Here is a 57,671-nt window from a genome sequence, read left to right as displayed (position 1 = left end):
GGCAATTGCTATTCTTCCCGGAATTTCCCGGTCCGGAGCTACGATTTCCACCTCAGTTCTTTTGGGGATTGACAAGGCGAAAGCTGCACGATTCTCTTTCTTAATGGTCGTTCCGTTGATCTTAGGCAAAATTGCCAAAGATATTTTAGATGGAGGCCTTTCCATGGAAACAGAAGGAATCGGATACCTTACTGCCGGATTCATCGCTGCTTTCGTAGCGGGTATAGCAGCCTGTACCTGGATGATCAAACTCGTAAGGAACAGTAAACTCAGTTATTTTTCCATCTACTGCTTTATAGTAGGTGTAATAGCTATTGTAGCCGGATTATATTTATAGAATGCAAATGCAGGAACCCTACGGAGAAGTATTTCTGATCAACAAGCCACTTGAATGGACCTCTTTTGATGTGGTGAAAAAAGTCCGAAATGCCCTTCGAATCAAAAAAGTAGGTCATGCCGGCACCCTAGACCCCTTGGCTACAGGCCTTCTTATTGTGTGTGCAGGAAAGATGACCAAGCAAATTGATTCTTTTATGGGGCAGGAGAAGGAATATACAGGAACCTTCGTGATCGGAGCTACTACGGATTCCTTTGATCTGGAGCAGCCTATAATTCCCGTAGCCGATCCTTCTGCTGTATCTATGGAGCAAGTGAAGGAAGTGGTGGCCGAACTTACGGGGGATATTCTACAGATCCCTCCTATGCACTCTGCCATCAAAGTAGACGGTAAACGCGTGTATGAATCTGCGAGGAAAGGAAAAGAGGTAAAAATGGATCCGCGACCTGTAACGGTGAGTGAATTCGAAATTACGAAATTCGAAAATCCCGTAGTAGAATTTAGAATTGTATGCTCCAAAGGAACATATATCCGTAGTTTGGCAAGAGATCTGGGTGATAAACTGAATGTGGGAGCGTACATGAGTTCGCTTTGCAGAACAAGAATTGGTAATTTTAAACTCTCTGAAGCACATGAGCTTCTGCCCTTGATAGAAGAAATCAAAGCAAGAACGAATGAAAATCTATGAAGGCTTAAGTGATTTTCCAAAGCTATACAACGCTGTAGTCACCAGCGGGACTTTTGATGGTGTGCACCTTGGACATCAGAAAATCCTTCATCGAATCCGTGAAATCGCCCGTTCTGTTAATGGCGAGACTGTTATAATTACTTATTGGCCTCATCCCAGGTTAGTTCTCTATCCTGATGAGCATAATCTTAGACTTTTAAGCACTTTTGAAGAAAAAGCTAAGCTGCTTAGGGAATTTGGTATTGATCATTTGATCACAATTCCTTTCACCAGGGAATTTTCCCAACTTACCTCCAAACAGTTTATAGAATCAGTATTGGTGGATACCATCCAAACCAAAAAACTGGTCATAGGGTACGATCATCGTTTTGGAAAAAATCGCGAGGGAAGTTTCGAATACCTTAAGGCTCATCATGAGGAATATGGATTCGAACTGGAAGAGATTTCCAGACAAGATGTGGAAGATATAGCCGTTTCCAGTACAAAAATCCGTCGTGCATTAGAGACCAGCGATATTGAAACTGCTGTCAATTGCCTTGGCAGACCGTATGAATTGAACGGTCTGGTAATCAAAGGACAGCAGATCGGCAGATCCATAGGTTTTCCCACTGCTAATATTCACATCCCGAACGACTACAAACTTATCCCCAAGGATGGCGTTTATGCAGTTGAGGCTTTGGTGAATGGATCGCTTTACAAGGCTATGCTGAACATCGGGAATCGACCTACTGTCAATGGAACACAAAAAACCGTAGAAGCTAATTTATTCGATTTTCAAGGTGATTTGTATGACAAGCAGATTACCATTTATATTAAGGCCTTCCTTCGTGAAGAAAGGAAATTTGATGGATTAGAAGCCTTGAAAGCGCAGCTTTTCTTAGATCAGAAGAATGCAAAGAACTTGCTATAAACCCAAACGATATGATCAACAAAACTGTAAAAAATGCCAATGAAGCTGTAGCAGACATTCCTAGCAATAGTATGTTGATGATGGGAGGCTTTGGCTTGACCGGCATTCCCGAAAACTGTATTTCAGCACTTTTGGAAAGAGATATTTCCGGCTTGACTATCGTGTCAAACAATGCCGGAGTGGATGATTTCGGCATTGGCTTATTACTGAAAAAGCGGATGGTCAAGAAGATGATCTCCAGCTATGTGGGAGAAAATGCCGAATTTGAGCGTCAACTACTGAGTGGAGAACTTGAGGTGGATTTGATTCCGCAGGGAACCCTTGCAGAGCGTGTGCGCGCCGGCGGGGCAGGAATTCCTGCTTTCTTCACTCCCGCGGGAGTCGGCACTGAAGTGGCTGAAGGAAAAGAATCCCGGGAATTTGACGGGAAAATGTATCTCTTGGAAAGCTGGTTAAAAGCTGACTATTCCATCGTCAAAGCGTGGAAAGGTGATACTGCGGGAAATTTGATTTTCAAGGGGACAGCTCGGAATTTTAATCCTATGATGGCTGCGGCAGGTAAGATTTGCATTGCCGAGGTGGAAGAATTGGTGGAAGCGGGTGAACTCGATCCAAATCAAATCCACACTCCCGGAATCTACGTTCAGCGTATTTTTCAGGGCGAGAACTACGAAAAGAGAATAGAACAAAGAACAGTTTCCAAATAGTGCGCATAAACAAACCTGCCAGGTTTTTCATCAAGAATAGCACAGACCGAATAATTCATCAAAACCCAGTGGTATAAACCTGGTAGGTTTTGGTTACCACAACTCAAGAAACCTGATTTCGTCTTTTTCCTTTGACTTCAAAAACAACCCAAAATGCTAACTAAAGATCAAATAGCCCAGCGAATCGCCAAGGAGGTGAAAAATGGGCAATACATAAATTTAGGTATTGGGATTCCCACATTGGTAGCCAATTACATACCTGATGATTTAGAGGTAGTTCTCCAATCTGAGAATGGGCTTCTGGGAATCGGGCCCTTCCCCACCGAAGATCAAATCGATCCCGATCTTATCAATGCAGGAAAGCAGACTGTTACGATGGCAAAAGGTTCAGCACTTTTCAATTCCGCAGAATCCTTTGGAATGATCCGAGGAGGGCATGTACATTTGACCATACTCGGAGCAATGGAAGTTTCGGAAAATGGAGATATCTCCAACTGGAAAATCCCCGGAAAAATGGTCAAAGGTATGGGAGGTGCAATGGACTTAGTAGCATCGGCAGACAATATCATTGTGGCCATGCAGCATTGCTCCCGCTCCGGTGAGTCTAAGCTCCTACCGGAATGCTCCCTCCCTATCACGGGGCTTCGCTGCGTAAAAAAGATAGTAACAGATCTAGCTGTGCTAGAGATCTCTCCCGATGGGGGTTTTATACTTCGGGAGAGAGCCCCCGGTATCTCTGTAGAAGAAATCAAATCCAAAACTGCCGGTAAACTTATTATCGAAGGAGAAGTGCCTGAGATGATTTTCGAATAAAATCATCAAAAATGAACTCAGGCAACACTCCTATAGTTAACCTGATTAATTTTGTAAAATCAACATAAGATTCTATCGGAATCAAATTATAACACATGAAATCGAGCCTGCCTGAGGTAGACAGGCATGATCCCGTACGTTCGAGATCACACACTGGGATGATTATCAGCCATGCGAGATTCCATAGCCTGCCCCGACTATTCGGGGTGACCATTGAAAAACAATTAATAAACACATGAAAAACTCAGAGATTAAATTCCAAGTAGATTTAGATGAAAACAGTTTTCCAAAAACTATCAAATGGGATGCTTCAGATAAAGAAGGTGCAGGTCTGGAAGATACCAAAAGCATCAGTCTAAACGTTTGGGACAATCAAAATCACAGTACACTTCGAATTGATCTTTGGACAGAAGAAATGTCCGTGGTAGAAATGAAGCGGTTTTACATAGATATTTTGGGAGGAATGGCTCAGACCATACTGAACAGTACAGCTGACGAATACATGTCTGAGGAGATTAAAGAGCTATGTGACCGTCTGGTAAAACATGTAAATGAGGAGAATAAAAACGGTTAAGAAATAACTAATCCATTTTCAAGCTATAAAAGCCCGGCAGATGTCGGGCTTTTATATTTTTATCCCTTTCCATAAAAAAATATAGTTTTTTGAATTGTCAATGAAATAGACAGCTGGATTCGGGATTGTCAATAAAGACCTTAAATATTTTTAGATTTTTAAGTGAATGCCCAAGTTTCCAACTAAACCAATATTTGAGGCTTTTAGGTTAATATTATATTTTATTCGAAATCTGCTAAATATTCGTTTTTTAGGCTAATTTTCGATAATTACAGTATGAATATTCAATTGTAATTCAATAAACCTAAATATTTAATAAAATAGCCTATGAGCAATTTTACACTTAAAATCAGACCCTCAGTGTTCTTGCTGATATTTCTGGTTTCCCTCACAGCAGGCAAGGTTTTTGGCCAGACTAGTAGAATCTCTGGAACAGTAACCGATGCAGATACCAAAGAGACCTTAGTAGGGGTCAATATCTTGGTGAAAGGTAAGGTAATCGGAACTATCTCCGATTTATCGGGTAAGTACGCTCTTAATGTAAATCAGGAACCGCCATTCACACTGATCTTCTCCATGGTAGGCTATACTTCCCAGGAGGTGGAGATCACAGGCGGCCAATCCACGGTAGATATCCAACTTGCGGAAACTACCATTCTAGGGCAAGAGGTGGTCATCTCTGCATCCAGAGTTGAGGAAAGTATTCTACAATCTCCTGTCTCGATAGAAAAGATGGATATCCTTGCAATACGTGATACTCCTGCGGACACCTATTATAAAGCAATTGCAAATTTGAAGGGGGTGGACGTCACTTCCTCTTCTATCAATTTTCAGATTATCAATGCACGGGGATTTAATTCTACCGGTAACACACGATTTGTCCAGCTTACTGACGGTATGGATACGCAGGCACCTGCTTTGAATTTTCCTATAGGAAACCTTAACGGACCATCTGAATTGGATGTGGAGAGTGTGGAATTTATACCGGGCGCAGCTTCCGCTCTCTATGGTCCAAATGCATTTAACGGTATTTTACTTGTCAACAGTAAAAGCCCATTTGAATATCAGGGACTAAGTGCGTTTTACAAGCAGGGATTCAATCATTTTGGAGGAACTGCCGGCGAACCCACCAGCCCACAACCGATGTATGAAGGGTCTATACGTTATGCAAAAGCCTTCAACAACAAGTTTGCATTCAAAATAAACGCCTCCTTCATGCAGGCTGAGGATTGGTATGGTACAGACCAAACGGATCTTTCAAGTTCCGCTCAAGGAGACTTGCCTTTTAATCCCGGAGCCAACAGAGTCCATGTATTTGGGGATGAAGTAGCCAATAATATTGGGCTGCTCAGAAATGTGGGAGCTATTCAGCAACAAGCCCAAGCTTTGGGATTACAAGGATATCTAAGTAGTATTCCGGATCAAATTGTATCCCGTACAGGATATGATGAGCGTCACTTGGTGGATTATGGCGCTAAAAACTATAAATTAAACGGAGCGCTTCACTACAGATTAAGCGATAGATCAGAGCTTTCTTACACCTTAAATTATGGAGCAGGAACATCGGTTTATACCGGGGCTCAGCGTTATTCGCTGAGAAATTTTGAGATCACACAGCACAAACTTGAACTAAAGGGATCTAATTATTTTGTAAGAGCCTATACCACGCTCGAAAACTCAGGGGAATCATATATCGCTGATCTTACAGGGGTAAACATTAATTCAATGTGGAAAGACAATTCCAGCTGGTTTGGGCAGTACACTATAGCTTACATGGGTGCATTAGCCCAGCAGCAGGTTGCTCCGGGTACTTTGGGTACATCAGATCAACAAGCCATTGCTCACGGTGCTGCTAGAGGATTTGCTGATCAAGGTCGCTATGAACCGGGTTCAGCAGAATTTGAAAATGCGGCTAGAGATGTTCGTGGACAATTCATTCCGGAGGGTTCCTTATTCAATGACAAATCGCGGATGTACATGGCAGAAGGTCAATATGACTTCCGTGAAGAAATTGATTTTATAGATCTCCAAGTGGGAGCTCAATATCGGGTATATGATCTCCGTTCCAACGGTACAATCTTCGCTGATTTTGAGGGAAATGATATCACCATCTCTGAATACGGCGCATTTGCACAAGCAGGTAAAAAGGTCTTGAATGAAAAATTAAAAATCACGGGAAGTTTGAGATATGATAAAAATGAAAATTTTGAAGGCCAATTCAGCCCGAGAATTTCAGGAGTCTTAACTGAGAAAAACCATAATTTCAGAGTTTCTTATCAGACAGGCTTTAGAATGCCTACTACACAAGCACAACATATCGATTTAAACGTTGTGTCGGCAAGGTTAATCGGAGGATTGCCTTTTTACCGTGAGAAATACGACATTTTAACCAATTCGTTTACGCTTGCTTCTGTTGAAGATTATGTGGCTAAAGTTGGTTCCGGTTCAAGCCCGGTTTCACCTGAAGCTACAAGTTTGCTAAAACCGGCTACTGAGGAAGATTTCCCTGAGTTGCGACCTGAGCAGGTTAGATCAATTGAAATTGGATACAAGAGCTTATTGAACAACAATAAGATTTTGGTCGATTTTGCTTATTACTATAATATTTACAATGATTTCATTACTCAAAACGCAGTAAGAAAGGCTCCCGGTCCGGTCTTCCCTGTACCGGCTACCGGAGAGGAATTGGCTATCAATGCTGTAAATGCACCTACCCTGCTTACTCCCATTACCACTCCGGGTAGTGAAAATACTTTTCAGACCTACACGAACTTTACCAGCGGAAATGTAAAGGCACATGGGGCTGCATTTGGATTGACATTTAATCTACCAAAGAACTACAGTCTTTCAGGAAACTATAACTTCAATAAGCTCATTTCTTCACCTACAGAAGGATTTCTGAATGACTTCAACACTCCTGAACATAAAGGAAACCTTGTCTTCGGCAATCGGAAATTGACCAAAAACCTTGGTTTCAATGTGGCTTGGAGATACCAGACTTCATTTCGCTGGGAATCTTCATTTGCTAGAGGCGATGTTCCTGCGGTTTCTAATTTCGATGCTCAGGTTAGCTACAAGGTAAGTTCTATCAAATCAATCATCAAAATGGGAGGCTCTAACGTCTTTAACAATAGGTACTTCATGAATTTTGGAGGACCTACTATTGGATCCATTTATTACATCTCCATCACATTTGATGAATTGCTAAACTAAATTCATGAGTTTATGAAAAATATTCTAAAATATATATTTATACCGGTTGTAGGAGTTCTAGCTTCATGTAACTATGATTTTCCTGTTGAAGCTATTCAGGAACCCACAGCAGGTACTGCAGATTTTACTAAGATGATCGTCATTGGTGATGGAATTGCTGCAGGTTTTATGGACGGAGCCCTCTACGACCGAGGGCAAGGCAATTCATTTGCTGTTCATTTAGCAGAACAGATGAAGCTAATCAATGGAAGCGATTTTAATTTGCCTTCCATTAATTCACCTAATGGTTTTTATGCCTTGGGACCTGGAAATACAGTACTGGGAAGGTTGATACTCAAAACCGCTAATGGAACTACAGCTCCTGCTCCGATTGGGATAGGTGACATCCCTACTCCTTTCGATGGAAATAAAGCTGAATTGAACAACTTCTCAGCTCCAAATATGACCTTAGGCATTTCATTAATACCACAGGCAGGTGGACCTAATGTTCCTCAAAACCCCGCTTTTAATCCCCTATATGCCAGGTTTGCCTCAAATCCCGGGACATCTACTCCAATTGGAGATGCTGCTGCTGCATTAGGAACAAGTGGAACTTTCTTTACTTTCTGGCTTGGTAATAGCGATGTATTGGGTTATGCTATTGGAGGTGCTTCTAACCCTGATATTTTGACACCTGATGATGCCTTCGCTCAAAGATTCTCTTTGGCGCTAGGTGCTATGCTCCAAGCCAATCCGGAGGCTAAAGGAGCCGTAGCAAACATTCCAAACTTAAATGTCCTTCCTTATTTCAATCTTGTCCCTTGGAATGCTTTGCCATTGGATGGACCGACTGCAGGGGCAGTTAACCAAGGGTTTGCCGGCTATAATGGTGGTCTACTCCAAATCCAGTCCATGGGTGCTATCACAGAAGAGGAAAGGATTTTACGTACAATAGAATTTACAGCAGGGCAAAACGGGTTTCTGATGTCGGATGAAAGTTTAACCGATTTGACACAATTCGGACTTCCTTCTATCAGACAAAGTAAATCAACCGATAAACCAACATTAACACTTTCTCAGGCTTTAGGTCAGCCTGTAGGCGGTAACCCGCAAGCAGTGAGGGGCGTCAGTTTCCCGGTAGAAGATCTCTATGTCCTCACTCCGACTGAGCAAAATGAAATCCAAGATAAAATCAACGCCTTCAATGCAGTGATTTTATCAGCAGTTGAGAGCAATGCGGATCGATTGGTGTTAGTGGATATAAACGGGATGCTGAACCGCGTTCTTCAAGGGCAGGTAAACTTCGGCGGGGCCGCACTTACAGCAAGTATTATCCCACCAAACGGAGGCTTCTCTGTCGATGGAGTACACCCCAATGGAAGAGCTCATGGATTTATTGCCAATGAATTTATAAATGAGATAAATGCAAAATGGGGATCAAATATACCATTGCTTAATCCAAACGCAATCCCGGGAAATGACTTACCTGTGCAATAGCACTTGTTTGAATACTACCTTGTAATCCAGGCCGCTTGAATGAATCAGACGGCTGTTTTCTGAGGTTTCGGAATTCTTAATTCTTGGTATTCCTACTACAAGCTGACAAAAATCATAGCTCATCTTTCTGATTTTGTCATTGATGCAAAAACTGATAAACATTAGCCCAATTTACCTGAAAGCCATCCGCAAATTTCCGGGTGGCTTTTTTGGCTTTACCTCATAGAAATATTCCCGGTCAAAAATTCTAGAGTAGATGATTGAAGGAACCTGATCATGGTACGGCAGCAAGTCCTTCAAGGTCTCAGCCTGACTTTCATGACCATAAATCACCTGCAATACCCGATCAAAATACGCGGTAGTATTGATGGAGAAGTCAGGTTCAGGAAGCCCTTGGGTCAAGTCTTTCGGATAATGTTTTTGAAATCCTTCCGAAAGCTTCAGTGCCAACTGGATTTGTTTGGGAGATAGCGTAACCTGAAACAACCTCTGTGGAGTAAAATTTGGCCCCCGGAATTTCTTCATGAATAACTCTTCAATCGCCAATCCTGTCAGCCGATGATCCGGATGTCCATAGAGTCCTACTTTTGAATCATAACTCACCAAAACATCCGGTTTAAACTGTGTTATTAATTTTTCCGCAATGGATTTGAGTGAATCCAACCCTAATTTTTCCATCCCACTATCAGAATAATCCAACAGTTCCAAATGGTCAGCTCCGATTGTCTGTGCCGCATTTTGCATTTCTAATGTTCGTACCTGACCTAGCTCTTCCCTGGAATATTTTCCTTCCGTTTCGGCCGCTTCTCCTTTGGTCAGGCAAACCAAAATGATTCGGTGTCCTGCGTCTTTCATTTTCATCAAGGTGCCGGAGACTGTTACTTCATCGTCGGGGTGAGGGAAAAATGCCAAAATAGTCTTCGGGCCATCGGATTGGAACAGCAGCTCATGTTGTGGGATTTCGGAATCATGCAGCTGCGACTTACCAACCTGAATCAAAATCAAAGGGACCACCACCAAAGTGATGGTCCCGATAATTAGTAAGCTGATTATCAGCCTTCTCATTCCCATTCCTTAGTCATCGTACCAAGGAAGCTTACCAGATCTCTGATTTCTCTTTTGGTAAGCAGTGCCCTCATGTCGGGCATACTGGAAGGAGAGTTTTTTCGCTCAGCAATGCTGCTATTCATGATCAAAGTATCCGGTTTAGCTCCTACTTTCATGACCAAACCATCGGCTTTCTCTTCCATCAGCGTTCCGCTTAGGGAAGTTCCATCTTTCAATTCCAGTTGCACGAAACCATAGCCCGGTGCCAGTCTCTTACTCGGATCGATCAGCGCTTCCAGAAGTTCTGTCTTAGTGACTCTATTGGCTATACCATTCAGGTGCGGACCGGCTACACCTCCCATATCATCATATCCATGGCAGCGGATACACTGTGCGGTTTGATTTTGGAAGAATATTGCCCTTCCTGCCCTCACACTACCGCCTTCGAGCGCTCCGCTGTAAAGAGCCACCAAGTCACCCTTGGTGCGAGTCTCTTGAATCTTTTCATATTTAGCCTTTAGGTCAGTAGATTTGGTAGCGTCTATAGCTTCCTCCAGCTCTATCATCACTTCATTTGACAGCTTGTTTTTTGACAAATCATCAAGAAGTGTATTCCAAAGAGGAAGTTCCGCTGAATTATCAAGGTTACCCAAGCTTAGCAACGCGGCTTGTTTTTCTGTAGTGGTTCTGTTTTGAATCACATCCTGAAGCAAACTCACCATTAGGTCCTGAGAGATATCTGTTTTTGTCAACAGATCCAATCCGACTACCCGTACGGCTCTGGAATTGTCCTTCATCGCCAGTTCTATAGGAACTGAGATGGACTCAGGATTTGTCGTCGATAAGGCCAAAATCGCAGCTACACGTACATTTTCAGATTTATCATTTTTCAACAAAGAGATTAACTTTGATTCAGCATCTGCAATCTTCAATTTTCCGATTGCTTTTATACCGGCTTCACGCACATCTTCATCGCTATTATTCAACGCTTCTATTAAAGTTGATTTGGCTGAAGCCTGTATTGGCGCAAGCTCTCTTTCTACAGCACCTCGATTTCTGCCATCCACACGATCCAGAACGGATGGTTTTGCCCATGTTCCCAATGCCGCAATAGCTTCTGCTTTCAGAATGGAATTTACTCCAGGCTTAGCGATGTAAGTTTTGAGGTTGTCCATTGACTTCTGACTACCTACTCTCAGGTTTGCGCTGATAGCTCTTCTAATCAACGGTTCATTCTGGGAGGCGGTAGTTACTAATAGGTCTCCCAATGCAGGTAACGCGTCTTCTATGGAGAAATCATCGTTAATCGCTCTGGCGGCTTCTGTGACGATGTATTCGTCCGAGTCAGCTAAGAAAGCCGTGATGCCCGGGTCTGCCATTCTGCGTAGTGCCAAAACAGCTCCAAGACGAACTGCATTTGAGGGATGAGAAGCCAGCGCAATAATTGGCTCTTTCTTATTGATTCTTGCCAAAGCTAAACTTGCAGCATGGCGTAAAAATGCATCTTGGTCATTATTGGCTTCCAGTACTCCAATCAACCCCTCAATCGCCGGCTCGTAAGCAATTCTTCCCAAAGCTTCAGAAGCAAAGAATCTTACCCTTATTTCACTGTCCGATAATAAGGGCATCAAGGCAGCACCCGCTTTCGCATACTTAATGTCTCCAAGCCATTTGGCGGCCTGTGCCCGAATTTCAAAATCCCGGTCCTTCAGCAACGGAATCAACGCATCGGCATAGTCCATTTTCTCCATTCTTGCCAACTGGCTCATGCCCACAATGGCATGAATCCTGGCCAATTGATTGGCTTTTTGATCAATAGCAGCCTGAAATATTTTCGCTCCCTCTTTACCTCTCTTTGCCAGTTCAAATTGGGCCTTTCTTCTGATTCTCATGTCTTCATCACTTAGATAGCCACTCAGAGCTTCGTCAGTGAGCGTTTTGAAATCAGTTTTCATCACCTGGGCAGTGATCTTTCTAGCTTCCCAGTTTGCTCCACCTTCATCCTCAATTTTCCAGATTCTACCATAGTCTTTGGTGCCCCAGCCATCTATCCAGTCAGCAAAATAAAGAGAGCCATCAGGGCCAAAATCCAATCCGGTTGCCAATACCCCTGACATGATGTTCTCAGTCTGGGACATCTTAAATGAAGCCCCATCAGGCTCCAGCTTGAACGCATGAATTCCTGACCTCGTCGGGTTACCTACAAAAGAAGCTACGAAGAAGGTGTTTTTCCATTTTTCGGCCAAAGCGGTTCCCGGATTATAAACCATTCCTGTAGGTCCATTGATGTAATTCTGAATCGGAGGAGTGATGTAGGCCGCCTGTCCTTCATGTCTTGGCAGGTACAGTTTCTCATCCATCCATACTTTATACGTATTGTTGTCGGGATCACGGTATTTACCAAACTGCCAGTTGATTCTCCACCCGGTATCTGATCCATTGACTAGGTAAACCAGTCTTTCACTTTCACCGGCGTGATCCCCATCATTATCTACAGAGATCAGGTTGTTATACTCGTCAAAAGTGAACTCATGGGTATTTCTCACGCCCATGGCGAAAACCTCAAAATCACTTCCATCAGGGTTTGCCCGCGCCACCACACCTCTATTGGGGTATTTCCATTCAGTGCCATCCGGTCCCACTCCATTGAAACCAATATCTCCGATTCCCCAATAGATCCGGCCATCAGGCCCCAATTTAAGCCCGGACATCCCATGTCCTCCAAAACCGATATGAATGCCATAGCCATGAGAGATTGACTCTTTCTCATCCATGATACCATCGCCGTTTTTATCGGTAAGTCTCCAGACATCCGGTCCTACTCCTACGAAAAGATTATCCTCAAGCTTCAATAAGGCACCTGCGACATCGGTGGTCACATCATTGAAATCCTGAACCATGATCTGCGAATAGTCAGCTAGACCATCCCCATCTCTGTCCTCAAGTCTATAGAGTTCCTCTCTCTCCACAGTCATATCTCTCCAGTCGTGTGATCCGTCACCGTTCACGTCATCAAGCCAAGTGTTCTTATCAGACATTTCAGGAGATAGTGTCTTTTGGAGAAAAGCTCTTTTTTCCTCGATGGTCTGCAGACTAATTGATTCAATTTCCCACTCCTGGTGACCTCTAATATCAAATTCAGAGTTTTTCTGACGATTGGTTCTTGTGTAATATAAACTACCATCATCAGTCACCTGAATCGAAATAGGGTCATACACCAATGAGTCCACCGCCCATATGGAAAGTTTAAGACCCGGGCTAAGCGTGGGATTTATTCCTCCCTCAGCAGCCTGCACCATAGGGGCGATTTCCTCCTTGGACAAGGTTCGCTCACGGAGATCTACCGGTTCATTCTCACTACAAGAAATTAAAAGAGGGATTGCGGCGGCCAAAATGATTTTGGCGTAGCATTGTTTAATTTTGGGTTGAGGCATAGGTTAATTTTATTATTCCAATCTTGAAATTAACAAAATTAAAAATGGCTTTTAAGCCATTAATCAAAAAGGCTGTAAAAACAAAAGTCCCGACCAAGGATCGGGATTTTGTTCACTTTAACTACACAGGGTTTATAATCATCCCCTGTGGTTCGGCAGCGACATGCCTGCCTGCGGAAGGCAGGCTCGATTTCAGGTAATGTTATGTATTCAAGGTGTCTCCAGCAACTCGCTTCCTACTGAGACAGACTCATCGTCGATTACATTTAGTCGTAGCCATTCTATGTATGTCAGCATGTTGGCCTTACAGGCATATATACTTGAATCAGAACCTAGTAACGTATGTGGCGTTGCTACTTTTTCAGGATCATATCGGCAGTCAGTCAAGAAATACTCGTAATCAATATTTCCACTTGCAAGTCTCTTGATTGACTCGCGCATGCCTTTTGACCAGTCAAAAATGTATTCATTGTTGCTGGTGTGACGGTGATGGAGCACTGCGTAGAACCGCGGAAGGACAGCATCGTAAAGTGTATTACTATTTAGATGTTTTATTTTTTTTGCAGTAGAGTTTGTTCTATTGAGTAGCGCATCTCCATATGCATCACTGTCAATTTTAAAATTCAGAAACGCTTCCGTATCACTTTTCCACAGAGAATCCATAATGGCGGGCCAACGGTGTGAAGTAAGCTGTGAACAATCCGAAAGCTGATAGATCTTTTCATCGTCCGTATAATGTTCGGCAACATAAGGTGCCCAATATGCAGATGCAAATCCACCGGCACTTTCGCCCGAAATCAGAATTTTTTCCGGACTCTTAAAATTAGCGAATGTCCATTCAAGCGCAGTTAATGTATTATTTCGACCATTATGGTGTACCTCTGTACTTTTACCATCAACCGTATAGGTATTAGTAGCATTCCCAACATGAAAATCGCCTGTGCAATACGGGATAAAGACAATGTTCCAATCCTTGAATGGATTATTTTCATTTTCTTTATTTAGAATTCCTCCCTTTAAGAACCTATCAAAGAAGTTAAGAACTTTAGGATAGTAAAAAACCTTCAGATCTTTTTCATCTCCATGCAAAAGAGCAGCGGTAATAGTGATCGGGGCTGAACATGTAGCATCGTCCCAACAAGCTCCTCCCCCCGAAAAATGAATGATAGTGTTGTTGGATTTTCCCTTTCTCACAAAAATGAAATAGTCAGACCCATCACTGCACAATGATCTACCGCCAAGGTTAACTGTATGCCATGCATGGTCATTGACTTCGGTCATATGAGCCACGCTGTCGGGCTTCGCTAGCAAAATAAAATAGACGTAGAAAAAACCAACTACAAGTATCGCTATAAGGCAAATAAAGAACCATTTTAGAATTTTTTTCAATGATTTCATCTGATTATAATTTGATTTTTAAAAGACAGATGGAATCTCGCTGGGTTTATAATCATCCCTCTGTGTGTCGTCTTCGACATGCTCGATTTCATCTGTTTATATTTTGATTTTTAAAGACCACTACCTGTCCCGAAAATCGGGATAGCTCTCCCCTAACTCGATTCGGGAGAATCACACAGGCTTGATACTCCCAACCATGTATAGTTTGCCGTCGTGCTTGATTTTATCTTTACAATTTCTACCTAGGGAATGGCTGGCATTGTTTATGAAAACCGGCTGATCCATTAAAATTTGAATGTAGCAGTAAGATAAAAAGCTCGCGGTTGAATCCCCACAGTAGAGTATGGTGTGTCTGCTGCTACTGCCGCATCATATTCTGCTTTAGAGAAACTAGCATTGCCGCCCAGCACCTGACCTAAGCTTCCAGGACGCTGAAAGGTCATCACTCCATACGTATTGAAAAGATTATTGACATTTAAACTCAGCTGAAGAGCTTTCGAGAAATTATACCCGGCACTAAAGTCGAACTGTGAGAAAGCAGGCAGCTTGAATACATTAGCTGCATTCGCCTGACGACTTCCCAGATAAGACCAGGTAAGGAATGTATAGAATCTACTAATAGTGTAGGTTGGAGTGACATTCAGCATCACCCGAGGAGCATTGTCCGCTTCGTTTCCCGAGTACGATAGTATTGTATCGTCTTCGGGTCCATTTGCATTTGCTTCCCATACTTCGTACTCTCCAAGCTTTGTTTTTTGAAATGTTGCAACACCGCGCACACTAAAGTGTGGGTTGACATAAATATTCGTCTCAATTTCTACTCCCACTGTCTGATACTTGGCGTATGTTCTGGGGGGAAAATAATAAGTTCCGTTCGTATCCTGAAAAATCTGACCAACCGGTACCCCACTCAACACGCTATAAAATGGTGTTACGAACAGATCGGATTTACCAAACCCCGATTTCAATCCAAGCTCTATTTGTTCTGTGCTACGAACCTTTGGTCTGTATAATAGCAAATTTTGTGGTGTATTGAGGGTAAAATAGAAGTCGAGATCAGGAGCTTTTTTACCTTGAGAATAGCGTCCGTATATAGCAAGGTTATCATTCAGCTTATAATTCAAAGCAGCTGAGTAAGAGAACGTATTAATCGTATAATCAAACTTATAACTCCCAAGTGTGTCCAGACTATTGTTGTCATAGGTAGTAAATATGTCTCCATCTGTACCACCCGAGAAAGGAGAACCTATAAGATTAGGCCTTATGTTATTGCCTTTTATGTTCACACTTTCGTATCGCACACCCCAGTCGAATGTCCATTTGTCACTAAGGTTCCAGGTGTGCCCGAAAAATAGGGCGCCTTGATTTTGCGTAGCGTTAAAGGAGATGTAAGCTCCGAGATTACCCGTTCCCTGGCCTACCCCCGCCGCGTTTGTCAACTGATAGACACCCGGAGCTCCAGTAATAGGTACACCATTGCTTATGCCATAGAGCGGAGTGCCCGCAAAACTTAATGAAAGCATCTTAGGATGATTTTCCATTGTAGCAAGGCCAATATCTCCACCTGAGTAACGCTTGGCATCTGAGTAACCAAAATACCCTCCAAGATTAAAATTCATATTGCCTATTTTCTTGTTGAATGCAAAACGCTCCAAAAACTCATTGACAGTGTTGTCATAGTAACTGAGCGGAATAAGGAGAATAGAATTTGGAAGGATATCCTGTCCCGGAAGAGTGCTTGATGTTACCACTGGCACACCACCTGTTACTGACACATTTGCTAATGTTTCCCCAGTCTTTACGTTACTAAAAGTGAAAGCTCCTGGAAACCCTGCGCCAAAACCGCCCAAAAAAAAGTAGGGAGTTAAATCAGTTATTGAAGAAGGAATTACGCCGCCTTGCGTATTATATAAGACAGAGTTAGCGGCATACTTGGCAGAGTTGGTAAAGCTCCAGTCATTCCCCAGTTCGTGATCCCATGTAAAAGCAATGGACTTATATTTATTCTTTACCTGATTTCTTGAGTCAAAATCATAGTTGCCTCCATTCACAAGATCCTTGGCCGAATACTTAAATGCTTCAGGAAAATTGGTTGAGCTGCTGTTAAATCCCGGTGCCAGTCGGGGGTTATCATATCCAGTTGTTAAAATTGGCTGAGCAAATCCATTTTTATCGTCAAGGTATTTAAGAAATATTTTAAGACTTCCCTTTGAATATTTCTTTTCGACATTGGCTTTCACCTGCCCTCCTTCATTCATCGGGTAACCTGGATATCGCGCACCCTGATCATAGCGGTAAAAACCTCCGATGTTATAGAACCAGTTTTTCCCCAAAGGTCCTCCGATATTGCCATCCAAACGGGTCAAACTATTTGCTCCGTTTCCTAACAGCCCCTGTTTCAAACGTACCTCGCCTCCAAATATATTCCCGCCTCTTTTGGAGACATAGTTAAAAATACCTCCGGGAGCATTAGCTGCCGCCACGGAAGCAGGACCACCCCGCACAGCATCCAATCGTTCGAGTGTAGCATCGGCACGAAGAAAAAAATCCGGACCATAGCTGAAATATGTTGTGTTTGTTATGGGCAATCCATCTTCCTGCATGGACACATATTCATATCCAAAACTTCCATCTGTTGACCCAACCGTTATACCCCGTGAAGAAACACTGTTGCGGATTTCACCCACAGATGAATTCACATACACTCCAGGGACATTTCTTAGTAGATCCGGTGCACTGTTAGGAACCTGATTATCTATAATCTCTCTACCAAGAGTAGTGATAGCGATCGAAGCATCCATTCTTGTACGCTCATCAAATACTCCCGTCACCACCACTTCATCCAATGCCCGGCTATCACTTAGTACAATAGATATGGAGGTTAGGTTAGCGGCAACCGTTATTTCAGTGGGGGCAAAACCTACAAATGATGCAACAAGTGTAACGGTATTGTTTGGAACATTCGCAAGGGAGAAAGATCCGTTTCTATCTGAAACAGCAAATAAATTGGTGCCTTTTACCTGCACAGTTGCACCCGGTAATGTGGTACCATCTGATTCGGAAACCGTTCCGGAGATTGTTCTCGTTTGGGAGAATACAGTGCCGGCCGACAATTGCATAAATAGGAGCAGCACTAATTTTGTTAATAGTAAAATATTTATTTTCATAGGGTTTATTGTTAATATTAAATTAGAGAGTGATATATCTAATGTGTGCATCTGCATGAATGCACTAGCCATAATCAATGTATGGTTTCAGTATCTGTAATAGCTGATTCTTAACTCCGGCCCTTGACCCGATGAGCCTGCCTGCAGTTATGCTATTCCCCTATTTTTTAATGACCATATTTCAAAACCCAGTCCACTGCAGATGTCAGTACTAGAGAACGCGTTTTCAGATCATTCATATTCAGATCGTGGCCGGCATTAGGGATTGCAAGTAGCTTATGTTCAAACCCAAGTGATGTGAGTTTTCGATCCAGCATTTCAGATTGTGAGAAAGGGACAACTACATCAGACGTTCCATGTATCATCAATACAGGAATATTTTTGACCTGAGTTATCGGGCTTGACTGAGCGTAGGCTATATCAAGAGGAGCTCCTTTTATATAGTTTTTTCCAGTCATTCTCTGAATAGCGTCTATCAAGCCTACTTTCGAAGCATAATTCAATAATGTAGTATCATTCACGTTTGTTGGACCTGAGAATTCAACAACTGCTTTTATGTTCTTTGACGTAGTATATGCTGATAAAAGGGCAAGGTGGCCTCCCGAACTGGCTCCAACCATCACGAAACCATCCTTGCGAGTATTCCATGCTAAAGCATGCTGACTGCAATAGTTGAGTGCCTGATCCACATCGTCCAGCATCTGTGAGTAATGAACATCGCTGGTATTTGCATAGCGGTGGTTAATACTGGCTACTGCAATACCATGATTAAGAAGCGTATCCTGAATATCGCGGACATTTTCCTTTCCTGCCTTTACCCATGCTCCTCCATGGATCAATAGCACAAAGGGAGTATTGACATTTCGCTGAGCAGGTAGGTAAACGTCCATTACATTGCGGGGATCAGTACCATAGGCCACATCATTAATTTTTTCTTGCTTACTTTCTCCAGTCGGCGTTTTACTTGCCGTACAGCTTCCGATAAGTGACACAAGGACAAAAATGGCGAGGTAATGACGCAATGGAAAAGAGCTGGCTATTATTCCTCTTCTTTTCAAACTGCTAATTCTGTTTTGTAAGATTCCTGATTTCATTTTAATTTGGTTGAGTTGGGTTATTGTCTTTACAAAGGCTGTATTCTTAAATTTTTCTTTAGGATTTTGCCGGAAGCATTGATGGGAAGTGAATCGACAAACTCTACGTACCGTGGATATTTATAAGCGGCTATCTTATCTTTAGTCCACAGAATAATTTCCTCTTTGGTGGCTGACCTATCTTTTTGCAGGACAACGAATGCTTTTATCTCTTCGCCCATTTTTTCGCACGGAACACCAACCACCGCTACCAGTGACACGGCTTCATGTTTCATCATTACGTCTTCTACCTCCCGCGGATAGACATTCTTTCCCCCTCGTATGATGGTGTCTTTTATGCGGTCTATAATGAAAAAAAAACCATCAATATCTTTTACCGCAATATCTCCGGAATGCAACCACCCGTTTGTGATTACTTCGGCCGTTTCTTTATCTTTTTTATAATATCGTTTCATCACATTGTGACCCCGATACCATAACTCACCTTTTTCACCCGTGGCTACTTCATTCCCGTCCCTACCCACGATCTTTACTTCAACCCCCCACACAGCTGTGCCGACTGAGCCTGCCTTTCTACCAATCTGTTGATGATTGAACGTCACAACAGGTGAGCCTTCGCTCATCCCATAACCTTCTAATATTGGCACACCGAAACTAGCTTCGAAATCCTTTAAAATTTTAACTGGGAGTGAGGCGCCACCTGAGATGCAACGACGCAGCTGGTGTGCCCGTCGTTCATGCCCAGGCTCATCTTTGGTAAAATTCAACAATGCCCAATACATAGTAGGAACACCGGCAAACACACTCACCTTATACCTGCTAAGCAACACCAATACTGCGCTCGGATCAAAACGTGTGAGGAGCAAACAATGCGCACCCTGAAGAATGCTGGCATTCATTTGTAAAGTCATGGCAAAAATGTGAAAAAGTGGAAGAGCGATAAGCTGAACATCTTTCGGCTTAAGATTCAGGACGCTGTCAGCGCAGAGCATTGCATTCAACAAAAGGTTGGAATGCGTTAACTCTGCTCCTTTCGGCAAACCTGTAGTGCCTGATGTGTAAATAATAACTGCCGTATCTTCGCCGCTAGTTTGGATTGTTTCGAATACGTCCGAACACCGCGAAGTAAGATCATCCAAGGTTTTAGCCGATTCTATTTTTGATTTCATGCCATGCCTAGGCATGATCATAAAGAAATGCTCGCAGGTTGGCGTTTCGTCAAATGCGCTCCAGCCATATTGTCCCATCGGTAAGTCAGCAGTGCCTTCAAAGCAAAAGAAAAATTTCGCATCACTGTCTTTCAGCTGATAGGTAATTTCATCCTTCTTAAGTTGAACGCTTAACGGAACAACTACCCCGGCAGCCTTTAGTATTCCAAAATATATAATTGGAAACTGGGGGAGATTCAGGCAATTCAACGCTACCTTATCGCCGGGTAGCATACCCATAGCTTTTAAACCATTGGCAACTTTATTGGCCTCGTCATTTATTTGCTGGAAGGTATAGGAGATTTCTTCACAGGTGAACGCCGGATTACGGCGATGCTTGCGGGTGCTGTCTTCGAGAATTACCGATAAGTTGATCATGATATTTTCAGTTGAGAGTGATGACATTTCATCCACAGGCATCAATACTGTAATAATGATCGCAATCGTTTGCCTAAATCGGATATCGAAACAGGAACAATTTGACACGAAACGGGAATAATTTGCAGAAAGCTGTAAAACGTATATGTTTTGCTAATAAATCAGACTTTGAAAAATGTACTAAGTAATCAGAATTATGGCATTTTTTGTCAGACCTGCGTTTTTATGTATGCCTCACTTATGGGAAGTTGTAATAGTGCGAATACGATCATTCAGGGGAGTAACACCATACAATTTAAGATATAGCTGCGCAAAGTGACCTCTATTGGTGTAACCCACCAGATCACAAATGCTCTGAATGGGAATATCCGTGCGAACTACGAGGTCATGGGCCTTTTCCAGTCTAGCTTTGATAATATACTGGTGAACGGGTAACCCGAAAATTTTGCGAAAGCCACTCTTAAGATCGCATTCGTTAATGCCGATCCTTTGGCTTAATTCCTTAAGCGATATTGCCATCCCTATGTTTTCGTCCACCAATTCTTTAGCTGCTCTCAAGCAGGCAAGCTGATGATCCGAAAGATCAGCGTAATGAGCACTTACGTCCTCCTTCTTTAAGAATTCAAAAAATAAATAAATAAATTCAAGTATTTTGCTTTCAACTAGAATAGAATTCCCCAGAGCTTCGTAATCTATGCGGAACAACTGTTTGAGCATTTCGCTGATATTAGGATTGAGGCAATAATAATCAAGCTTTGAAGCAATTTTCTTCCGATCTCCAAGCAAGTATTTCTCAGGAATGAATATCCGCATTCCATCAATTGTGGTAATATCGTACTGAAATTTACTGTGCCCCTTCAAGGCAGCCGAATCTATAGTGCCGTCTGAACTAATTCTCAGATCAATTATTCCATTCTTACCAACTTCATCAGGAGAAAGAAAAGTGGTGGGTGCTTTAAAATCCCACTTGCCACGAAAAAAATGAATATCGTTACGCACAAAGAGCAACAGTGAACCAAAGCCCATCTCCTCCGGAAAACCAATATGGCGAGCATTCCACACCTCATGGGAGAGGAACCCATGCTTTTCAATTAATGCAGTGGTGAAATCGGAGGGATTGATATAGGGCAATTTCAGTTTCATAAGATTCATTCATTTGCATCTAGATATATCAACCCACACATGATCAATCCACACATGCCTATGTGCTCTATTCTGATCTGAACCACTTCTTGCGCTTCCAAGCTCTATTATGAGCTCAACATGCTGATTATGTTAATTTATCATTGAATCTAATTTAGAGAATATATTTATAAACCGGTATGTTATTAAGTTTAAGCAGCCAGAAAGTACCAATGGCTTTTAAGCCATTAATCAAAAAGGCTGTAAAAACAAAAATCCCGACCAAGGATCGGGATTTTGTTCACTTTAACCACTAACAACCATAAAACAAAAATTTCTTAAGACAAAGCGGGGATTGAGCTTAAACGTCTTGGTAGTCGGTACGGGAATCGAACCCGTGTTTTATCCGTGAAAGGGATACGTCCTAACCCCTAGACGAACCGACCAAAATAAATCAAAAATATCACAACTTCCTGAAAATCAGGCGACAATGTAGTCGGTACGGGAATCGAACCCGTGTTTTATCCGTGAAAGGGATACGTCCTAACCCCTAGACGAACCGACCATTAATGACCTTGAAAAACTTGCTTTTTCAAATGGTTGTGCAAATATAGAGGGTTAAGTTTTTAAAACCAATTTGGCTTCGAAAATTTCTTCTGATTTGAGTTAAAAAGCTGAGTCCAAAGGAATAAAATTTTCTTAGAATGGATTGTTGTTGATTTTCCTACTTTTGATTTCCAATTAGAAAACTACCCATGAAACCAACAAAAGACATCAGAGTAGCCATAAACGGCTTCGGGCGGATAGGCAGATATACGGCCAAATTGATCTTGGAAAAAAGGGGATTTAATCTCGTAGCTATTAATGATTTGGCAGATCAAGTCGCCATCTCACACTTGCTGAAATACGATTCCATTCACGGGAAATCCTGTAGTAAAATCGAGCTTGAGAATTCAATCCTCAAAGTAAATGAACATGAAATCCGGCTGTTTGGACAGTCTGATCCCGAAAAACTTCCCTGGGAAAGTTTAGCTATTGATATTGTCATTGAATGTACAGGGAGATTTACGGATAGACCCGGAGCCGAAAAACACCTGACAGCCGGTGCCAAAAAAGTTATTATTTCCGCACCTTCACTGGATCCTACTATCAAAATGGTGGTTTTGGGTGTCAATGATTCTACTTTGACAGGAGATGAAAAAATCGTTTCCAATGCTTCCTGTACTACAAATTGCCTTGCTCCCATGGTGAAAGTGCTGGATGACAATTTCGGAGTGGTCAAAGGTTTCGCGTCCACGGTCCATTCCTATACCAATGATCAAAACCTTCATGATGCTCCCCACCGTGACCTGAGACGTGCAAGAGCTGCTGCCTATTCCATTATTCCCACTACGACCAATGCGGGAAAAGCACTGGATGAGATATTGCCTGATTTGGCAGGGAGAATTGAAGCTTCAGCAATGCGGGTTCCTGTGCCGGACGGTTCATTGACCGATATGATTGTGGAGCTAAAACAGGAGGTCTCCGAAGAGCAAATAAATAGTGCATTCAGAGAGGCTAGTAAGGGCTATTTGAAGGGTTATTTGGAAGTAGAAGACTCCCCTATTGTATCCATAGATATCATAGGGAATCCACATTCCTGCATCATTGATTCTGCGCTTACTTCAGCCAAAGGAAAAATGATCAAACTCGTAGGCTGGTATGACAACGAAGCGGGCTATGCCAACCGTTTGGTAGACCTAGCCCGCTTGATATCAGAAAATAATAAGTGAGATTAAGCTTTTACGCGATTCAGAGAAAGGAGCTTCACCACAAAGTTTGGTAAGTTTCCTTTCTTTTTTCGTTCTCCCAGGTTGAGATACCAGCCAAACTTCTCCATGATTGGGACTTTGAAAGTTTCCACCATCTCGATGAGGGTTCCATCCGGATCTTCCAAATAAGAGAATCTTCCGGCTGCTTTTCCCATGTCAAATTCATTTTGACTATCCACTGTAAGTTCTATACCATCTTTTGCCAGTTTCTCTTTGATATCGCTCATACCATTGACATCAAAGCAAACGTGGATAAATCCCAAATCTCCCCAGTTTCTATTCTCGAATGCCTTATTCCTAGGCTGGGCATTTGTTTCAATCAATTCGATCTGAGTTTGGCAGAACAATCTGCCAAATGCACCTGTCATTATGGAAGATCCCTGCAGGATAACTCTTCGATATTCTGTAGTAGGTTCGCCCACTTGCACGAAATCTGCCCAAACACCGGCCTTGTCACAAAGAATTTCAGTTTGCATCAAATGCTTCTGATATACAGGCAATGCATCGTCTACAGAAGACACGCCGATCACCACCCCCAAAACTCCGCCTGTAAGGTCTTTGTTTTTGCTAAACCAAGAACCGTTTTCAATCAGTTCAAATGTGTTGCCATAAGGGTCTTTAACATAAAAATGCCAAACGCCCATGGGATTTTTCACAGGCTCACCCAGCATGGTTGCTCCTATCTTTTTCAGGTGAGCATGGGTTTTCTGAATATCATGACAGCGCATTTTCACAGCCAAAATCCCCAAATCTTTCCATGTGAGCTCTTTTTCGGAAGCTAGAGGTTCCTTTGATGTGTATTGCCAGATTTCAAACCCTCCGCCCCCTTGCATATTCAAAGCTAGAATAGCATGCCTGCTTTCTACCTTACCAGAAGTGTAACGAGTCATCAATTTAGCTTCAGCACTATCCTGGAAGATCGGCACATCCATTCTAAATGCTTTTCTGTACCAAGCCCAAGCTTGGTTTGCATCTTTTACTCCTATCCCTACTTGCTGGATTCCATTAATTGTTGCTTGATTCATTCAACTACTGTTATGCTTTTACTTCTTTTGGTTTAAAAGATTTAAATATAAACTTTTGATTGAAGCCGGCTTAACTTTTAACGAAAAAAGAGAAAAAGCCATAAGATTTGCCAGCTGCACTTTCAGCCAACTAGTTGAGCTGTATTTACGTGCGGAAACTGTAATTTCCTGCGGAAGAACATGGAAATCAGATTTTTGACGGATTCTCCTTACCAATTCAAAATCCTCCATGATACAATAGGATTCATCAAAGCCTCCTAAAGAATCGAAAAATAGTTTTTTAATAAATAGCGTTTGGTCCCCACCTCCGGAGAAAAGACCGTTAAATCCCGTAAACCAAGAATTAATTTTCAAAAGCCTACTATCAGAATCAAATTTGTACCGAAAGCATCCGGTATGCTTTCCTTTAGCAATATTTTCAAAAATCACTTTTGCAAATTCTTTGTTCGGTCTCGTATCGGCATGCACAAAGTAAAGAACGGATCCTCCGGCATGTTTTGCCCCCAAGTTTAATTGGGCTGCTCTATTGCTAATAGAAGATTGGAAAGTCTGCGCTCCTAATGACTTAGCAATAGCTAGAGAACTGTCTTTGGATCCTCCATCTACGACAATAATTTCAGAGATTGATCCATTTCCATGCTGTATCAGGTAAGGAATAAGATCTTTGAGATTTGCTTCCTCATTTAGGCATGGGATTATTACCGAAATCTTATTCGCTTCAATCAACTCTGCGTTTTATCGTGTAATTTTTGATGTTGTTTTCCAGTACTACCTTCTGCAAAACTCCCCCTTCATAGTGAAACCGGTTCATGTTTCCATTTACGTCAATCTCATACACACCCTTTTCTATTTCCCGCACGGTAGTCAGCATTCCGAAATTCTCAGAGATTAGCACATCCCCGGCTTTTGGCTCATGAAAATACAATGCGGCCGTACTTGAATTGATGATCTGATTGATAGGCTCCTCATTGTGGAATTTATAGGAATTCGCGTCCACGTCGTAATGGTCTTTGTTCCAAGTGACCGAGGTCAAAAAATTCCCCCTGTTGGAATCTGAATTTGTGGTTGCTTTCATCAACTGACCATTTTCGTAGTGGGCTTTTTGCAAAAACTCCACATGGATTTTTCCGAAAAACCAGAATTCCACTTTACTGTGAATCTGATAATCTTCCCCTTTTGGAGTAGTAGTTTTGTCAGCCTGCATGCTACCGATTGTGAATCCGGCAAGCACAATGTCATAAGTATTTGTCTTGGTCTGGCCAAAGCCATTCAAGCTTGATCCCAAAGAGAAAGCAAGAAAGACTAGAATAAAACTAACTGACTTAAAGGTATTTAAATACATATGGATCGATCAAGAAGTAAAGGGTCTGATTTTGTAATTTTCAATGGGTCAAATCTACAATAAGATGAGGGGTTACCTTAATTCCTCCCAAAGATTGAAGAAATATTAAGATTTAAATTTATCCTTAACTCTCTCCCAATCCTCTTCAAGATCTACATCTGAAAGTGTTGGAAGCAAGGTAAAGGAAATCTCATTTCGGGTCAAATATTCCTTAGTAAGAGAGGTGACTTGATCCGTACTCCATGGAATTCCCTCAAATAACCCCGGAATAAATATACGCATGCCAAGCAGGTAATATCCTCCATCCTCAGCAGGGCCGATGACCACATCGTTTGTACCCAACTTTTCAAATGCAGCAGAAATGTGTTCTGATGTAATCTCTGCACAATCCGTTCCTATTATTACCAACCTGTCAAATTTCTCGTCGAAAAGCAGCTGAAATGCATTCCTCATTTTTTCACCCAACCCCTTACCTGACTGTAGTTCAAATCTATAATTTGCAGGATATTCCGAAAGGTCTCCTTCTGGGAAATTCGAGAAAAAGAGGATCTTTTGGGCATGACATGGGGAAGCTACACTATGGGTATATTGCACCAACTGCCCATATACTTCAAAAGCAGCCTGGTCTCCTAGTGTGGCAGCAAGTCTTGTTTTCACTTTGCCCAGTTCAGCATTTTTCTGGAAAATCAGTAATCCGTCTTTCATTTAAGCAGTGGTTCCTCCGCAACTTGATCCTGCTCCTGCAGTGCAGCCAAAACAGTGGTTTTTGACTACAATATCTCTTCCAGTCAGAGATTTTTCATTCCAGTCTTTGATATGTTGGGAATTTTCGGCTGTCACCTTTAGTTCCAGCATTTGATTGAAATCACAATCGTATAAATATCCGTCCCAGCCTACGGAGATCGTATTTCTGCACATTACCCCCGCTGCCGCTACGGGATTAAAACTATCGATTAGCTTTTCCATATACCTCTCATAATTTTCGCTCCTTATCAGGTAATCAAGAAATCGGCTAATCGGTAAATTTGTAATGGTAAAGAGAGAATTAAAGGAAATCCCAAATTTATCAGCTAGTCGCTTTTTGAATTCGGCTTCCAGACCACTTTGCGCGGCAGGCATGAAAGCTCCTGACGGGTTATACACCAGATTTAATATCAACCCCGTTCCCTCCATTCCATATCCCTGTTCATTTAGCAGTTTCAAAGCTTTTATAGATTTGTCAAAGACACCGTCTCCGCGTTGTGAATCAGTCTTCATTGCTGTGAAATAGGGCAAGGAAGAGGCGACTTCAATCTTATGCTTTTTGAAAAAGCCGGGCAGATCGTGGTATTTTGGATTTGCCAAGATGATGGTGAGATTGCATCGCACGATTATAGTCACCTCAGCATCGATGGATCGGATAGATTCTACAAACCATCGGAAATCAGGATTCATCTCCGGTGCTCCACCCGTCAGGTCAATTGTAGTGATTTCATGATTCTTAATAACCTCAAGACAATCCATCATAGTCTCCCGGGTCATAATTTCCTTGCGGTCGGGTCCAGCATCCACATGGCAGTGTTTGCAGACTTGGTTACACATTTTTCCCAGATTGATTTGTAGGATTTCTATCCGGGTGGGTTTTAATGGAAAGAGATTTGACTTCTCCAGCTCAAAGGCAAAACGATCTCCCGAAAAACCTGGCATATCGCTTTCTAAGAATTGAATCTCTGCTTCAGAGCTGGATAATGGGTGATCTTGTGCTTTGAGAGACTTCATGGATTACATGGATATTTCCTTCACTTTATTCATCATCTGAGTGGCATGTACGAGTGAAGCTCCTCCTCTGATGGCAGCTGCCACATGGACGGCCTCCATCATTTGTTCTTCATCGCAGCCCTTCTCCATTGTGTCTGTAGTGTAAGCATCGATGCAATAGGGACATTGGATCGCATGGGCTACAGCCAGTGCTATAAGTGATTTTTCTCTGGCAGTAAGTGCGCCTTCGGCAAAGACTTCTCCGTAATAATCGAAAAACTTGTCTGCAAGGGGCTTTTGAAATTCACCTATTTTGCCAAAATTCTTAAGATCTTCGGGATTGTAGTAAGTTTTCATGGGTGCTTTGTTTAGATTATTTACGAAGTAAAAGTATTGGTTAGACTTACAACTCACATTTTTGGAAATGGGTTTAGGTTCTACAACTTTTTATAAAGATTATAAAAAAACAGGAACTGAAAAGTACCATGGATGTTATATTGAGCGTATTGAATTCAGAACTTTTAAACAATAAACAACATGGCATTACGACTAGGCGATTTGGCCCCAAATTTTACGGCCGACACCACAGAAGGAAAAATTGATTTTTACGAGTATTTAGGAGATGGATGGGGAATTTTGTTTTCCCACCCCGCAGATTATACTCCGGTATGTACCACGGAATTGGGCACAGTGGCTAAGCTCAAGGATGAGTTTGCGAAGCGCGACACGAAAGTAATGGCGCTAAGTGTAGACGGCGTAGAAAGCCACAGAGGCTGGATCTCTGACATAAATGAGACGCAGAGCACCAATGTGAATTTCCCCATCATCGGCGATGAGGACAGAAAAGTATCGGAACTGTATGATATGATCCACCCCAATTCCAATGAAAACTTTACCGTTCGCTCCGTTTTTGTGATTGGAAATGACAAGAAGATTAAGCTGATTATCACTTATCCGGCAAGTACAGGCAGAAATTTCGAAGAACTGCTCAGAGTAATCGACTCCCTTCAGCTGACGGCTAACTATTCAGTAGCTACTCCTGCCAACTGGAAGCAAGGTGAAGATGTGGTGATCGCCCCGGCAATTAAAGACGAGGATATTCCTGCAAAATTCCCCAAAGGACACAAAGTAATCAAACCTTACTTGAGAACCACTCCTCAGCCTGATTTATAACCAGCTGAAATTCAATTAAAAAAAAAGCTTCTTATCGGAAGCTTTTTTTGATATAAAATTATATCCTGATTTACGATTCTATTAATAAAAATTTGGCATCGGCAGCTCCTGCCCTTACTGATTTGGCATGTTGATAGCCATCCGAATTGTACCATGCCAAGGCTTTTTCTTTGGTAGGGAATTGTAACATAACCAAACGCTCATGGTTCCAATCCCCCTCTAAAACTGTTACGGGATTGCCGCGAAGTATAAACTTCCCTCCAAAAGGCGAGATTGTCGCAGGAGTCAATTCCTTGTACGCATTGTACTTTTCCTGATCAGTGACATCTACTTCTACTATTACAAAGGCAGGCATAACTTCTGTGGTTTAATCTAAGTAAATCTACTTTAATTTTTGAGATCATTCAAACCCTACACCGGCAGCATATCTAGCTTTGGCAAAAGAAATCTTCCTCTTAGAGAGCAATTCGTTTAAAGTGATTCTTGAGCTAAAAACAGAAACCTCTCTGGTATTCACTAGGAACAAACTACTTTCGCCTATTTGAAACTTCCTTAATTCTCCCTGAAGCAACATTTCCAATGCCTCAACATTGCGGGTATAAGTACTTATCTGTGAATTTATCACAGTCCATCCATTGAGTTCATTTTCGAGTTTAGTCCGAAGCTGAAGTTCTTTCAACTCCCTGGAGTTTTGCTTAAAATTAATTTTGGCTTCCGCAAGGCGCATCCCTCCCCTGGCCTTTCTCCACATGAGGGGAGTGTAAACAGTAAGTCCCCATTTATAATCATTTTCAAAGAAACTTGCCTGATCAAACTGATTGAGGCTTTCTGTGAGGAAATTGTACTTGAATTTTACAACAGGCAGAATCTGCTGTGCCTTGAGTCTCCTATCCACATCCAAACTAGCCAATTCATAGTCTGCCAGCATTAATTCAGGATGATCTGAGACCATCATGCGCAGTTCCCCCTCGTTTAAAATCAATGGCTGGTCAGAATACAAGTCCTCCGGGAGTACTCCAGGATCTAGAGCAATTGGATTTCCTGTTTCATCCCATAGAAAGTTGCTGAGTTCCTGAGTTCTTATGAAAAGCTCATTTTCTGCTTCCTGTAGATAGTATTCTCTATTCAGAAATTGAGAAGACGCTTCTACAGTATCTATTGCCGGAAAATCCCCCTGTTCATAGCTTATTTTCACTGCCTCAAACCTAGTTCTTGCTAGGTCAGCTCCTTCAGCCTGTAGTTTTCTATTGGCGTGAGCCAGAGACCAATTCCAATAAGCACCGGTTGCCTGTAGATATAAATCGTTCAACAGGTTTTTTCGCTCTGACTCTGTGGATTGCTGATAAATCTGAGCCTTCCGCAAACCTGCTCTACGATCATCCAAAATCAGTCCTTGCCCGAGATTTACAGAAGCTCCTGCGGAAAATAAACCTCCTGCCGGGACTGTCCTTTCAGAATTAAGATACTGCCCTGAATTCTGTTCAAATGCCCCATTTAGTTCTATTCCAGCCCAAGTAGGTATAGAAATACCTGCTTCTCTTTTTTCATAATAAGTCTTTTCGTCGTAGCTTTTCTTATCCAAGTTCCCATACAGCAAAGGATCAAAATCGCCCCTTGCCGTGCGGACTTCCATATCACCCATGGTAAGCGTAATGTCTGCTTGGGCTGCGATCGGATGATAAGCTCTCACCCATTCCAAGTAGGTATCAAAAGTCAACGTGTCAGCAACTTGCCCATGGAGGCTCACGCTACCGGAAATTAATAAGAAAGTGAAGAGTAATCTTTTCATTTCTTTCCTTTTGCTATATCATCCTTCTGATTTCTGGTGTAAAAGTCAGCCGGGAATCCATTTAGCTGTCGCCAGATTTCATACCATACCGGTACATCATTTAGAAGTGCCATTCCATCTGCTCCCGAACCTACTCTCAACATATCTGGCCACGGGACTTCTTCGGGATCTTCTGCTACCAAAACACGATATTGATTCGTTCTTCCGGCAAACTGATCTATTGCCACGATTACCCCACCAAAGGTACCGTTGGATAATCTTGGCCACCCGGAGAAAACAATTGCAGGCCAGCCGTCAAAGATGAACCGTACTTTTTTGCCGACCTCCATCAATGGCAAATCAACGGGCGATATATACATCTCAACAGCGAGTTTACCATTTGAAGGCACAATATTGACTATCTGATCCCCTTCTTTGATCGTCTCTCCCAGACCTACCTGGATAGCTTCTGCTATGAAACCGTCCTGAGGAGCCAAAATATGTCTAAAGCCGGTTCGTGCCTCATAGTTGGAATATTGGTTTTCAAGCTTGGTAGCAGAACCTTCGGCATCGTATTGACTTGACTGTGCAGTATACATATCCGATTCAGCCTTGGATAGCTTGTCCTTGAAATCATTGTCTATTGCATCCAATTCCAGTTTAGCAGAGATCAATGCATTTCTGCTGCTCAGCAGACTATTCTCTACACCTATCACACTTGCCTGTACTTCCTGAAATTGAAGCCTGCGGGTTTCCAGATCTGTGAGGGATCGTAAGCCTTCCTCGTAGAGTTTTTCCGCTCTACCTAGTTGCTTAAGGCCAATTTCATAATTGACTTTGGCCTGTTCGAAACGAATACTGTCAGACTCCACCTGCAATTCAGCCATCTCAAGTTTATTTCTAGCCTGTTCTTTTCTCAGAATATTATTTCGCTTCAATGCAGCTATCTGGCTGTCCAATGCCTTAACTTTCTCTCTATAAGACAATGCAGAAAGATTCTTCGCTTCCACTTGCCTTTGTGTCCTTGGCAAAAGCAAGGAATCGAAGTATTCGTCTTTCACTTCCGAAATACTTACTATGGTATCCCCTTTGCTCACGAAAGCGCCTTCATTCACATACCACTTCTCAATCCTGCCTGCTATCACAGAATGGATGGTCTGGGCTCGGTGCTCAGGCTGAAGCATAGTGACGTACCCTTTGGATCGTATATACTGAGTCCATGGGAGAAAAAGTAAAAGAAATACGATGCAGCAGCTTACAAAAAGAATCCTAACTCTCTTCTTTTTCTGCTCACTGGCTTCAGTCATTTTAAGACTTTCAGCCTGCTCAAAAGGCCTTCGATCTTTGATTTTATTTTCAGAGATATTTAGCATAGGGTTATGAGTTAAGGGTTAAAAAATCCTGATATCCTGACTGATTACCTTGGTAAATAATATGGCCTTCCTCCATTACTATTACTTGATTAGCTTGTTTGATCACCTCTTCATCTTGAGTGACCATCAAGAGTGTCCACTCACCGCCAAACAGATAAGCCTTCACACGTTCTTTTACATCCTCATCCACATGTTGTAAGGCATTTTCGAGAATCATGGCCTGAGGCTCCCCGACAAGTGATCTGGCCAAGATTATCGCCTGCGCCATCTTTCTGGACAGTCCTCTGCCTTCAGGAAGTAGGATGGTTTGCAAATCTTCAGGCAATTGGTATACAAATTCCTTCAATCCCACCAATTCGATAAGGAAGTTCAGCTGTTTCGGGTCAGTTTTGCGCCCTACTAGAATATTCTCGGAAATAGTCCCGTGAAAAATCTGCTGCAGCTCCATACAGTCTCCGACTACACTTCTATATTTATCCAAATGAATCATCTCCAGAGATAGATCATTGATCTTTATACTTCCATGATAGCTTTCATATAACCCTGAAAAGAGAGCCAGCATCGCACTTTTTCCACTACCACTTTTGCCGGTAATTACCGCTTTCGAACCTGATTCAATAGTCAGGGTGACACCATTCAAAATAGGTTTTCTCACATCTCTGGGTTGGAAAACTACATTTTCCATAGAAAGTTTGATACCCTTGGATTGGGACGTGATATCTTTCTCGGAATCCTTGTGATCCTCAAGTTCCATATCCATGATAAGCCCCAGTTTCTCAGAAGCCACAAGCGTATCATATACAGTCTCCAGAGAGATAATCAATTTTTCCACAGCATTGACTACCATCACAATTATAACTTCCGCTGCTACGAATTGGCCTATACTGATCTGTTCGTTAATCAACAATAAACTTCCTGCAACCAAAAGACCGCTAACGATTAGAACCTTGAACCCAATGAGTATTTTATACTGAAAAACCAAAACAGAAAAATGCCGCATCCTAAATTCCACATAGCGTTTTAACAGGTCGTCAGCACGCAAAATTGGCAATTTCGAATTACCGCCTACCAGCTTAAACGTGTTGATCGTTCTTGCTATTTCTTCCAGCCAATAAGCAGTCTCATACTTATGGGTGGATTCCTTCATCGCAGTGGACATCCCTTTGGGACTGGTGAAATAAAATATGGTCAACAAAATGATGATCAATATTATCCCGAATAAGATGAAGGAGGCATGATAAAATGACAGTAAAATCAATCCAAAAAACACTTGAATCAGCGCGGTGGAATAATCCACTAAAATCTTAGAAAGACCCTTTTGAAGGTTGACGGTATCGAAAAACCTATTTACAAGCTCAGGAGCATATGCACCATGAAAGAGTTCCGATTTGATCTTCGGAAGTCTATACGCCAGAGAAAGACCGGATTTGGCAAATATCCTTTGTTGAAGTTTCTCCGTAATCTGCAACTGGGAAATCTGCAGAAAACCACCGAAAGCGATACCTGCAGCTACTATTATAACCAGAATTACCCAGGAAGTAGTAATTCTTCCACCAAGGACAAAATTCAAAATTGCCTGAATTCCAAGCGGAAGGGATAGCGCAACCAGACCATTCAAGATAGCATAAAAGTAAATTGAATATACCTGATCCTTTTCCTCCTTCAGCAGATTGAAAAACCGCTTTATTGGGGTGATTTTCTTTGCGTTATTCATTTGAAATTGCCTTTACTATTAAATCTTCAAAAAAGACCAACCGGTTCTCCGCATCTAATGATTGCTCTGTCATATTGGGTAAATGCTGTGAATTAAAGGCATGAAGTAAGCTTGACTCCATGACTGTATATGCCAAGGTTTTTGGGTAGGGGTAGGATGGGTTTATCTCTGCTATCAATTCGGAAATTCGTTCACCAAAACTATAGACTTGGGCAAAAATACCATTTTCATGCTCTGTATCTACAGTTTTAGTCAAGTATCCTTTCAGGGATTCATTGACTACGATGCTACGCAGATCCTCAGGATCTATATGTGCGTTTTTTATAAAAACCGGTCCATTCACCAAAAGTTTCATGGCTATGGACAAGCGGGACTTACTGCTTTCCAGATTTGCAGTAGCATACACGTAATTTACTTCCATCCATGCCCAATACCAAGCTGTAAGATAAAGAAGCAACATGTGCTTATTCTCAAAGTACCGATACACTGCTGCCTCTGTAACCCCAATATGCACCGCAAGCTTTTTGAACGTGAAGTGCTCCATGCCCAGATCCCGTATGAGTATAGCACCTTCTTGTACTATGGAGCTACCCAATTCGGAACTAAATGGTTCCTTCAAGTAGAGGTTATCATGCACCTCCATTTTCAAATTATTCAATAAGTTCTCCATAGAAAAGTATACGACGATCTAAGAAACGACCATTTAATGAAAAAGTTAACAAATCTTTCAAAAAGTTAGTATTACTAACAGCATCAATTACTGACTAGAATTTGGATTAGTTACTAAATATTAAAATTTAATTCCGTATATAATTTTTGAATCAAAATAAATCAGCGATATAATACCTGATAATCATTAATTCATACTGTGTCAAACGATTGTTAAATACTATTTTCCATTAGAATACACTTGCATATGACCTTTGAAAGAAAAATATAGACGCATGGAAAGGAATTTTATCCTAACAGCAACCAGAAGTGCAAAACTTACTTGATATGATTTTTTGACTTCCCAAAAATCAGGTACCTTAATTTCCAATGAACGGCAAATCAAGTTTTCTTCAATTAAATATCCGACCTTGGGTCTTCTGGCCTCCTTTTATTCTTCTAATACTTGCTGTACTATGCAGTATTGTTTTTTCCGATTCTTTTATCGAGGCGATCACGGGTATGCAGCAAAGCATACTCACCAACTTCTCGCTGGGGTTTAGCTGGGTTTCCTTAGTAATGACCATACTGGCCGTTGCTGTCTTTTTATCCCCATTGGGTAATTATAGAATAGGCGGTACCTCTGCTATTCCCCGATTGAATAGAATCAGTTGGTTTGCTATTGTTCTCTGCACCACCATAGCAGTTGGGATTTTATTCTGGGGAAGCGCTGAGCCGCTCTCCCACTTTCTATATCCGCCGGACTTCAAGACATTCGCTCCAAACTCGGAGGAGGCAAAGTCCTTTGCTTTGGGAGCTTTATATTTTCATTGGGGTTTTACTCCTTATGCGATTTATGCTATTCCGGCGCTGGTTTTTGCTTTGATGTATTATTCAGGCAAGAGCAAGTTCAGCCTTGGAATAATGCTGAGACCGATGATCGGTCATTCACCTCATAAAGTCTGGGAAACCGGGCTGGATTTGTTCAGCCTATTTGCTTTAGTTACCGGAATGGCTGCAGCTCTTGGAGCGGGAATACTGAGTCTTTCAGGTGGCTTCTCGGCTTTCTTTCCCAACTTGGATCGAACTTTACTCTCGGGTTTTGTTACGCTGGGAATTCTGATCACTTTCATTATTTCTGCTTCGACAGGAATTGAGAAAGGAATCAGAAACCTCTCACTCTTCAATTTGGGATTCTTTTTCCTGATAGCCATTCTATTTGTCTTTCTAGGGGAAAAAGGCAAAATTATCAGCTCAATTGGGACAGGCTTCAGCCACTACTTTTTGAATTTTGCAGATTTAAGTCTACAGCTGAGCGGGTCTGGAAATAAATGGACTTATGATTGGTCGACATTCAATTTTGCTATGTGGATGGCTTGGGCTCCTATGACTGCTTTATTTCTGGGAAAAATAGCAGTCGGAAGAACCGTTAGAGAGTTTCTGTTGGTCAACTGGTTTTTGCCTGCTCTTTTTTGCCTGATATGGATGGGGATTTTTGGAGGAACCACACTTGACTTTGCCGCGGTGAATTCTCATGATTATAGAAATCTTTTTGAAAACTCAGGACCCGAGTCCATCATTTACAGGGTTTTTGATGACCTGGGTTATTTCAAACTATTCGCACAGCTATTCATTCTAGCTATTTTTATTTCCTATGTAACTGCCGCTGATTCAAGTACAGATGCATTGGCCAGTATTAGCATGAAAAAACAAGACGGAGATCCATTTCATTCGGACACCAATCTGAAAGTAATATGGGGAGTATTGATTGGATTTCTGTCCTGGATAATGATAAGTTACTCAGGGATAGACGGTGTACGTATTTTGTCTGTAATAGGCGGACTGCCTGCTTTGTTCTTCCTGTTCCTAGTTTCGGTATGCCTGTTGATGATTCTTATTTCTCCAAAAAAATACTTAGGACATGCTGAAAAACGCCGGTAAAAGATCAAAGGCTATCATTTTGAATGATTAACCCTTTTTTCATGCCAACGGTTTTTCAGCAAGACCTACTTAAAGAATCAATAGCCTCTATATTTCAGTTTTCCGACATTGTAGAGATACAATACCTTGGAATACCGAAGCATTATAGGCATCAAAAGGACATTAGAAACCGCAACTGTCGTAAGGTACATCCATAGCTCTGGCCTTACCATCAGCACATTTAAGGCTACCATGACAGTGATCACCAGAGCCACTGAGAAGGCGTAGCTAACATACATCGCTCCATAAAAAAAATCAGGTTCAGCATGAAAATTTGCTCCACATACTGAACAGGATTTATTGACATCAGACAATTTTCGAAAGCTATTGACCGGCACAGGAAACAGCTTACCTTCGTGACATTGAGGACATTTGGCCCCTATGACAGCCTTAATCGTACTTTTATTACTCATTATCATTTTTTGTGAAAGTGGAAATCGGACGCGAAAAAAGCTTGAACCCGAATTATGCATTAGAAAATCTACCACGGATTCAAGCCGCCTCAAAATCAGTCGCTATGCTTCACTTTTCGCTCTCACAGTAGCGGTGCTACGACTCGATCTCCAAAGTGACTGATTTTCTTGCAGTTTGAACCCTTCCCGAAAAGAATCGGGACAGGCTGCTACGAATCCTAATGCATAGTCCGGGTTTACAACAAATGACAAGAAATCATCTGTCTAACTCTACCGGAAGATCTCGTCTATATCGTAATCTTTGCCTATCCCCCACTGAAGAAGTTCCTCGATGGTATAATATTCCAGCGTGTCAAGATCCTTAACTTTGAAATTTGTACCCCTTATACGGGAGATGATCTCCACCTGTCTGATTTCCCCCATGTTGACCAACTGATATTTTCTACCTACCCGTAGGTTGTCAAGTGCTATTGGCATATTAGGCTTTGTTCTGTATCACCACACCGACAGCTTCAAAAGTAATCTCACGTTTAGGCTCAGTGATTGCCTCAATTTCCTCCTTGCTCACTCCTCCGTCTTCAGCATAGTGTCTTAGAGTCTCCACATCTGTTTCTGTCATGACAGCTACCCCCTCCAAAATCACGGGATATCCCTGAGAAGTAGTCGGAACAAAAAATTCATAATCCTTGAATGTCACCCGCATGCTCTCACCGTTAGGGAGCTCCATGGTAAGCCAGCAGCCTTTCTTGGTGCATACTTCCTTTATCTCTCCGGAAATCTTCCCTTCGAAATTACCCTGTCTCTCCACTACGGACACCATCTCAGCAGGAGAAACTACTCCTGATAGAGCTACTTCAGCTCCGTAAGCTCCGGGAATAGTGTCAGCTGCATCTACTATAGCATTTACTTCTTCCAATACTATTTCAGACTTCTGGCTTTGGCAGGCTGAGCTGAGTGCAAGGCCAAAAGCAAGTATAACCAAATGAGAATGTTTCATAGCAAAATTAGATTTATACAAAAATACGGGTTTGAATTGGAGAGTAAAAGAAATGCCGGAATGTTTGGTAAACTTATCTGAATTCGAAATCCCTGCCTATTTCCTCGATTGATTGCAAAAAAATCGATTGCGAAAAAGAATTGAAACAATTCTTTCAATAAAACTTCGATTTTTTTAACAATCCTGTAATTTTACGTGGAAATTAACCTATTGACCCTGCACATGCCCCACCCAACAAAGTTTATTATTGATTTTGACAGTACATTCACGCAAGTAGAAGCTCTGGATATACTGGGAGAAATCAGTCTTCTCAACGACCCTGAACGCGAAGTAAAACTACAGGCAATCAAGGATATTACTGACAAAGGAATGGAAGGAAATGTGACCTTTCGCGACAGTCTGATCCAGCGAATCGATATCCTAAAAGCCAGCAAGTCCCAAATAACGGATTTGATAGCGGCCTTAAAGCTAAAAGTCTCCAAATCCTTTGAGCGCAACAAAGAATTTCTTCAGGATAATTCAGAAAACATATACATCGTTTCCAATGGGTTTAAGGATTTCATTATACCTATTGTAGCCGATTATGGCATCCACCAAGACAATGTTTTTGCGAATGAATTTGTATACGATGAATCGGATAATATCGTAGATTTCAACCGTGACAACCCGCTTTCTCAAAATAACGGCAAAGCGGAAACCATCAAAAAAATCAATCTTGAAGGGGAAATCTACGTAATCGGTGATGGTTACACAGATTACGAAATCAAGAAATCCGGTCTAGCCAATAAGTTTTATGCTTTTACCGAAAATGTAAATCGTCCTAAAGTAACCAAAGAGGCAGATCATATTGCGCCAAGTTTGGATGAAATCCTATACGTCAATAATTTGAACACGAAATTCTCTTACCCGAAAAGCAGAATCAAGGTATTGCTCCTTGAAAACGTACACCCAATCGGTATCGATTTACTCAAAGAAGAAGGCTACGAAGTAGAAGTCGTGAGCTCTGCCATGTCAGAAGAAGAACTCTGCGAGAAAATCAAAACCGTCTCCATTCTTGGGATTCGATCCAAAACGATTGTAACCCGCAAGGTTCTGGAAAATGCCAACCGCTTGATTGCTGTGGGTGCATTTTGTATAGGTACCAACCAGATCGATCTGGAAGCCTGCCAGGAAAAAGGAATAGCTGTCTTTAACGCTCCTTTCAGCAACACCAGATCCGTGGTGGAAATGGCGATCGCCGAGATCATCTTCCTGATGAGAAATTTTGTAGATAAAACCGCTTCCATGCATGAAAGTAAGTGGGACAAATCTGCTTCAGGGAGTTTCGAGATCAGAGGTAAAAAGCTAGGAATCATTGGATACGGAAATATCGGCGCTCAACTTTCAGTTCTTGCAGAAAATATGGGATTGAATGTGTTCTATTATGATGTCATAGAAAAGCTAGCCCTTGGTAATGCCACGAAAGTCAATTCTCTGGACGAATTGCTTGAAACATGCGATATTATTTCTCTTCATGTAGATGGCAGAAAAGAAAATCATAATATCCTGAGTAGAGAGAAAATAGAGAAAATGAAGCCCGGCTCCTACTTAGTAAATCTAAGTCGTGGCCATGTGGTAGAAATCCCTGCTGTTCGTGACGCAATCCTTTCCGGAAAATTAGCAGGTTGTGCTTTCGATGTATTTCCGGAAGAACCTAAAAACAACAAAGAACCGTTTGTATCTGAATTGATTGGCTTGCCTAATACAATTTTGACTCCGCATATAGGGGGCAGTACGCTGGAAGCACAGGAGAATATAGCTAGATTTGTTCCAGGAAAAATCATGGAGTACATCAACACGGGCAATACATACAACTCCGTAAACTTCCCCAATATCCAGTTGCCTTTCTTGCAAAATGCACATAGACTTATCCATATTCACTTGAATGAGCCCGGTGTATTGGCAAAAATCAACCAGATCTTGGCGAACTTCGAAATCAATATCGTAGGTCAATACCTAAAAACCAACGAGAAAATCGGATATGTGATCACAGACATCGACAAGGCTTATTCCAACGAAGCCATCAATGCATTAAAACTTATACCGGGAACTATACGATTCAGAGTTCTTTATTAAGAAATATGATTCATTCTCAACAAAAAAGTCCCGTCAAAGCGGGACTTTTTTGTTGGTTTTACCTGAGTCTTCGTCCTAGCCATAGTTTGCCTTTTTGCAAACTTATTCTTGAACAAGGCGCTTATTCTTTTACCAGTTTAAAAACTTGATATCTTATAAAATCTTCTTCTACATCAGGGTCAACAATCTTAAATAGAAGTTGATCATCTAGCAACCCTAGCATCAAATGCCCATTTGTGGGCATAGGGATATCTTCAGACACTTGTCTGTTACCATCGAAAAGTATCAACTTATGATAGTCTGCATCCTGCATATGCTGATAGCTAGGATCATCTGCCTTCTTGATCTCATAAATTCCATACGGTATTTCTTTGATATAATCTAGAACTATTAGGTCATTGTCCATTGAGAATACCTTATGGTTTCTCGCGCCTAATGATTCTCTCCCATCTGAACTCAAATCCTTTGATGCAATAGTATTTAATTTTAAAACCTTGAAATCACCATGGTTGATCTTTATTTTTGATTCCAATTTTCCTGTTTCTAAATTATATACCGTGATTTCATCATCTAGTCTAGTTGTTAAAAATACTTTTCGGCTATTTTTATTGATGCTATACACAATGAAATAAAGTGAACTCACTAAGGAATTGTCCAGCTTCCCGTAAATCGACCTGTCTGCTATCGGTGCTATCCTATGCAACTCGTCAATCTCAGTATTATAAACTTCAATTAAGTCACTATTTGTTTTTCCATTTGGCATATATGAGTTCGTTCCTGAAGGATTTGTGATAAATGAAAATCCAGATTCAGGACTGTCTTTGTAGAAATAAGGAAAAGCTTCTTTTCTCCCATAAATCTGCATTTTAACACTGGATGGATAAGGAATTCTTTTCTTTTGAACAAGCATTTGGTCATATAGCAGAATATGTGTTACAGTTTGTAACCAAATATCCCCATCTTTAGAAAAAGTCATAGCATTTAGATTGGAGACATATTGATTTGGCTCCTGACCTTTTAAATTTTTGTTTGCAATAATTTCTCCCTTTTTGTTGATAAGAAGTATTCTGTCTCCTTCACTAGAATTCATAAAACCCAAATAAAGTTTATTCTTTGGAGAGTAGTCAACTATATCCACATCAAGCAGAGAGTTAATTTTGAATTCATCAATCTTGCTTAATTTATATTGAGAATATGTAGGCACTGCCATTAACAATAGTAGAATAATCAATAGGCATGATTTCATTAATAGATTAGTGAATTTTTTCATAATGAATAAATGGTTGATTATTTATGTCTTAATCAATTAAGTCAGGAAAGATACACGACTACAGCAGGAAAATCACCCTTAAAAATCCAATCTACAGAACCTTCAAGTGTTAATATGTTTGAAAGTAAGCGCACTTATGCAAACCCTTGAAGGTTTTTTAGGGTAAAAGCGATTTCCTTGACGGCTACAGGTTCCATTTCCTTTTGACAGAAACCTAATCGGTCTTTTACTTATCCAGAAGCCTTCTATGGTAATTTATTTGGCCTAGATGATAGTTGAAATGACCATAAAGATGAATAAGAAAATAACTGTGAGACATTTTAGATCCAAATACTTCCAAAGGATAGTCTTTGTCAAGCATTGCTTCATCCAAGCCTTCCAGACTGGCAGTCACTACACCCTGCAATTTCTCCACCATACCCACCAGTTCAGATCTGGGAACGTCTTTTCCGGAAAATTCAAATTCTCTATCCCGGACATAGTCAAACCCGCCTATTTCTTTGCCTACAAAGTGTGACATATTTCCCACCAAATGAAGACAAAGGTTGCCGGCTGAATTTGCAATAGCGTGGTCTATCTTCCACAAATTCTCTTCGTTGGAGTAAGCGTTGATTTCCAGTTTTAACCGATCTGTATCCCGCTCAAAAAGTTGTATTAATTCTTTAATTGCCATAGTTTATTAGAATGTTGAATACTTCAAATAGGCTTTAGCCATTTTTTCATCATATTTATTCTGAGCGTACGCAGGTCCGTTATAGCAATTCGCAAATTTTGCCCAGTTTTTATTTTGTAAATATGGCAAGCACCCATTTTTAAGGATGTACCTACCGAAAGCTTCCAAGTGATTTCTCTCATGCAGGTGCATTTCATCCACAAACTGCTGAACAGAGTCATACCCAAGAGGTAATGCATGAAATCCTATGACCTGATAGCTTCCCCATGAAGCAGAGGCAAGTGCAGCTTCTTTGAATCCCGGATCAGTGGAAATCGAAATTGCCTGCTCTAAACGCCGGTACTCTCCAGTGCCTCCTAAGTAGTGTTTTTTGACAAAACTCTTATACAATACGCTTTCGTTGGAAGAGTTGGCGAAAAGCTCCGGATTAATGCCTCTGGCTTTTAACTGCCTCCAGAAAACGTGCCCCTCGAAAAGGATCTTGGGTCTGCCGTCTATTAAAAATCCTTTTCCTGAGCTTTCCACTTCATTCACAGCCTTTACTGCAGCCAGCTCCAGTTGATATTTATGAGCAAAATCAATAAGATCATGCTCCCCAAGGAATACATCACCAAATACATCCGCGGGTTTTGTTTTGTCAATCAGTAAAGTCCAAGTTTTAATCCCCACTACCCCATCGACTACGAGTTGATTTTTTCCCTGAAAGTCTTTGACAGCAGTGTCTGTTTGGAGCCCGAAATATCCTGATGTGGGAATATCATAGCCGATCTTACCGAGAAGCTCCTGTAAAAATGAAACAGACGAGCCCCTTGATCTCAGTCTTATAGTTTGCATTGCTATATGAGTTAAAAATAAAAAGCACTTCAATTTAACTGAAGTGCTTCATATTAGCAATTACATCTGTCAGCAATTAATCAGGGTCAATCACATTTTTTCGCATCCCAAATTTCCCCGGCTTCATTGCTTTTGGCTCAGAAGAATCCTTCTGCCCGGCTGGCTGTTTCGTTTGTATTGGCTTAGCCTCTGCGGTTGTATTCGAATCGGTTTTAGAATTTTCTCTTCTCGGAAAAGGTTTTCTATTTCCACCGGAATCTGATTTCTTATTCTTGTTGAATCCCGACTTTTTCTTTGAACCAAAGCCAGACTTGCCTTTTTCAGCAGTTCCTGTATATACCGGTCCAGCCTCAAATCCATCGGGAAGTGGATTTTGGACAATCTTCATCCCGATCAGTTTTTCAATATTGTCAAACTTATACTGGTCCTTAGGATTGACAAAAGTAATGGCAGCACCTTTGGCATCTGCACGGGCAGTACGCCCTACCCTATGCACGTAATCTTCGGGATCAGACGGGGTATCGTAGTTAATCACCAGTTCTATTCCGACAACATCGATTCCTCGGGAAATGATATCCGTACCAATCAGGATTTTGACTGATTTATTTTTGAAAGCAGACATGATCTTTTCCCGGTCTACCTGCTCTAGATCTGAGTGAAAAGCCTCTATATCAAAATGCTTTTTCAACACTTTGTAAAGTGATTTCACTTTATCCTTAGTCGAAGCAAAAATTATCACTGCTTCGTAAGCTTTCTGAGAAAGTATATTTTTGACTAATTCTTCCTTCTGCGTATCATACACAGAATACATTGCCTGAGTTACGCCTTCAGCAGTTTTTCCAATTGAGATTGATATTTCGGAAGGATTTCTTAGAAATTTCATGCTAAACTGCCTGATCTTAGGCGGCATGGTAGCTGAGAAAAGAACAGTTTGACGGTCCTTGGGAAGGTAGTTTACTATTTTCAGAATATCATCCGAAAATCCCATATCCATCATTCTATCGGCTTCATCGAGGATCAAATGCTCCAGTGTAGTCAGATTAATTTTTCCACCGGCAAGCAAGGCAATCAGACGACCGGGAGTAGCCACGATAATCTCAGCACCTGTTTCAAGGGCTTTCTTCTGTTGCTCCCAGACGATTCCATCTCCTCCTCCATAAATTGGAATGGAGCTTATTCCCAAGAAATAGGCAAAGCCTTGAATTTGCTGATCTATCTGAATAGCAAGTTCACGTGTGGGAGCCAGAATAAGTGTATTCAGCGTACTTGTCCCTTTCTTACTTATTTTATTAAGGATAGGGAGTATAAATGCGGCGGTCTTACCTGTTCCCGTCTGGGCACAAGCGATAAGATCCTTATTTTCCATGATGACCGGAATGGCCATTTCCTGGATTGGAGTTGGTTTTTCGTAACCCATTGCGTCCAGTCCTTCCTGAAGCGAGGTTTCGAAATTAAATGATGAGAATTCCAAATTGAGGTGAGTGTAGTATTATAAAAAGCAGGCGATACCTTTTCGCCTTCCCAAATATAACCCCTAAATGTACAGAAACACAAATAGTTGGATTTTTAGAAATCAAATTACTTTAATCCCCAAACTTCTCTTGGATTAAGATTGGCTTGAATCCTTCTTTTGGACTATATTTCATTGAAATTGATAAATCATGCTTTATTTTAAACTACAATATCGGATTTTCTTGCTGTTCGGCTGCTTTTTCGTTCTGTTTTTCACTAGTCCATTGGTGATTAATGGTCAGAATTTTGAGATTAGGGGGAAGATACTTGATGCCGAAACCCAAAAATCCATAGACAATGCGAATATTAATCTGAAGGGCTCAGAGCTCAGTGAAGTGTCTGTGGCAGGAGGTTATTTCAAATTAGAGAATGTCTCCAAAGGCAAGTATACTCTTTTCATAAATGCTAAAGGGTATGTACATTATGAACAAGTAGTTAACCTGAAAGATGAATTGGATTTGGGCACAATCTATTTGCTAAAGCAAGGGGCTTCCGGGACAGGAGCAGCACTGAACCATACGATCAGGGCTACCAATATTACCAATCTTTTCAATGAAAGGCCTAACCTGATGGGGGGCAATATGATCTATGGCATCGCTCCCGAACCTACCCAGGTAGAGGGGGATAATTACCTGGATTCCAAGTGGAATACTGCTTCCCTCCTTCTCTACAGAGATAATAAAATGCTTGAAGGATCAAGAGTCCGCTACAACATTACCTCCAATGTAGTTGAGATATTTAATCCTGAGACACTAAAAATAAGCTCTATGCCGGGGATTCGAGTACAAAATTTAGTTTGGGTCGATTCTGCGCACAGGGTTCCCCGGTATTTTGTCAATGGAAAAGATTTCTTGGATGAGGGAGCTCCAATTTTAGGCTTTTTTGAAGTGCTGGTGGATGGTGAGCTACCGCTAATGAGAAGAACTAAGGCCATTTTCAAAGAGTCCAATTACAATGAAGCCTTAATGGTAGGCAACAGAAACCATCAAATAATCAAGCGGGATATTTATTATTACCTGGTAGGCAGGGATGTGATAGAGGTACCTTCCAACCGGAAAAACCTTTTCGGAATCTTCGGGGAAAAAGCCGAAGAAATGAAGAAATATGTCAATTCAAATGAGCTATCCGTAAAGGATCCAAACACCCTGTTTCAGCTGTTCACTTTTTACAATGCCAAATTCCCTGATTTCAAACCTGTAATGACAACGCTGGTAAAATATAACTAAACCGCTTTCCTGATTCATATGAAATCGAGCATGACTCAAGAGTCACACGGAGGAATGGTTATATGTGATGCGAGATTCCATATGGCCTTTAAAAATCAATTTATAATCATATGAAATCGAGCATGTCGAAGACGACACACAACTTGTCCCGAACTTGCTTCGGGAGAAGGATGATTATTCACACGGCGAGATTCCATCCCGTTTCCTTCGTCACGGGACAAGTTATGACCATTGAAAAACAATTATAAACATATGAATAAACTTTACCTTATCACTTTATTCTTCATCACTTTCCAACTCCAAAGCCAAGGCCTTCCCGGATTGGGAGCAGGAACCACTCCCAACAACAAACCCATATTACATGGGAAAAATTGGATGGTTATCACCGGAAAACCACTTGGCGCAACAGCCGGCTCGGCGATCTTCCAACAAGGCGGCAATGCGGTAGATGCAGCTTGTGCCATGATCGCAGCCACTTCCACTATGTGGGATGTACTTTCCTGGGGCGGGGAAACACAAGCCTTGATCTATAACCCACACACCAAAGAGGTGATTGCTATCAATGCTCTGGGCTATGCTCCCAGCGGTGCCACGGTAGATTTCTATAAATCCCAAGGCATGGATTACCCTCCTCAATATGGCCCGCTGGCAGCCACTACTCCCGGAACTCCAGGCGGTATCATGACAATGCTGGCCGAATATGGTTCGATGAGTTTGGAACAAATCCTAAAACCTTCGATGGAACTCGCCAAAGGATATCCCATAGAAGCCCAAACCGCCGATGCGATTGAAGCTCAAAAAGCAAAAATCAAGGAATGGCCTTATTCTAAAAAGATCTTCCTTCCCCATCTGGGAGAAGCTAGAGAAGCACCATCTGCAGGGGAAATTTTCGTACAAGAGGATCTTTATCAGATACTAGCCAAATTGGTAGAAGCAGAGAAGCAAGCTTTGGCAGCGGGCAAAACCAGAAAGGAAGCTATTTATGCAGCTTACGATAGATTTTATAAAGGAGATATTGCCAAAGAAATCGTGAGAGGAACCAGAGAACAGGGCGGGCTTTTCACTGAGGCCGATTTGGCAAACTGGAAAGTGAAAATCGAAGAACCTCTACATGTCAACTACAAAGGAATCGACGTCTATAAGCTACAGGAATGGACCCAAGGTCCTGCATTGCTACAGGCATTGAATATTTTGGAGAACTTTGACCTTCAGTCAATGGGCTACAATTCTGTCAATTACATCCACACGGTATATCAAGCTATGAGTTTGGCCTTTGCAGACCGGGACTTTTACTATGGGGATCCAGCTTATGTAAATTCTCCGATGAAAGGACTGCTTTCTAAGGAATACGCAAAGGAGCGTGCAAAGCTAATCGGAGAAATAAATGACCCCAAAATAGGTGCGGGCGATCCCTATCCTTTCCAGAATGAAACCAACCCCTACGGGGAATTGCTGAAGAAGAATCAAGCAACTATAGCATCACTTTCACCGGAACAAATTAACAGCACTTTAGATGAGCAGTTTATTACAGACTTTCATAGCGGTACCACCTCTGTAGAAACTGCCGATGCCGAAGGCTGGGTAGTTTCCGTAACACCCAGTGGCGGATGGATTCCCGCCGTGGTCGCCGGGAATACAGGAATTGGACTGTCTCAGCGTATGCAGAGTTTTGTGTTGGATGAAACGTTAAGTCCTTTCAATCTTCCGGAACCGGGGAAAAGACCAAGAGTAACGCTCACACCCAGCTTGGCTATGAAGGATGGAAAACCCTTCCTTTCGTTTGCAGTGCAGGGAGGTGATTCTCAAGATCAAAATCTATTGCAACTGTTCTTAAATATCGTTGAGTTCGGCATGGATGTGCAGGAAGCGACTGAAGCCCCCAATTTCAATTCTTACCAGATGCAGAGCTCCTTTGGTGATCATGAAGTACGTCCAGGGGCGATGGTATTAAGGGATGACACTTCGGATTGGATCCGCAAAGCTCTGGTAAAAAAAGGCTACCACTTGGAATTCTGGAACAAAACTTCCGGTCCTATAAACGCAATCTGGTTTGACTGGAGGCATGGTACCTTTTGGGGTGGCAGCAGCGACTACGGAGATGACTATGGGATTGCCTGGTAAGAGCAACAGCAATGAACATCGCATGGAAACTCAATTTAAAACATCAATCAACCACTAACTATAAACTAATGAAAATAAAGAATTTACCCATTGCTTTTTTAAGCACATTTATCATTCTTTCACCGGCATATTCACAGAAAAAGACCAAACCTGATCCCCTCAAAGCTGAGGTGGTTAGCTCTGTGGATTCACGCTTTGAAGCCTTGACAGACCTGAGTGATAAAATATGGTCCTTTGAGGAGATTGCTTTCCAAGAGACCCAATCCGCGGCAGCATTGTCCGATTATGCTGAAAGCCTCGGTTTCAGAGTAACCCGTGGAGTGGCGGAAATCCCCACTGCTTTCGTGGCTGAGTACGGAAGTGGTTCTCCCATTATCGGAATATTGGGCGAGTTTGACGCGTTGCCGGGCTTATCACAAAACACCGTGCCGACCAAAAGCCCCCTGCATGAGGGTGCTCCCGGGCATGGTTGTGGGCATAATTTATTTGGGGTAGCTTCTTTGGGGGCAGCTGCGGCCATCAAGGATCTCATTGATGAAGGGAAAATCAAAGGTACTGTGCGATTCTACGGCACCCCGGCGGAGGAGAAATTCTTTGGTAAACTATGGATGATCCGTGCCGGGCTTTTTGACGATGTAGACGTCATGATGGACTGGCATCCTGCCGCAGAAACAAAAACTGCCGTTCAAAAGGGGCTGGCATTGGTTGATTTTCAGGTGGAATTTTATGGTCAGGCGGCACATGCCTCCGCTGATCCCTGGAATGGTCGAAGTGCAGCAGATGCCTTAGAGCTTTATACCACAGGTATTAACTATTACAGAGAGCACATCAAGCCCACGGTAAGAATCCATTATCATATCCAGGATGCGGGACAGGTAGTAAATGTGGTGCCCGATTATAGTAGAATATGGGTTAGGGTCCGTGATTCTAGCAGAGAAGGTTTGGAGCCTGTTTGGAAGCAGGTAGAAAAAATGGCATCCGGCGCGGCTATTCTGGCAAACGTGGATTATAAAGTAAGTCTGATTTCAGGAATTCATGAAATACTGGTGAACCGAACCGGCTCTGCAGCATTGCAAAAGAACTTAGAAACACTTGGCCCGATCACATACACCGAAGAGGAACAGGTTTTTGCAAAGAAAATCCAAGAAAGCACTGAAAAACCACAAATAGGCTTGGTATCTGAAATCAAGCCAATGGAAGAAACTGAGGAACATTCCATGGGCGGATCCACCGATGTAGGGGACGTGAGCTATGTAGTCCCTACAATACGTCTAAGTGCCACTACTGCACCAAATGGCACGCCATGGCACTCTTGGGCTGTGGTAGCTTCCGGCGGGATGTCTATAGGTCATAAAGGAATGGCCTATGCGGCAAAAGCGCTATCTATGACGATGGTAGATCTATTCCAAAGTGCAGAACTCAGAGAAGCCGTAAAAGAAGAATTCAAGGAGAAAAAAGGAGATTATGTCTATAAAGGAATTGTACCGGACGGCCCTCCTCCTATTAACTCCAATTTGCAATAATACAACCATTCAGTAAATTAATGCATGTACCATTCCTATTCCATTTCAGACCGGAAGAAGTCAAAGCCTGATCTGAAATGGGAGGAATGGAATTTCCTTTTCTAACAACAGAACATGATCAGTCCAACTATCATCACACTTCCTGAGACAAAACTGGTTGGGATAAAGAAAAGAATGAGCCTACTAAACAATAGGACAGGACAGTTATGGAAATCGCTCATGCCTAGAAAAAAGGAAATCCGGCATAGCATCCCGGGTGAATTGTATTCTGTGGAAGTGTACGACTCCCTCTCCTATTTCGTTTCTTTTGATCCTGCCCGTGAATTTGAGAAATGGGCTGCTGTGAAGGTGGAAGATATTGTATTTGTTCCCGTTGGTATGGAAAAGCTGGTTATTCCAACAGGACTTTATGCTGCGTTTCCATTTAGGGGATCCGAGAGTGAAGTTCCCAAAATGTATCAATACATAATGTCAGACTGGTTACCCAATTCAGTGTACGAACTTGACCATAGACCTCATTTTGCTGTGATGGGAGAAAGGTATAAAAGCGATGACCCGAATTCTGAGGAGGAATTTTGGGTTCCGGTTAAATAAAAGCACAATGAAATCGAGCATGTCGAAGACGACACACAGAGGGATGATCATTCGCCTGGCGAGATTCCATGTGACGAATAAAAATCAATTATAAACACATGAATAAGGCTACTACGGCTAATTTTAGCTAGTTGGATTCCTGAAATCCCAACGCTATCATCTTGCTTTTTTGATTTGCAGGAGCGATTAAATTAATCCTGGCTCCGGTTGTGCAAAAACAAGCCTTGCAAAATTGTCGAATACCATTGTCAGTAATAGAAATTACTTTTGCATTCTTAACTCCTTCCTCCTTCAGATAATGCTGTACAGCTTGGAGGATTTCTTCATTAGAATCGTTAGAACCCGTTTTCCATGGATCTGAACAACCGGTTTGATCCCAGTAGAATTCCACGGGATTTAATGTATTCTCCTCTTGGCAGCCTTGAAGAAAAAGGAAAAGTAGAAGCGGAAAGGATAAATAGTATTTCATGCTCTGTCTTTTTTCTAAAAGACGATAAAATTATGATAAGTGCTACTATCCCCCTGATTTTTACCCGAATAACTTCTCCAAAATCTTATAGGTAATCAAATAAGTAGCTCTTACCCCTTCCATTCCCAAAGCCCCTGAGGCCAGCGTGCATCCTGTTTCCAGTGGATTATCAAAAGCTAAAAATTAGATTTGCGGAGCGAAAGATTTTATCATGAATTGTATAATTACTTCAAAACACAACAAACAATCAACTGCTAACTGGATTGTTGAAACCCTAACGCTATCATCTTGCTTCTTTGGGTAAGAGGAACTCCAATATTGACTCTTGCACCCGTTGTGCAGGAACATGCATAGCAAACTAAATGAGACTCAGTCCTTGATATCGAAATTACTTTTGCCCCCATTATTCCTTCTTCTTTCAAATAATCCTCAACCGCCTGTAGGATTTCTCTATCAGACTCATGAGCATTATTATACCATGGATCAGTACAGTGAGTTTGTTCCCAGTAGAATTCCAAAAGGTTTAATGTATTCTCCTCTTGACAACTTTGGAGAAAAAGGAAAAACAAGAGCGAAACCGTAAAACAATATTTCATAGCAGAGCTTTTTGAAAAAGACGATAAAAACAAGTCAAACGCTACCACCTGACTGATAATTAACCGAATAACTTCTCCAAAATCTTATAGGTGATCAGGTAAGTAGGCCTTACTCCTTCCATTCCCAAAGCCCCGGAAGCCAGCGTGCTTCCTGTTTCCAGTGGATTATCTGAAGCATAGTAAGCATAGAGAACCTTTACATTTGATCGTATGGATTTCCGGATCTTTGATGCGGATTGAATAGCTTTCTGATAATGTGCTCCTTCCATTTCCAGACCCACTGCCTTCCAGGATGACTCCATAAAGTAGGTGAGAATGTCTTTATTCTGAAGAGAAGTGCCCAAAACCGAAATCATTGTGCCAGAGTACACTCCCAGTCCAAACCCTTCGAAATCAGCCTTCTTCAATTCATTTTTAAATGGATAATTATCTGCCGTACCTTCAAATACGTGGGCATCAGGAATCATAAGATCTCCTTTTCCTCCGTACAGTATCCCCGCTTTTCCCATAATAGAAGTGGATACCACATCCAGCGGGATTGACTTTTCATCTTTATTATAAGGCTTAAGCAATTCATCAAAACATTCATATGCCTGTTCTCCGAAAGCATAATCCATCACCACAAACACGGGTCTCTTCTCCTTTTCCTTTGGTAGTTTCACGCCGGGAATCAACTCATCCTTCTCCAAAAGAGCCGTATCGATGATCTGGGCACCGATGTTTGTACCTGACTCATCCGGCAGGTTGATGAAGCCGTGCTTTGCGGCATACTTATCTATAGCTGCTCCTTTGTTGTTTTTTGCTTTTACGGAGATGTCCATCACCACATTTTCAAGTGCTTCGTAGTCTTTCAGACCGAGCAATTGCGTTCCATAGATGGTGTTGGCTACAGAGTGAAGATTGGCGGATATGATATGTATGGGACGCTTCAGCAAATCATGCTTATCAAGCGCAATCTTTATTCTTGCCGCCCACATCTCTCCATAGACGTGATGTCCTATTCTCTCCCTTAGAGTAGTAGAAAACGATATTTCACGATCCAAGTGTTTGGTAGCTTCTTCCTGCGCCAGTTTCCCCATGTGATAAACTATGGAAAATAGGCTATTTGAATTACTGCTTTTCTCAAATTTATCCACCGCATGTACCGTCTCCTCGTAAGTTCTGCCAATAAGATGACTCAAGTAAGCACTTGCGGCTTCCTTTTCAAACTCTTCACCTGCTGCTTCCTTCTGCACAAACTCCTCCAGCATAAGCCAGTTGGTAGAAATCTTGCCTTTAGCATCAGTGCTGTTGTTATAGATTTTATTTGACTCTATGTATAAAAATGTCAGGTGAGTCAGAATATCATAGATATCAGAACGGCCACGGGTCATTTCCACATACATGATGTGCTCGTCCAATCTGTAGCAATTTCGCTTACGCTTGGCAGGCACAATAGCCTCCAACTTAGATGTTTCGTATCCCTCACGGCTAATCAGTCGCACAAAGCGGCACTCTTCTATGCCTCTTGGCAATCTCTCCATCACGTAGAGTAAACCATCCAACTCCATCTTTTCGTGATCTGTAACCAATCCATAAATCTCAGGACTCAATACACGCAAAGCATCGACCAGACTTTCACCCGAGACGCCCATAGGTTTGTAACTGCCTCTGGTAAAAAGGTGCCTCATCGTGATGTACAATCGCTCAATCGCGGCTCTGGATTCGTGTGCTCGGGTTCTTTTCATCATAAGTGCAAATGGGTTTTGCGGGACAAAAATAGCAAATACTATTTTAAGCGCTCAGCAAAGAATTTCTTCAACTTATCTATTTTAGGTTTAATTACAAACTGGCAGTAAGGCTGGGCTCCGTTCTGATTGTAATAATCCCTGTGATATTCTTCCGCTGGGTAAAAGTTGGTGAAAGCCGAAATCTCTGTTACAATTGGATCGTCAAAAACCTTAGTATCATTCAGTTGGTCCTTGATGGTTTTTGCCAATTTTTCCTGTTCAGGATTGTGATAGAATATTGAAGATCGGTACTGCGGCCCTGCGTCAGCTCCTTGTCTGTTCAAGGTAGTTGGGTCATGTGTAGCCCAAAAAACTTCCAAAAGCTCTGCTAAACTTATCACAGAAGGATCATAATAAACCTGAATCACCTCTGCATGTCCTGTCGTTCCGGTACAGATTTCCTGATAGGTAGGATTAGCTACAAAACCTCCGGAATAGCCTGAAATCACTTTTTCCACCCCTTGTAAGCGTTGAAAAACTGCTTCTACACACCAAAAGCAACCAGCTCCAAGTGTGATTAAGTTTAACCCTTCGGGAATTCGTACATCTGTTGCGGGTAGTTTCAATTCGTTGTCCATTTGGTCAATTTCTTTTTGCCATGCAAACTGAAAAGAATCTACTTTAGTTTATTTGGCGGTAATATTTGCAGAGAATCGGTCTTGTAGGCCCCGGCTTCAGTTTGGTGCTCATTCCACTTTATACTTATAAGCCCTTCTCGATACAAATTCACAGCTTCCTTATTCACCTCTTCTAGAAAGTGCTCCCAGTCCTGCGGAAACATTTGCTCTACTACTTCAGCCGCGGGAAAACTTTCCCCTTTTTTACGCCTAAGCATATCTAAAATTGCCGTTCTGAGCACTTCCATAAGGAGCTATCTACAAACCATCACAAATGCGGGCGGAAGGTTTTTAAGCGTAAAGCTTGTATCCACTTCACCAAAGTGCTTTTTGAACAAATTCTTCAACATATAGGAATAACAAATCTGAACAAATCTCCCATTCTGAGTAAGTGCTGTTTTACTTTGGGAAAGGATATTATTCCTTACTTCAGGTGCGAAAAAACTGAAAGGCAAACTGGAAAGCACATAGTCTGCCTGTTGTCCATTGATATATTTGCCAATGTTTTCGGCTGAATCATTTATAATTCTCACATTTTCTTGAGGGAATAATTTTTCCATAGTACTGCAAAAAGATTTGCTGATTTCGAAAACCAGAAGTTCCGTACCGGGATCCAATTTATCCACTATTCCCCTTGTAATACTTCCATCTCCACCCCCCAATTCAATGATTAATTTAGCCCCCTCAAACTCAACATGTTCAAGCATCTTTTTCACTAAAGTTTTTGAACTGAATGTCAATGCCCCAGTAGTGCTCAAGTTGGAATAAAGCTCTAACAACAAACCCGATTTACTCATATATTATTTAATTCTCTTCTTGAAGATACCTGATTTTGCCCTATCTTTTCAGTCTATAGACATAAAGTTAACGCTTAAATATGGCCCAAAAGGCTGAAATTCGATCTAATCTACCGGCAGAAATCCAAACTACCCTAAGCAACTTCTGGGGTATGTCACTGATTTTCTCTGTTTTAATGATTCTATTGAGAGTAGTCGAATTGATTTTGATTTTCAATAGCCATACTGTCCGTATAGGATATAAAGATGTAATCGGCTTTAGCCTGTTTGACGATCTTAGCTGGATTCTCTATTTTCTGGGTTTACTTTTTATCCTGCACATAATCAATAGCTTACTGTCTATCCGTTTAGCAAAACGATTCACGCAAATCTGGCTAGTTCTTGCTCTTTTGGTCCAAGCTGTCTTGATTTTCTATTTTCTCAAAACATTCCAGCCACTTGGTATAGATCTCTATGCGTACAACATAGAGGACATACTCCTTACTGTGCGATCATCCGGTCAGCTCAATGCTACTACCGCTGCCGGTGGATTACTGATCTGTATTTTGGTTTTTATCATTTTTAATTTTGCGAATAAGTACCTGATTTTTAAATCAAACGCATCCTTGGCCTTTACCATTGCTATGTATTTGTTTTTGATCTTTTTTTATTTTGTACCGATTGCTGATTCAGATTCGCTGGACGAAGTAAAAACGAATATTCAACTGAATAAATCCAAATATCTTTCAGAGCAATCTTTCGATCACTTTATGTATAAGGATGAGTATTATTTCGATTTTTTTCTTCGATCACTTAATGAAGCTTTGTTTGTCAAAAAAGAATTTATCGATCCCTCCTATCCATTTCTGCATACGGCAGATTATCCTGATGTACTGAGTTCTTATTTTGACAGTGTTTCCACTGCACCGGATATAGTTTTCGTGCTTATAGAAAGTTTAGGAAAGGCATATTCGGGCAAAGATGCTTATCTGGGAAGTTTTACTCCTTTTCTTGATTCACTAGAGTCACATAGTTTGGTATGGACAAATGCAATTTCATCTACAGGACGAACATTCGGACTACTTCCCGGCCTTTTTGCCGGATTACCCTATGGAGAAAGAGGTTTTCTGGAGCTATATCAGGATTTTCCTCACCACCAGAGCCTCTTTAGTATCTTGGGAAATAATGGCTATGATATCAGTTTTTTCCTCGGCAGTGATCTAAGTTTTGATCATGAAAGGGATTTTTTGGAATATGCGGGTGTTTCACAATTGATTGATATTCAGCATTTCGACCCTAAATATAAGAAAATGCCTTCTGTCAATGGCTTCTCCTGGGGATACGGCGATAAAGAGTTATTCAGTAACGGATTGCCTATTATATCTCAAAATAAAGGAAAACCTCAACTTGGAGTATTCCAAACCATGACCACCCACGATCCCTATTTGGTTCCCGAACGCGAATTCTATTTAGCTAAGTTTGAAAATCATCTAGAAACCTATCTAAAACTCCCGGAGGAAAAAAAATCTGAGTATAGGGACTATAAAAACATTTACATGACATTCCTGTACGCTGATGATGCGGTAAGGGATTTTATCACAAGCTATAGCGAGAAGCCTGAGTTTGCCAATACCATCTTTGTATTCACAGGGGATCATCGCTTGCCCGAAATCCCCATGTCTTCCAGGCTAGACAGATTTCATGTTCCCCTCATTATCTATTCACCCTTGATCAACAGACCTTCTTATTTCAAAGGAATGACTAGCCATTTTGAAGTTACTCCATCTTTATTGGCCTTTTTGGAATCTCAAATAGGAATACAACTTCCCGAACAGGATATTTGGATGGGTCAGGTATTGGATACCTCACGCGTATTCCAGTCAAGAATAGCTATGCCACTCATGCGTAATAAAAGCCAACTGGTGGAATACCTCAATGGGGAATATTTATTCTCTGATGGTCAGATTTTTGTTATCACGGACGGATTGAATATTGATCCCGTCGAAGATCAAAATCTCAAAAATAAATTATCCGGAGAATTTGAGGATTTCAAAAACAAAAACAATTATATCATACAAACTCGTAAATTATTGCCTTAGAAACGACTCTTATTCAGCATGCTTTTCTTTGTAAGTTTTGGTCAAAATCTGAGAAAGTAACGGATAAAAATAATTCCAATAAAAACTTTCTCTGTCGGTGTAATCAGTGACAATGTGAAATCCCCTCCATAGCATCGGGAGTCCTTTGAAATGCGGAGATCCGGTGGAATTTCTCATATCCGAAAAATCCCCCGACAGATAATAAAACTGTCCTTTTCCGGTGTCTTTCATCACCGCAGCGGGAAAATACCTCGGTAATCCCATATCCCTTAATTGCTGTTTCCCCATCTCCGAGGGATCTATGTCGTAATAGGAAATCACCTGATAATCGCGCTCAATAAGAACTATGTCAAACCACTCAGGATATGGAACTATTTCAGGGAGCTTAAATCCATGCTGATTGATCTTTTGGGTACGGATTTTTGGAGTTTCGCCATTGTAATCCCTTCCATTTGAAAAAGCCTCAACTCTTCCATTTTCATGGACGAAGGCTATACCGGGGCCTGCCGGCACCCATGTGCCTGAATGCTGCTCTACATACTCACTAATAAACCAATCAGGAATATCTTTATTGACAGTAGTATCCATTTCATCAAAATATCTCGCAATCCAGCCTGTCCATTTGAGACCCATGAGGTTCTCAAACTCTGCTCTAATTCCCGCTGAGGTAGGTGAAGCCATGGTGTTGAATTCTGCAATGATTGTTTTGTTCTGAGCAGCAGCTTCAACCAATAAATTTATATCTCCACGGTTCAATCCACCGTAAATTTTCTTTGATCGCTCTTCTGAATCTATCTCTTTGAAATCATCCTCGTACACCCCATAGGTGTCAGCAAAATATAGAATATCAAGGCTGGCAGCTTTTTCCACTATCTCCTTCTCCGAAAGTTCTCTTAGGTCTCTAGATGTTCCATAGGAAGGGGAATGATCAGGAAAAAAACCATAATAGTCCTGTCTTTTGTCGTAGAACTTGCCTTCTTTATTCTTAAACTTAAGGTATTCCAGCGCCCAAAAAATCGACTGGTGTTCTTGATAACTATCCGTAGGAACAGTTTTATCAACTATAACAATTTCCATCTCTTTGGCAGGAGATACTACCCAGGTCAAATAGCTGATCAGCGGAATAAAAATAAGAATGACAGCAAAGGGAAAAACCCTACTTGCGTATAACTTAAATTCCTCAGTAACTATTTTCTTCATTAAAACCTGTATTCAACACCCAGTGAAAGATTCAAGTTGTTTCTGAACCTGTCAGGTCCAAGTTCATCATAACTATACCCGGTAAATCCATAAATCATAAAACGTGGGATAATCAACTGCTGATAGCCTAGCCTAATTCTATAAGAATTCAAAAGTTGGGTTGGGTCCCGGGTTTCTTCGTCCGGAGATACTCCTGTGCTTAACTGAACCGAGAAGAAGTCCTCTGCAGTTTTGAAATAATACCTCGCTTGAAGATTTGCGGAGGTACCAAGGCTATTTCCTGTTCCTGGAATTAAATTTCCACGAAGATTAAACCACCAATTGCCTAAATACTTGCCTACTGAAGCAGTGTAAATGGTAGTAGCATCAGAAAATTGTAAGTACCTAAATCCTCCATCAACCTCCCACGCTTGGGGTAAATTGTAGTAAAGAGATGCACCCACACGGAATTTGGGAAAGAAGCTGGCGGAAGATCCACCAATATTCAAATAGGCGTATGTTTTTTTGCCAAAAGAAGGATATGCATCCAGCTCGAACAATGTCCCGTTGCCATCAAATCTGGAAGATTGAGTTACTCTTGCTATAAGTGTACCGGTCAATTTCGTCCTTGTTCTGCCATACAAGGAATAGGTATTCCAAGATGAAATGTCTCCTTCAAAAGAATCATAATCGTAAGTAACTCCCACTGCATTATTTCTTCTCAAGCGCTGCAAAGTATTCAAGTATTCAA

At 41.6% G+C, this 57,671-nt stretch carries 49 protein-coding genes and 2 tRNA genes (2 of these 51 cut by a window edge); 17 read left to right on the top strand and 34 right to left on the bottom strand.

All coding sequences use genetic code 11. From position 1 onward, the window contains the following. From J2X69_RS03195 to J2X69_RS03160, 8 genes are all read left to right on the top strand, one after another. A protein-coding gene (locus tag J2X69_RS03195) for an undecaprenyl-diphosphate phosphatase (protein WP_310098331.1) crosses the window boundary here: on the top strand, positions 1–337 show its 3' end. The gene continues 458 nt to the left of window position 1, outside the view; only the last 337 of its 795 coding nucleotides appear in the window; its start codon lies off the left edge, out of view; it ends in the stop codon at positions 335–337. 1 nt (position 338) lies between these two features. Beyond that, the gene (gene truB / locus J2X69_RS03190) at positions 339–1,025 is read left to right on the top strand and encodes a tRNA pseudouridine(55) synthase TruB (RefSeq protein WP_310098328.1); all 687 of its coding nucleotides are present in this window, start codon (positions 339–341) and stop codon (positions 1,023–1,025) included. Then, positions 1,012–1,935: a bifunctional riboflavin kinase/FAD synthetase gene (locus J2X69_RS03185; RefSeq protein WP_310098325.1), complete on the top strand. Its 924-nt coding sequence runs from the start codon at positions 1,012–1,014 to the stop codon at positions 1,933–1,935. The genes truB and J2X69_RS03185 overlap by 14 nt, the downstream gene beginning before the upstream one ends. Before the next feature lie 11 nt (positions 1,936–1,946). After that, on the top strand, positions 1,947–2,642 hold the full coding sequence (locus J2X69_RS03180; RefSeq protein ID WP_310098322.1) for a CoA transferase subunit A: 696 nt from the start codon (positions 1,947–1,949) through the stop codon (positions 2,640–2,642). A gap of 153 nt (positions 2,643–2,795) precedes the next feature. Then, positions 2,796–3,455 carry a 3-oxoacid CoA-transferase subunit B gene (locus tag J2X69_RS03175; protein ID WP_310098319.1) on the top strand — a complete coding sequence of 220 codons (660 nt, stop codon included), beginning with the start codon at positions 2,796–2,798 and terminating at the stop codon, positions 3,453–3,455. Between the two features lie 235 nt (positions 3,456–3,690). Further along, positions 3,691–4,029, top strand: a complete 339-nt coding sequence (gene gldC, locus J2X69_RS03170) for a gliding motility protein GldC (RefSeq protein ID WP_310098315.1) — start codon at positions 3,691–3,693, stop codon at positions 4,027–4,029. Positions 4,030–4,356: 327 nt separating this feature from the next. Next, positions 4,357–7,242, top strand: coding sequence for a carboxypeptidase-like regulatory domain-containing protein (locus tag J2X69_RS03165; protein WP_310098312.1), 2,886 nt, complete (start codon positions 4,357–4,359; stop codon positions 7,240–7,242). 12 nt (positions 7,243–7,254) lie between these two features. Next, positions 7,255–8,718 (top strand): hypothetical protein, encoded by a 1,464-nt coding sequence (locus J2X69_RS03160; protein ID WP_310098309.1) that lies wholly within the window; start codon positions 7,255–7,257, stop codon positions 8,716–8,718. Positions 8,719–8,889: 171 nt separating this feature from the next. On the opposite strand, the gene J2X69_RS03155 is transcribed toward J2X69_RS03160, so the two are convergent. The 9 genes from J2X69_RS03155 to J2X69_RS03115 all read right to left on the bottom strand — a co-directional run bounded on the left by J2X69_RS03155 (position 8,890) and on the right by J2X69_RS03115 (position 22,131). Continuing rightward, positions 8,890–9,783, bottom strand: coding sequence for a PIG-L family deacetylase (locus J2X69_RS03155; RefSeq protein WP_310098306.1), 894 nt, complete (start codon positions 9,781–9,783; stop codon positions 8,890–8,892). Then, entirely contained in the window at positions 9,780–13,199 is a 3,420-nt protein-coding gene (locus J2X69_RS03150; RefSeq protein WP_310098304.1) for a HEAT repeat domain-containing protein, read from the bottom strand. Before J2X69_RS03150 ends, J2X69_RS03155 begins: the two co-directional genes overlap by 4 nt. Positions 13,200–13,409: 210 nt before the next feature. After that, entirely contained in the window at positions 13,410–14,597 is a 1,188-nt protein-coding gene (locus J2X69_RS03145; RefSeq protein WP_310098301.1) for a pectin acetylesterase-family hydrolase, read from the bottom strand. Between the two features lie 284 nt (positions 14,598–14,881). After that, a complete protein-coding gene (locus tag J2X69_RS03140; RefSeq protein ID WP_310098297.1) occupies positions 14,882–17,764 on the bottom strand; it encodes a TonB-dependent receptor in 2,883 nt (960 codons plus the stop codon). A gap of 167 nt (positions 17,765–17,931) precedes the next feature. Next, positions 17,932–18,858 (bottom strand): prolyl oligopeptidase family serine peptidase, encoded by a 927-nt coding sequence (locus J2X69_RS03135; protein ID WP_310098294.1) that lies wholly within the window; start codon positions 18,856–18,858, stop codon positions 17,932–17,934. A 29-nt stretch (positions 18,859–18,887) separates the two neighbouring features. Continuing rightward, complete coding sequence (locus J2X69_RS03130) at positions 18,888–20,444, bottom strand: long-chain fatty acid--CoA ligase (protein WP_310098291.1); 1,557 nt, start codon at positions 20,442–20,444, stop codon at positions 18,888–18,890. 234 nt (positions 20,445–20,678) lie between these two features. After that, complete coding sequence (locus tag J2X69_RS03125; RefSeq protein WP_310098288.1) at positions 20,679–21,587, bottom strand: AraC family transcriptional regulator; 909 nt, start codon at positions 21,585–21,587, stop codon at positions 20,679–20,681. A 350-nt stretch (positions 21,588–21,937) separates the two neighbouring features. Further along, positions 21,938–22,012, bottom strand: a tRNA-Glu gene (locus J2X69_RS03120). A 47-nt stretch (positions 22,013–22,059) separates the two neighbouring features. Then, positions 22,060–22,131 (bottom strand) — tRNA-Glu (locus J2X69_RS03115). 190 nt (positions 22,132–22,321) lie between these two features. Between J2X69_RS03115 and gap the strand changes: the two genes are divergently transcribed. Continuing rightward, positions 22,322–23,338 carry a type I glyceraldehyde-3-phosphate dehydrogenase gene (gene gap / locus J2X69_RS03110; RefSeq protein ID WP_310098285.1) on the top strand — a complete coding sequence of 339 codons (1,017 nt, stop codon included), beginning with the start codon at positions 22,322–22,324 and terminating at the stop codon, positions 23,336–23,338. 2 nt (positions 23,339–23,340) lie between these two features. On the opposite strand, the gene J2X69_RS03105 is transcribed toward gap, so the two are convergent. The 6 genes from J2X69_RS03105 to J2X69_RS03080 form a co-directional block, all read right to left on the bottom strand. Next, entirely contained in the window at positions 23,341–24,402 is a 1,062-nt protein-coding gene (locus J2X69_RS03105; protein WP_310098282.1) for a VOC family protein, read from the bottom strand. Positions 24,403–24,420: 18 nt separating this feature from the next. After that, the gene (locus tag J2X69_RS03100; protein ID WP_310098279.1) at positions 24,421–25,128 is read right to left on the bottom strand and encodes a TIGR04283 family arsenosugar biosynthesis glycosyltransferase; all 708 of its coding nucleotides are present in this window, start codon (positions 25,126–25,128) and stop codon (positions 24,421–24,423) included. Further along, a complete protein-coding gene (locus tag J2X69_RS03095; protein WP_310098276.1) occupies positions 25,121–25,744 on the bottom strand; it encodes a DUF6134 family protein in 624 nt (207 codons plus the stop codon). The genes J2X69_RS03100 and J2X69_RS03095 overlap by 8 nt, the downstream gene beginning before the upstream one ends. Positions 25,745–25,849: 105 nt before the next feature. Next, positions 25,850–26,449 carry a TIGR04282 family arsenosugar biosynthesis glycosyltransferase gene (locus J2X69_RS03090; RefSeq protein ID WP_310098273.1) on the bottom strand — a complete coding sequence of 200 codons (600 nt, stop codon included), beginning with the start codon at positions 26,447–26,449 and terminating at the stop codon, positions 25,850–25,852. Further along, positions 26,450–27,502, bottom strand: coding sequence for an arsenosugar biosynthesis radical SAM (seleno)protein ArsS (gene arsS, locus J2X69_RS03085; protein ID WP_310098270.1), 1,053 nt, complete (start codon positions 27,500–27,502; stop codon positions 26,450–26,452). It abuts the gene before it with no gap. 3 nt (positions 27,503–27,505) lie between these two features. After that, positions 27,506–27,838, bottom strand: coding sequence for an arsenosugar biosynthesis-associated peroxidase-like protein (locus J2X69_RS03080; RefSeq protein WP_310098266.1), 333 nt, complete (start codon positions 27,836–27,838; stop codon positions 27,506–27,508). A gap of 180 nt (positions 27,839–28,018) precedes the next feature. On the opposite strand from J2X69_RS03080, the gene J2X69_RS03075 reads away from it, so the two are divergent. Beyond that, positions 28,019–28,654: a peroxiredoxin gene (locus J2X69_RS03075; protein ID WP_310098263.1), complete on the top strand. Its 636-nt coding sequence runs from the start codon at positions 28,019–28,021 to the stop codon at positions 28,652–28,654. A gap of 70 nt (positions 28,655–28,724) precedes the next feature. On the opposite strand, the gene J2X69_RS03070 is transcribed toward J2X69_RS03075, so the two are convergent. From J2X69_RS03070 to J2X69_RS03050, 5 genes are read right to left on the bottom strand one after another with little or no spacing between them, the layout of a single operon-like run. Beyond that, the gene (locus J2X69_RS03070; RefSeq protein ID WP_310098260.1) at positions 28,725–29,009 is read right to left on the bottom strand and encodes a DUF1330 domain-containing protein; all 285 of its coding nucleotides are present in this window, start codon (positions 29,007–29,009) and stop codon (positions 28,725–28,727) included. A 45-nt stretch (positions 29,010–29,054) separates the two neighbouring features. Beyond that, entirely contained in the window at positions 29,055–30,443 is a 1,389-nt protein-coding gene (locus J2X69_RS03065) for a TolC family protein (protein WP_310098257.1), read from the bottom strand. Next, positions 30,440–31,795 (bottom strand): HlyD family efflux transporter periplasmic adaptor subunit, encoded by a 1,356-nt coding sequence (locus tag J2X69_RS03060; RefSeq protein WP_310098255.1) that lies wholly within the window; start codon positions 31,793–31,795, stop codon positions 30,440–30,442. Before J2X69_RS03060 ends, J2X69_RS03065 begins: the two co-directional genes overlap by 4 nt. Positions 31,796–31,799: 4 nt before the next feature. Continuing rightward, the gene (locus J2X69_RS03055; RefSeq protein ID WP_310098251.1) at positions 31,800–33,509 is read right to left on the bottom strand and encodes an ATP-binding cassette domain-containing protein; all 1,710 of its coding nucleotides are present in this window, start codon (positions 33,507–33,509) and stop codon (positions 31,800–31,802) included. Further along, positions 33,502–34,179: a TetR/AcrR family transcriptional regulator gene (locus J2X69_RS03050; RefSeq protein WP_310098249.1), complete on the bottom strand. Its 678-nt coding sequence runs from the start codon at positions 34,177–34,179 to the stop codon at positions 33,502–33,504. The genes J2X69_RS03055 and J2X69_RS03050 overlap by 8 nt, the downstream gene beginning before the upstream one ends. Before the next feature lie 368 nt (positions 34,180–34,547). Between J2X69_RS03050 and J2X69_RS03045 the strand changes: the two genes are divergently transcribed. Further along, positions 34,548–36,098, top strand: coding sequence for a BCCT family transporter (locus tag J2X69_RS03045; RefSeq protein WP_310098247.1), 1,551 nt, complete (start codon positions 34,548–34,550; stop codon positions 36,096–36,098). A 77-nt stretch (positions 36,099–36,175) separates the two neighbouring features. Here the strand turns inward: J2X69_RS03045 and J2X69_RS03040 are convergent, their stop codons facing one another. The 3 genes from J2X69_RS03040 to J2X69_RS03030 all read right to left on the bottom strand — a co-directional run bounded on the left by J2X69_RS03040 (position 36,176) and on the right by J2X69_RS03030 (position 37,547). Then, positions 36,176–36,550, bottom strand: a complete 375-nt coding sequence (locus J2X69_RS03040) for a DUF983 domain-containing protein (protein ID WP_310098244.1) — start codon at positions 36,548–36,550, stop codon at positions 36,176–36,178. 270 nt (positions 36,551–36,820) lie between these two features. Then, a complete protein-coding gene (locus J2X69_RS03035) occupies positions 36,821–37,027 on the bottom strand; it encodes a hypothetical protein (RefSeq protein WP_310098241.1) in 207 nt (68 codons plus the stop codon). 1 nt (position 37,028) lies between these two features. Continuing rightward, on the bottom strand, positions 37,029–37,547 hold the full coding sequence (locus J2X69_RS03030) for a DUF4920 domain-containing protein (RefSeq protein WP_310098238.1): 519 nt from the start codon (positions 37,545–37,547) through the stop codon (positions 37,029–37,031). Between the two features lie 222 nt (positions 37,548–37,769). On the opposite strand from J2X69_RS03030, the gene serA reads away from it, so the two are divergent. After that, the gene (gene serA, locus J2X69_RS03025; RefSeq protein ID WP_310098235.1) at positions 37,770–39,662 is read left to right on the top strand and encodes a phosphoglycerate dehydrogenase; all 1,893 of its coding nucleotides are present in this window, start codon (positions 37,770–37,772) and stop codon (positions 39,660–39,662) included. A gap of 121 nt (positions 39,663–39,783) precedes the next feature. Here the strand turns inward: serA and J2X69_RS03020 are convergent, their stop codons facing one another. The 4 genes from J2X69_RS03020 to J2X69_RS03005 all read right to left on the bottom strand — a co-directional run bounded on the left by J2X69_RS03020 (position 39,784) and on the right by J2X69_RS03005 (position 43,910). Next, positions 39,784–40,932, bottom strand: a complete 1,149-nt coding sequence (locus J2X69_RS03020) for a hypothetical protein (RefSeq protein WP_310098232.1) — start codon at positions 40,930–40,932, stop codon at positions 39,784–39,786. A 226-nt stretch (positions 40,933–41,158) separates the two neighbouring features. Beyond that, positions 41,159–41,605, bottom strand: coding sequence for a DUF1572 family protein (locus J2X69_RS03015; RefSeq protein WP_310098229.1), 447 nt, complete (start codon positions 41,603–41,605; stop codon positions 41,159–41,161). Between the two features lie 6 nt (positions 41,606–41,611). Further along, positions 41,612–42,439: an N-acetylmuramidase family protein gene (locus tag J2X69_RS03010; RefSeq protein ID WP_310098225.1), complete on the bottom strand. Its 828-nt coding sequence runs from the start codon at positions 42,437–42,439 to the stop codon at positions 41,612–41,614. 76 nt (positions 42,440–42,515) lie between these two features. After that, positions 42,516–43,910: a DEAD/DEAH box helicase gene (locus J2X69_RS03005; protein WP_310098222.1), complete on the bottom strand. Its 1,395-nt coding sequence runs from the start codon at positions 43,908–43,910 to the stop codon at positions 42,516–42,518. 190 nt (positions 43,911–44,100) lie between these two features. Between J2X69_RS03005 and J2X69_RS03000 the strand changes: the two genes are divergently transcribed. The 4 genes from J2X69_RS03000 (at position 44,101) to J2X69_RS02985 (ending at position 49,415) form a co-directional block, all read left to right on the top strand. Continuing rightward, a complete protein-coding gene (locus tag J2X69_RS03000; protein WP_310098218.1) occupies positions 44,101–45,177 on the top strand; it encodes a carboxypeptidase-like regulatory domain-containing protein in 1,077 nt (358 codons plus the stop codon). A gap of 252 nt (positions 45,178–45,429) precedes the next feature. Next, positions 45,430–47,298, top strand: a complete 1,869-nt coding sequence (locus J2X69_RS02995; RefSeq protein WP_409014376.1) for a gamma-glutamyltransferase family protein — start codon at positions 45,430–45,432, stop codon at positions 47,296–47,298. A gap of 68 nt (positions 47,299–47,366) precedes the next feature. Then, complete coding sequence (locus tag J2X69_RS02990) at positions 47,367–48,821, top strand: amidohydrolase (protein ID WP_310098213.1); 1,455 nt, start codon at positions 47,367–47,369, stop codon at positions 48,819–48,821. A gap of 114 nt (positions 48,822–48,935) precedes the next feature. Beyond that, positions 48,936–49,415: a GyrI-like domain-containing protein gene (locus tag J2X69_RS02985; protein WP_310098210.1), complete on the top strand. Its 480-nt coding sequence runs from the start codon at positions 48,936–48,938 to the stop codon at positions 49,413–49,415. 127 nt (positions 49,416–49,542) lie between these two features. Here the strand turns inward: J2X69_RS02985 and J2X69_RS02980 are convergent, their stop codons facing one another. The 5 genes from J2X69_RS02980 to J2X69_RS02960 form a co-directional block, all read right to left on the bottom strand. Next, positions 49,543–49,884, bottom strand: coding sequence for a hypothetical protein (locus tag J2X69_RS02980; protein WP_310098207.1), 342 nt, complete (start codon positions 49,882–49,884; stop codon positions 49,543–49,545). A 655-nt stretch (positions 49,885–50,539) separates the two neighbouring features. Next, entirely contained in the window at positions 50,540–52,207 is a 1,668-nt protein-coding gene (locus J2X69_RS02975) for a DUF6909 family protein (RefSeq protein ID WP_310098445.1), read from the bottom strand. Between the two features lie 41 nt (positions 52,208–52,248). Further along, positions 52,249–52,827, bottom strand: a complete 579-nt coding sequence (gene msrA, locus J2X69_RS02970) for a peptide-methionine (S)-S-oxide reductase MsrA (protein WP_310098204.1) — start codon at positions 52,825–52,827, stop codon at positions 52,249–52,251. Positions 52,828–52,865: 38 nt separating this feature from the next. Then, entirely contained in the window at positions 52,866–53,114 is a 249-nt protein-coding gene (locus tag J2X69_RS02965; protein ID WP_310098201.1) for a DUF3253 domain-containing protein, read from the bottom strand. 6 nt (positions 53,115–53,120) lie between these two features. Beyond that, the gene (locus J2X69_RS02960; RefSeq protein ID WP_310098198.1) at positions 53,121–53,663 is read right to left on the bottom strand and encodes a methyltransferase; all 543 of its coding nucleotides are present in this window, start codon (positions 53,661–53,663) and stop codon (positions 53,121–53,123) included. A gap of 80 nt (positions 53,664–53,743) precedes the next feature. Here J2X69_RS02960 and J2X69_RS02955 point away from each other — a divergent pair, with 80 nt between their 5' ends. After that, complete coding sequence (locus J2X69_RS02955; protein ID WP_310098195.1) at positions 53,744–55,741, top strand: LTA synthase family protein; 1,998 nt, start codon at positions 53,744–53,746, stop codon at positions 55,739–55,741. A 9-nt stretch (positions 55,742–55,750) separates the two neighbouring features. Here J2X69_RS02955 and J2X69_RS02950 read toward each other — a convergent pair whose 3' ends face one another. After that, positions 55,751–56,941 carry a hypothetical protein gene (locus tag J2X69_RS02950; RefSeq protein ID WP_310098192.1) on the bottom strand — a complete coding sequence of 397 codons (1,191 nt, stop codon included), beginning with the start codon at positions 56,939–56,941 and terminating at the stop codon, positions 55,751–55,753. Then, positions 56,941–57,671 carry the 3' portion of a YaiO family outer membrane beta-barrel protein gene (locus J2X69_RS02945; RefSeq protein ID WP_310098190.1) on the bottom strand. 499 nt of this gene lie beyond the right edge of the window, so only the last 731 of its 1,230 coding nucleotides appear in the window; its start codon lies beyond the right edge, outside the window — the gene reads right to left on this strand; it ends in the stop codon at positions 56,941–56,943. The genes J2X69_RS02950 and J2X69_RS02945 overlap by 1 nt, the downstream gene beginning before the upstream one ends.

Source organism: Algoriphagus sp. 4150, from assembly GCF_031457395.1.
In the GTDB taxonomy this organism is placed as follows: Bacteria; Bacteroidota; Bacteroidia; order Cytophagales; family Cyclobacteriaceae; genus Algoriphagus.
The sequence above is the reverse complement of the archived record's forward strand: the minus strand, read 5'-3'. Positions and strand labels throughout refer to the sequence as shown.

What these genes read in the sequence shown, in the direction of transcription:
- truB (WP_310098328.1), top strand. Translation starts at nt 339, where the DNA reads ATGCAAATGCAGGAACCCTACGGAGAAGTATTTCTGATCAACAAGCCA.
- J2X69_RS03185 (WP_310098325.1), top strand. Translation starts at nt 1,012, where the DNA reads ATGAAAATCTATGAAGGCTTAAGTGATTTTCCAAAGCTATACAACGCT.
- J2X69_RS03180 (WP_310098322.1), top strand. Translation starts at nt 1,947, where the DNA reads ATGATCAACAAAACTGTAAAAAATGCCAATGAAGCTGTAGCAGACATT.
- J2X69_RS03175 (WP_310098319.1), top strand. Translation starts at nt 2,796, where the DNA reads ATGCTAACTAAAGATCAAATAGCCCAGCGAATCGCCAAGGAGGTGAAA.
- gldC (WP_310098315.1), top strand. Translation starts at nt 3,691, where the DNA reads ATGAAAAACTCAGAGATTAAATTCCAAGTAGATTTAGATGAAAACAGT.
- J2X69_RS03165 (WP_310098312.1), top strand. Translation starts at nt 4,357, where the DNA reads ATGAGCAATTTTACACTTAAAATCAGACCCTCAGTGTTCTTGCTGATA.
- J2X69_RS03160 (WP_310098309.1), top strand. Translation starts at nt 7,255, where the DNA reads ATGAAAAATATTCTAAAATATATATTTATACCGGTTGTAGGAGTTCTA.
- J2X69_RS03155 (WP_310098306.1), bottom strand. Translation starts at nt 9,783, where the DNA reads ATGAGAAGGCTGATAATCAGCTTACTAATTATCGGGACCATCACTTTG.
- J2X69_RS03150 (WP_310098304.1), bottom strand. Translation starts at nt 13,199, where the DNA reads ATGCCTCAACCCAAAATTAAACAATGCTACGCCAAAATCATTTTGGCC.
- J2X69_RS03145 (WP_310098301.1), bottom strand. Translation starts at nt 14,597, where the DNA reads ATGAAATCATTGAAAAAAATTCTAAAATGGTTCTTTATTTGCCTTATA.
- J2X69_RS03140 (WP_310098297.1), bottom strand. Translation starts at nt 17,764, where the DNA reads ATGAAAATAAATATTTTACTATTAACAAAATTAGTGCTGCTCCTATTT.
- J2X69_RS03135 (WP_310098294.1), bottom strand. Translation starts at nt 18,858, where the DNA reads ATGAAATCAGGAATCTTACAAAACAGAATTAGCAGTTTGAAAAGAAGA.
- J2X69_RS03130 (WP_310098291.1), bottom strand. Translation starts at nt 20,444, where the DNA reads ATGATCAACTTATCGGTAATTCTCGAAGACAGCACCCGCAAGCATCGC.
- J2X69_RS03125 (WP_310098288.1), bottom strand. Translation starts at nt 21,587, where the DNA reads ATGAAACTGAAATTGCCCTATATCAATCCCTCCGATTTCACCACTGCA.
- gap (WP_310098285.1), top strand. Translation starts at nt 22,322, where the DNA reads ATGAAACCAACAAAAGACATCAGAGTAGCCATAAACGGCTTCGGGCGG.
- J2X69_RS03105 (WP_310098282.1), bottom strand. Translation starts at nt 24,402, where the DNA reads ATGAATCAAGCAACAATTAATGGAATCCAGCAAGTAGGGATAGGAGTA.
- J2X69_RS03095 (WP_310098276.1), bottom strand. Translation starts at nt 25,744, where the DNA reads ATGTATTTAAATACCTTTAAGTCAGTTAGTTTTATTCTAGTCTTTCTT.
- J2X69_RS03090 (WP_310098273.1), bottom strand. Translation starts at nt 26,449, where the DNA reads ATGAAAGACGGATTACTGATTTTCCAGAAAAATGCTGAACTGGGCAAA.
- arsS (WP_310098270.1), bottom strand. Translation starts at nt 27,502, where the DNA reads ATGAAGTCTCTCAAAGCACAAGATCACCCATTATCCAGCTCTGAAGCA.
- J2X69_RS03080 (WP_310098266.1), bottom strand. Translation starts at nt 27,838, where the DNA reads ATGAAAACTTACTACAATCCCGAAGATCTTAAGAATTTTGGCAAAATA.
- J2X69_RS03075 (WP_310098263.1), top strand. Translation starts at nt 28,019, where the DNA reads ATGGCATTACGACTAGGCGATTTGGCCCCAAATTTTACGGCCGACACC.
- J2X69_RS03070 (WP_310098260.1), bottom strand. Translation starts at nt 29,009, where the DNA reads ATGCCTGCCTTTGTAATAGTAGAAGTAGATGTCACTGATCAGGAAAAG.
- J2X69_RS03065 (WP_310098257.1), bottom strand. Translation starts at nt 30,443, where the DNA reads ATGAAAAGATTACTCTTCACTTTCTTATTAATTTCCGGTAGCGTGAGC.
- J2X69_RS03060 (WP_310098255.1), bottom strand. Translation starts at nt 31,795, where the DNA reads ATGCTAAATATCTCTGAAAATAAAATCAAAGATCGAAGGCCTTTTGAG.
- J2X69_RS03055 (WP_310098251.1), bottom strand. Translation starts at nt 33,509, where the DNA reads ATGAATAACGCAAAGAAAATCACCCCAATAAAGCGGTTTTTCAATCTG.
- J2X69_RS03050 (WP_310098249.1), bottom strand. Translation starts at nt 34,179, where the DNA reads ATGGAGAACTTATTGAATAATTTGAAAATGGAGGTGCATGATAACCTC.
- J2X69_RS03045 (WP_310098247.1), top strand. Translation starts at nt 34,548, where the DNA reads ATGAACGGCAAATCAAGTTTTCTTCAATTAAATATCCGACCTTGGGTC.
- J2X69_RS03040 (WP_310098244.1), bottom strand. Translation starts at nt 36,550, where the DNA reads ATGAGTAATAAAAGTACGATTAAGGCTGTCATAGGGGCCAAATGTCCT.
- J2X69_RS03035 (WP_310098241.1), bottom strand. Translation starts at nt 37,027, where the DNA reads ATGCCAATAGCACTTGACAACCTACGGGTAGGTAGAAAATATCAGTTG.
- J2X69_RS03030 (WP_310098238.1), bottom strand. Translation starts at nt 37,547, where the DNA reads ATGAAACATTCTCATTTGGTTATACTTGCTTTTGGCCTTGCACTCAGC.
- serA (WP_310098235.1), top strand. Translation starts at nt 37,770, where the DNA reads ATGCCCCACCCAACAAAGTTTATTATTGATTTTGACAGTACATTCACG.
- J2X69_RS03020 (WP_310098232.1), bottom strand. Translation starts at nt 40,932, where the DNA reads ATGAAAAAATTCACTAATCTATTAATGAAATCATGCCTATTGATTATT.
- J2X69_RS03015 (WP_310098229.1), bottom strand. Translation starts at nt 41,605, where the DNA reads ATGGCAATTAAAGAATTAATACAACTTTTTGAGCGGGATACAGATCGG.
- J2X69_RS03010 (WP_310098225.1), bottom strand. Translation starts at nt 42,439, where the DNA reads ATGCAAACTATAAGACTGAGATCAAGGGGCTCGTCTGTTTCATTTTTA.
- J2X69_RS03000 (WP_310098218.1), top strand. Translation starts at nt 44,101, where the DNA reads ATGCTTTATTTTAAACTACAATATCGGATTTTCTTGCTGTTCGGCTGC.
- J2X69_RS02995 (WP_409014376.1), top strand. Translation starts at nt 45,430, where the DNA reads ATGAATAAACTTTACCTTATCACTTTATTCTTCATCACTTTCCAACTC.
- J2X69_RS02990 (WP_310098213.1), top strand. Translation starts at nt 47,367, where the DNA reads ATGAAAATAAAGAATTTACCCATTGCTTTTTTAAGCACATTTATCATT.
- J2X69_RS02985 (WP_310098210.1), top strand. Translation starts at nt 48,936, where the DNA reads ATGATCAGTCCAACTATCATCACACTTCCTGAGACAAAACTGGTTGGG.
- J2X69_RS02980 (WP_310098207.1), bottom strand. Translation starts at nt 49,884, where the DNA reads ATGAAATACTATTTATCCTTTCCGCTTCTACTTTTCCTTTTTCTTCAA.
- J2X69_RS02975 (WP_310098445.1), bottom strand. Translation starts at nt 52,207, where the DNA reads ATGAAAAGAACCCGAGCACACGAATCCAGAGCCGCGATTGAGCGATTG.
- msrA (WP_310098204.1), bottom strand. Translation starts at nt 52,827, where the DNA reads ATGGACAACGAATTGAAACTACCCGCAACAGATGTACGAATTCCCGAA.
- J2X69_RS02965 (WP_310098201.1), bottom strand. Translation starts at nt 53,114, where the DNA reads ATGGAAGTGCTCAGAACGGCAATTTTAGATATGCTTAGGCGTAAAAAA.
- J2X69_RS02960 (WP_310098198.1), bottom strand. Translation starts at nt 53,663, where the DNA reads ATGAGTAAATCGGGTTTGTTGTTAGAGCTTTATTCCAACTTGAGCACT.
- J2X69_RS02955 (WP_310098195.1), top strand. Translation starts at nt 53,744, where the DNA reads ATGGCCCAAAAGGCTGAAATTCGATCTAATCTACCGGCAGAAATCCAA.
- J2X69_RS02950 (WP_310098192.1), bottom strand. Translation starts at nt 56,941, where the DNA reads ATGAAGAAAATAGTTACTGAGGAATTTAAGTTATACGCAAGTAGGGTT.